We start from the raw sequence: 49,706 nt of genomic DNA on the forward strand, positions 1-49,706 counted from the left end.
CCCAGCGGCTACGCCTGGATCTTTCCGCGGGGGCAGGGGCGGGTTCGCGTCGGGGTGGGAGTGATTCATCCAGATAGCGAGGATGATGCGCGCCTCTATCTGGAGTATCTGCTCCGCGAGGAGCCGCGCCTGCGTGACAAGTTACGCGGGGCCAGTCCTGTCGAGTATCACACGGGCCTCTTCCCGGCGGAAGGGCCAGTGGAACGTTTCTCCACCGCTGGCCTCTTGCTGGCGGGCGATGCCGGGGGGCAGGGGTCGACGCTGGTAGGCGAGGGCATTCGCTTTGCCATCTACGCCGGGTGGCTGGCTGGGGAGGTTGCGGCGGAGGCGATCGAGGAGGGTAACACCTCGGCGGCTTTCCTGGAGCGCTTTGACCGTCGCTGGCGGGCGCGCTTTGGGCGCGAGATGGAGCTTGCCTATTTGATCAACAGGCACATTGCGGCCTACCGTGATGAACAGTGGGACGATGCCTTAGTCTTGCTCCGGCGTCTGACACCGGCCCAGTGGGCCCAGGCTATGCGTGGCGAGTTCACCGCGGGCCTGCTCATGGGAATTATGGCGCGCAGCCCGCGCCTCGTCGCCAGCGGTGGCCGGCGCCTGCTGGAGCGTCTTCTGGAGCGCCTGGGTCAGGGGGCCAGTGCGGGCTGAGCGCAGGCTGGTCTCCCCCTGACTACTCGCTGGCGAGACCGATATCTGGACTTTCCGGCGGGGCAGGACGGCAGCGCTGACAGGGGCGGTAGCCAAGGCGCTCGGCCTCTTCTGGCGAACGCAGGGGCTGGCGGTGTTCTGGGGCGATCCGGCGCGCGTAGCGACAGGTCGGGAAGCAGTAGACATGGGTGGTCGTACTGCCGATGTAGCGCACTCCCCTGGCGGCGAGCTGCTCCAACAGGGTCAGGTCGATTCCCTCGGCCTGCAGCAACGCCCGTTTGTTGAACGGGCCGCCCAGGCTGTAGTTGCCGATCTGGCAATCGCTGCGCACCACGCGGTGGCAGGGGATCAGCAGCGGGATAGGGTTGCGTGCCAGGGCGTTGCCCACGGCCCGTACGGCGTGTGGCTGCCCGATCTCGCGCGCTACCCAGGCGTAGGGGCGCACCTCGCCAGAGGGGATCAGCAGTGTCCGGCACAAGACCGCCTGTTCGAAGGGGCTGCGACCGCGCAGATCGAAAGGCAGATGGGCCGTCTGACCGGTCTGCAGGGCTGACTCGATCTCTCCGACCCAGGCTGGAGCCTCGGCGGGATCGAGTGGAAAGATGGGCCGTCCAAACTCCGCACGGAAGCGAGCCTCGAAGCTGGCGGCATCCTCTGCGTGATCCACGGCGGAGATCCCGCGTGCATTCAGTGCCACGAAGACCGGTCCGATCGGCGACGAGAAGCGCAGGTAGCCGTCAGCCAGCCCGACTCGAAACAACACGCGGGAGCGCAGGGCTGGTGGAGGTGAGGCCTCCTGCTGGAAAGTGCGCAGCTCGCGGACCAGTTGTCGCGCTTGTGATAGGCTGCGAGACTGTTGCTCAGTCATAGAGCACCTCACGAGCATGGTGTTTGGCAAGCACCTGGCGCAGCTGCGCCAGGCCACGATGGACTCTGGCCTTGACGGTGCCAATCGGTTGATTGAGCAGGTGCGCCAGCTCTGGATAGCTCAGCCCCTCGATGTGGCGCAGCACAATCACCTCACGGTAGGCGAGCGGCAGTGTCAGAAGCGCCTGTTGCAGCAGGAGCTGGCGCTCACGCGCTTCCAGGAGGGCCTCGGGCCCTTCGGCGGGTGCACTCTCTAGCTCCTCGTCTGCGTCAGTGCCCACCTGTTCCAGAGAGACACAGGTCGGCAGGTGGCGGAGCTTGCGCAGTCGATTGCGCGCTACATTGAGCACAATCTGATAGAGCCAGGCGCGCAGAGCCAGATTGCGCACCTGCTCGACAGAATAGCCGCTGAGCGCGTGATAGGCGCGCACAAAGGCATCCTGAGTAATCTCCTGCGCCTCCTCATAGCTCCCACTCAGCCGTAGAGCGAAGGCAAAGAGGCGCTGTTCATAGTGCAGCACTACCTGCTCGAAGCAGCGGTCGAGGTCGGCAAGCAAGCTATTCAACAGCGCCTGCTCTTGGTGAATGCCTGCCACATCAGCATGATTCATGGGCATGGCCCTGCTCCAGACCCCGGCCTATTCTGGACTCCTGCCCCGATAGGCCCGATCTCAGGTGTTTGCTAGCTCTGGGAATGAAGGTGAAAGCCGGCTTCACTGCTTGTACTGGCCTCCTCTCCTTTATGCCTCACTCCTGTTCAGGTAGGCGTGTTTTTGCTCTTGACTCTGCTCCTTATAACACCTGGCTGACGGGAAAGGTTGCATGGCCGGGAAGGCATCGTTGCCTGTGTGGTTCTCAGTTTACCACCGCATGCAGGGGCCTGGGGGTGACCCCACTCTGGATCGCAGTCGCCGCAGTCGCTCAGGTGCCTCAGAGCCAGGAGAGCAGGGCCAGGCCAGGCCAAGCCAGCGAAGCGTCACACGGAGGTCTGGAGGACAGACTCAGGAATAGAGCAGTGTCCCAGCTGTGTTTTTATAAAATGTAACCTGGGGTTCCGCACTCCACTATCACCGTATTCCCAAGGAGCTATCTCAGTGGAAGGACACGCTACCGCTTCGACTATTACCCAACAGCAAATCAAGGTATATGCGACAAGCTGGTGTGGTGATTGTCGTAGAGCAAAGCGCTGGCTCGACGAGCACCACATTGTCTATGACTACATCGATATAGAAAAAGACGAGCAGGCTGCAGCCTACGTTATGCAGGTCAATGGCGGCCTGCGCAGCGTCCCCACCATCGTCTTCCCCGACGGCTCCGTTCTCGTGGAGCCTTCGAACCGCGAGCTGGCGCAGAAGTTCGGTCTCAGCTAAAGGGGAGCCAACGCGCTGGATCGCCATCACAGAGCCGGGCCAGGGCTAGCCGCTCAGCGCCGTAGTGATCCCGGGTGCCTTCTCCTCGTCCCCCGTGCGGTCAGGCGTTGGGGAACCCAGGCACAGAAAGCGCTGGCAGCTAGCCTGGTAGCCTGCATCCTCTACCTTCTGACTGAACGGCGCCGAGCCTGGGGTAAGCCTGTCCCACCCGGCGGGCCAGATGTGATAAGATCTAAACGATCAGTCCTTGCCCGTCTCCTGAATTGTGTTCCCCGCTCGGGAGAGGTGTCAGTCAGGCGGTGGCCTCGCCAGCGAGATTCACGGCGCTCTGGGCGACCGACAGCTTACCGACAGCTTCAAGCGGGGAGCCAGGCAGACAGGCAGCAGCGGCGAGACGATCGATGTTGAGAGGAGCAGGAACCCTGACCATGCAAGAAAGAGAGCAGAAGCGAGCAACCCTTGATCCTGCCCAACAAGAGCAGGCCACCGGCGACATGGACCCGGCCAGCTTTCGCCTCTACGCCCACCAGGTGGTCGACTGGGTTGCCGATTATCTAGAGCACGTCGGCGACTATCCCGTACTTGCGCGCACGCAGCCGGGCGATATCCGGCGGGCCTTACCAGCCCAGCCGCCGCAGCAGCCCGAATCGATGCAAGCCATCCTCGCCGACTTTGAGCGCATTCTTCTTCCCGGCATCACCCACTGGAACGCGCCTGGCTTCATGGGCTTCTTCGGCATTACCGGCTCCGGCCCGGGCATTCTCGGCGAACTGCTCGCCGCGGCCCTCAACGTTAACGCCATGCTCTGGCGCACTTCCCCGGCTGCCACGGAGCTAGAGCAAGTGGCGCTCGACTGGCTGCGCCAGATGCTTGGTCTGCCCGAGCCGCTCTTTGGCGTCATCAATGATACCGCCTCCGCCGGCACCCTCTACGCCCTGGCGGCGGCGCGCGAAGCCCTCAGCGATCTCCAGATCCGTCAGCGCGGCATGAGTGGGCGGCCCGAGGTGCCGCGTCTGCGTTATTATGCCTCTCAGGAAGCACACTCTGCTGTCGATAAGGCTGGCATCGTCCTGGGCGTTGGTCTGGAGGGCCTGCGCAAGATTCCCGTCGACGATGAGTATCGCATGGACGTTGCCGCCCTGGAGCGAGCCATCGAGGAGGACCTGGCCGCTGGCTGGCGGCCCTTCGCCGTTGTTGCGACCGTTGGCACCACTTCCACCACCAGCGTCGACCCGGTGCCGGCCATTGCTGATCTCTGTGAGCGCTACGGCCTCTGGCTGCACATCGATGCCTCATACGCCGGCTCTGCCGCGCTGCTGCCGGAGTATCGCCATATTCTGGCCGGCTGCGAGCGCGCCGACAGCTTTATTGTCAATCCCCACAAGTGGCTCTTCACGCCACTGGATTGCAGTGTCTTCTTCACGCGCAAGCCTGAGATTGTCAAGGCCACCTTCAGTCTGGTGCTGGAGATTCTGCGCACCGACGAGGAGGCTCCCAATCTCATGGACTATGGCATCTCGCTCGGGCGGCGCTTCCGCGCGCTGAAGTTGTGGATGATTATGCGCTACTTTGGGCAGGAGGGCCTCCAGGCGCGTCTACGTGAGCACATTCGCCTCGGGCAGCTTCTGGCCCAGTGGATCGATGAGGCGCCCCATTTCGAGCGCCTGGCACCCGCTCCCTTCAGCACCGTTTGCTTCCGGGCCCATCCGCGCGGGCTCGACGACGAGGAGCAGCTGACGGCTCTCAACGAGCGCCTCCTCAATCGCATCAACGGAGCGGGGCACTACTTTCTCTCGCATACCAGGCTGCGCGGCAGATATAGTCTGCGGGCCGCCATCGGCAACCTGCGTACCAGCGAGGAGACCGTGCGTGGGCTGTGGCAAGAGCTGCGGGAGGGGCTGGAGGCCGAGCTGGCCCGGCTCTCCTAAGCTGCTTAAGGAGAGCGGATAAGGCCGATCAGGAGAGAAGGAAGGAGGCGGAGGCCAGCATGAGCCTGCGGCATCCAGGGCTACGTACCGATCTGATCTATCTGGACTACAATGCCACTACGCCGGTTGATCCTGCCGTCGTTGAGGCCATGCTCCCTTACCTGCGCGAGCATTTTGGTAATCCCTCCAGCGCTCACAGCTATGGCTGGGCGGCCCATCAGGCCCTCGAACGCGCGCGGTCTGAAGTAGCTGCGCTGCTCGGCTGCACCCCAGGAGAAATTATCTTCACTGGGGGCGGCTCCGAGAGCGACAACCTGGCCATTCGGGGGGTGGCCCTGGCGCGGCGGGAGCAGGGTAACCACATCATCACCCAGGTCACCGAGCATCCAGCTGTGCTCAATACCTGTCGCGCGCTGGAGCGGCTCCACGGTTTCCGCATCACCTATCTGCCGGTCGACGAGTACGGGCGCGTCTCCCCAGAACAGGTCGAGCGGGCGATGGATCAGAGCACAGTGCTGGTCAGCATCATGCACGCCAACAATGAGACCGGCACCCTGCAGCCGCTGGCTGAGATCGCGGCCATTGCTCATCGTTACGGCGCGCTCATGCACAGCGATGCGGCCCAGAGTGTGGGCAAGATCCCCACTCCCGTCGCTGAGCTGGGTGTAGATCTGCTTACGGTGGCCGGGCACAAGCTCTACGCCCCCAAGGGTGTCGGCGCCCTCTATGTGCGTCGCGGTCTGGGTCTTGGCCTGGAGCCGATCGTTTATGGGGGAGGGCAAGAGCGTGGCCTACGAGCTGGAACCGAGAATGTGGCGGCCTGTGTGGCCCTGGGCGCTGCCTGCCGTCTGGCGGCGGAGCGTCTGCCCTCGGAGAGGGCGCGGCTGCAGCGCCTGCGCGACTTGCTCTGGCAGCGCCTGCGCGAAAACCTGGGCGAACGTGTCCAGCTCAACGGCCATCCCGATGAGCGTCTGCCCAACACGCTCAATGTGAGCGTCAGTGGTCTCAGCGGCGAGGAGATCCTGGCGGCTACGCCTGAAGTGGCCGCTTCCACCGGTTCGGCCTGTCATGAGGGCAGCGCCGACCCGTCGCCCGTTCTCCTGGCGATGGGCCTGAGCCGTGAACGCGCCCTGGGCGCCCTGCGCCTCACACTCGGACGTTGGAGCAGCGTTGACGAAGTCGAACGGGCCGCCGTCTCGCTGCTGCGCAGCATCGGCGCCCTGGCCCGCAATGTGCGTCCCTAGGGCCTGTGAAGGCTGGTTCCTGGCGCCGTCTCCCCCGTTGGTTGGGCTGAACCAGGAGATGGGAAGACAAGCAACGACGGATCTGGTATACTCTGGGCTGGCAACAGGGGCTAGCGCTGATCAGGTTGATGAGGTGGGGAGGCAACAGACCACAAGACGAGACCAGCGTGCACTCTCTCTGTGTACACGAGCAGCGCTAGAATAGATAGAGAGCAAGAGCAAAGGCAGCAGCGCGAGCGAAGCCACATTCTGGCTGTGGCCAGAGCGATCTGGCTGAGATGAGGGTCGGCAGCCGGGTCACACACAGCTTGTTGTCTGTCGAACGCCCGGCCAGGCTGGCTTGTGGCTGAGGCTTCCCTCCCAGCCGTTGCCCAGAGGTGGCTCGCCTGAGACAAGACACAAGCAAGCAAGGAGCAAGTAGTCATGACCACGGATGCGTCGCGTGTGCCGTATCCTGTACCGCCTGCGGTAGAGCACCCTGAACTAGAGGCCTACCGAAAGGAATTCCCCATTCTTCAGCGCAAGACCTATCTCAATAGCTGCTCGCTGGGGGCCCTCTCGCAGCGCGGGATGGCGCGTCTGGCCGAATTCACCGAGCGCTGGAATGAATGGGGAGCGCACGCCTGGTACGAAATCTGGTTGGGCGAGCTAGAGCGGGCGCGGCGCCAGTTTGCGGCCATCATCGGTGCGGAGCCGCACGAGGTGGCTCTCGCTCCCAATGTCTCCGTGGCTCTTGGGGCAATTGCCAGCGCCTTTGACTATCGCCAGCGCAACAAAGTGGTGCTGGCCGACATGGATTTCCCTACCCTCGCCTACCAGTGGCTAGCCAAGCGGCGCCTGGGCGTTGAATGCGTCTTTGTCGAAAGCCCCGATCGCATCTGCACGCCCCCTGAGCTGTTCGAGGAGAAGGTAGATGAGCGCACCCTGCTGGTGGCCACCTCGCGCGTCTTCTATACCAGCGGCTACATTCAGGACGTGCGGGCTGTAGCCGACATTGCTCACAAGCAAGGGGCCTATCTTCTGATTGACGACTACCAGGGCACGGGGCAGATCCCCATCGATGTTGAAGCGATGGACATCGATATTCTGGTCAGTGGCACCCTCAAATGGTTGATGGGTGGCCCTGGTCTGGCTTTTGTCTATATCCGTGAGGGGCTGCTCTCGCAGTTAGAGCCGACGATCGCTGGTTGGTTTGGCCATCGCCAGCAGTTCCAGTTCAAGACGCGGGAGCTGGAATTTCGTCCAGATGCGGCGCGGATCGAGCTGGGGACGCCAGCGGTCCCATCTGTCTACGTTGCCAACGCTGGTATGGAGATTGTACGCGAGATTGGCGTTGAGACTATCTGTGAGCGCACGCGCTACCTGACCAATGATCTGATTGCGCGGGCGCGCGAGCATGGCTGGCGGGTGCGTGCTCCCCAGGAGCCGGAGCGACGCAACTCGATCGTCATGCTAGAGATGGAGCAGCCCGAGCAGATCGTCGCCGAGCTGATCAAACGCAATATTATCGTCGATTCGCGCCCTGGCCTTGTGCGCATCTCTCCTTATTTTTACAACACCATCGAGGAGAACGCCATGATCATCGCGGCGCTCGAAGAGATTCTGGAAGAGCGGGGCCACGACGGTCGGGGCTAGACCAGGAAGAAGCGAAACCAGGCTCTGCGACGGTTCGTTCTATTTCTGTATGCAAGAGGCAAGCAAGCATGACAAGCACAAAGGACGTAAGGGAGGAGAGCGATGGTCTGTCCTGAATGTCATGCCAGCTGCGCGCCGGAGGACCAGCGTTGTCCGGCCTGCGGTGCTGAGCTGGTCATCCCGGTCTCCCGCAGCCTGGTGACCAGGCCACGGCCAGCCCTGGCGCCGCGACGGCGGCAGTGGCCGGCGCTCCTGCGCGGTCCGGTGCAGGGGGTAGCCGCCGGAGTAGGGGCCCTGGCTGTGGGCGTGGGCCTGGAGCTACTACGGCGTCGACTGACTGCCCTCCTGGTTCGCTCTGCCGGGGCGGGCCACCAGGCTGCTCAGACCCTGCCGCTGCTGAGCCATCTGAAACCGCTGGGGCCGGTGGCATCTGGGAAGGCCCCTAAGCTACCACGGGGCTATGAGATTCAAGAAACGGTTGTCTACATCGAGCGGGTCATTCGCCGCCGTTCATAAGACGTGGTCGCGGCGAAGGCTGCGCTCCTTTCCCCTGTGGACGCTGGCACTTGGGTTATTGCTGCTTCTGGCGGCCTGTGCTCCCAGCAGCGGCATCCTCGCTGGCGGCGCCTGGGAATCAACCGGCCTGCAGCGCGAGCACATCCGGGCGTTGGTGGCGAACGCTGCAGATCCGGCTCAGCTCTATGCCGGCGATGCCCAGGATGGCATCTTTGCCAGCAGCGATGCCGGTCAGCACTGGCTGCCCCGTAATCAGGGTTTGCCCCTGCCGCTGGCCGTCAATGCCCTTAGCTTTGATGCCAGCGAGCGCCGCCTCTATGCAGCCACCAGCCGCGGCGTTTTTGTCAGTAGCGACGGTGGAGGGCACTGGCAGGCAGCCAATCAGGGGCTGCCGGCAGATAGCTGCACAGCCCTGGCCATTGACGTGGAGCACGCCAGTATGCTCTATGTTGGGACGGCTCACCACGGCGTTTTTGTCAGCAGCGATGGCGGAGAACACTGGCGCGCGGCCACTCAGGGACTGCCGACGAACCTTCCGATCAATGACCTGGCCTATGTCAGCGATCAGGGTCAACTCTGGGCGGCCACCGTTGGCGGCGTCTATCGCTCTGACAACGGCGGGCAGAGCTGGCGCTCTCTCAGCCGGGGCCTGCCCGCGGGGATCACCGTCTACCGCGTGCGTCCGGCGGCCCTCAGCGGAGGAGATCCGAACCTGGTCTTCGCTGGCAGCGATCAGGGCATCTTTCTCTCGCACGACAACGGCGCGAGCTGGCAGCGCAACAAGGAGGGCCTGGCGCGTGTCAGCGTGCGAGCTATCCTGATCGACTTTCGCAGCCCGACCACTATTTACCTGGGAACCAGCATCGGCGTCCTGCGCAGCAACGACAGCGGACAGGTCTGGAGCGCAGTGATCGGCGGTGACCTTCCCAAGAATCGACAGGTCTACGCCCTGACTCTGGGCGCCAGCGACTACAGTCAGCTCTACGCTGCTGTAGATGATGTCTATATTTTCCCAGGCAGCAGCGGCGGCTGGAATACCAACGCTTTCGTCCCTCTGCTTCTGGCTGTTGCCTTCTTCGCCCTGCTCTACTGGCTCACGCGCAGCAACCGTCGTCATCGACGTGGGCTACTCGGCGCGGCGCGGCCCACAGCGGGACCCGGTGACCAGCCACCCGCGCAGCAGGAGGAGCAAGAGCCGCAGCTACCGTCTGCTCTCCCTCCTCGCCGGCAAGAAGGATCTTCGCCTCCTGACCAGAGGTAGTGGCCAGGAAGAGCAGGCGGGACGCCGTCTTAGCCGGCCCTGCCTGCCGCTCCTCCGTAGGTAGCACCTCGTAGCGGTCGAGGCGCTCATGGGTGGTGACTACCGATATAGGCTACCAGCAAATAAATCAGATAGAGTAAGATGCAGACCAGGAGAATAGCGCCATAGCAGGTCAAAGTCCAGGCACGGCGCGTATTGAGCGCCTGGCGCAGTTGCTCCTCCATATCGGGAGGATCAAACTGGATGTGGGGTGCCAGCTCGCGCAGGCGCGGCAGCATCGCGCGAAAATCGCGCACATTGCTCATCCCCTCGGCCAGCATCACGGTCTCGTTCTCGTCAAGGTCGGCCAACAAGATCAGCTTGGCGGGATTGGGATCGCCTGGCATCAGAATCAGACGCTGAATCTGCGCCAGTGGAATGCGCGTCTCCTCCCCTTCCTCGCGTTTCACCACCGCCAGCTCCTCTGGATAAAGCTGAATTTCCTTTCCCAAGCCGAAGCGGACCACGCTGACGGGGGGTGTTTTGCTCTGTTCCTGTTCGCTCTCGCTCATACGTTCCTTGTGACATTCCCATCCTGATAGCTGGCTCGCCCCGGCGCCGCTGTGTCTCTTCCCCTGCCCTGCCGAGACAGGCCACCCTCAACCAGCTCGGGCCGAGCCAAAGCAGATTACTCTGGTGTGGATGAAGGCAGAACCCAGATGAGAACAACGTGGTAACGGCGCCTCAGAGCGGCAGAACGGCAACAACGCAGCAGCGAACTGCCTCGTCTGAAGGCATTGTACAGCATCAAAGCCGACCCGTCGAGGCAAGGCGAGCTACCTTCTTGTGCCCCGCGCTGGAGCAACACTATCTTGACATGCGTCTATCAAGAACACTACAATCTTGAACGGGATGTGTTGAGCAAAGCAGAAGCATCACCAGATTTGCAGGGTGTTGTCTGTATCCTTTTGTGGGAAGAGCGGATAACAGATCTGCTTTCTTAAATAAGAAGGTAGCAACATGGCGCAGGTTGGCCTGCTGGAAGATAATCCGCGCATTGCAAAGCTCTGCGTGACCTTTCTAGACTTTGCCGGTCATCGCGTGGTGCATTATCGACATCCCCGCGAGTGCCTGGAAGCTCTCCTTGCCGATAAACCCGCTGGGACGGAAGCCGAAGGGCCGGCTCCTGATTCTCTACCGATCGATCTTCTCATCCTCGATCTCTACATGCCCGATATGGCGGGCGAAGATGTTCTTCGTCAGCTCCGGGCCCATCCACACACGCGTAATCTGCCGCTCATTCTCTGCACCGCGGCGCCAGCCAGCGAGATTGAGCAAGCCAAAAGCATCGCTCCTCGGGCCGTGGTCGTCGAAAAACCCTTCAAGCTTCAGACACTGACCGCGGCCATCGATGCGTTACTGAGCGCCCCCAACGCAGTCTGAGAGCAGAGCGGAGCGAACCTGAGCGAAACGGCCCTGCGCTAGGCCAAGTAAGGAAGCGCAGGCGCATCCCCCGGCCTGGCGCTTGTCCCGGCTTCTCCCAGAGAGAGCGCGCGCGAAGCGGTGCGGTGACGCCAGGCGCTGCCGCCGGTGCCTGACCAGTCTTCCTCGTCCCTTCCTTCCGCCAGCTTCCTTGCCTCTACACTCTGCCTCATCCTCCCGTTGAGTTGAGGACCCGGGGCATCCTCGCACGTGCTCGCCTCCCTGGCGCTTTCTGACTGACAAGCAAGCGACTTTCGGGAGTAAGAGTATCAGAAATGCATTGCTTTGAAAAGGAACAATATGGTATCACTTTTAGAGAAAGGACCAGGGACGGATTGGCCTCCTGGGAGTGCGCCGCCAGTGCCGGCGGTGACATCGCTGTGGATCTCTCAGCCGGCATTTTCCCAGTTCAGGAGTGAAAACCCGGATGAGCACGATTTGGCTGTCAATTATCGCCTTCTGCTCCACCTGTGCGGGAGGAATCGTCGCCTTGAGGCAACGGGAACAGCTCCGGCAGGTCATGGCCTTCGCCGCCGGCGCGCTCGTCGGCCTGGCCGCCTTTCAATGGCTGCCGCGCCTCTTCAGTGTGCTGACCCTGCTACCGAACGAGCGCTTTGCAGCTTTTGTCGCCCTGGCTGGCGGTTTCTTCACCTTTCATCTGCTTGAAAGGCTGGCCCTGCACTGGCAAACAGAGCAGCGTGAGACCTCGACCGTCACCGTGGGGCGGCCCCTTCTCGGCATCATCTCCGTACTGTTCTTCTCACTGCATCGCCTGCTCGAAGGAGCGACCATCAGCCTTGGCTTCCTCGTCAACCCGGCTACGGGGCTGCTCCTGGCCGGGGCCATCATTCTCCACAACCTTGTTGAGGGCCTCAACGCCGTTGTCCTCTTACTGGCCAACAACAGCAGCCGCCGGCAGGCGTTTGCCTGGCTGCTCTTCTTTGCCTGCACGCCTCTGCTGGGGGCGCTGGCGACCATCTGGATCAGCCTGCCGACCGCGCTCCTGCCGCGTTACCTGGGCTTCTTTAGTGGCTTCCTGCTCTATCTAGGAGCCAGTCATCTCTTACCGGCGAGTCAGCGCTCCAGCGAGCCGTGGTCGCTGCTATGGACCCTGGCTGGAGCCGGAGCGGCCCTTCTCATGACCGTCCTGCTCCAGCCCATCTAAGAGAGAAGAGAGGAGTTCATAAGCCCTCTGGGTAGCAGAGCAGCTCGTCTCAGTCGCTGATCAGGGGGCTGACGGCGATGGTGGCTGCTCGGCAGGAGAAGCGCCAGATCCCTGCACCGGTGGCTGCACTGCCTGGCGCAAATGCCAGTTTTCCGCGAAAAGATTAAAGAAAATGCGCTGGCGTGGGTGGGCGGCCACAAAAGCCTCATCGAGGGTCACACCCAGGCCCGGCCCTTGGGGGAGCGAGAAATAGCCGTCGACCACCTCGGGATTGCCCGGGGCTGCCTGCTTGACCCACTCCTCATTGAGATCGTTAAAATGCTCCTGGATCTTAAAGTTGGGAGTTACAGCTGCCAGGTGGAGCGCTGCCGCTGTCGAGACCGGGCCGCCGACATTGTGGGGGGCCACCAGCAGATAGTAGCATTCCGCCCAGGCGGCCAGCTTGCGTATCTCCAGAATGCCGCCACAGTGCGTAATATCGGGCTGAATAATATCGGCAGCCTGCAGCTCGAAGAGCGGGCGGAAATCGTAGCGCGTGTGGAGGCGCTCGCCCGTTGCGACTGGAATCGTCACCTGCTCGGCCACCTTCTTGAGCGCCGCCAGGTTTTCAGGCGGGACCGGCTCCTCAATCCAGGAAGGTCTGAACGGAGACAGCTCGCGGGCCATCTCCACTGCCGTCGCTGGATTAAAGCGCCCATGCATCTCGATCAGCAGCTCCACATCTGGGCCGACAGCATCGCGCACCGCTTCGACCAGGGCCACCGCCTTGCGCTTCTCCGCTGGCTCCAGCTCGTAGAAACCCGAGCCGAACGGATCGAGCTTTAAGGCACGATAGCCGCGTTCAACCACGCGCCGCGCCGCCCGATGGAACTCCTCCGGTGTACGCTCGACCGTATACCAGCCATTCGCATAAGCCTTGATGCGCTCGCGAACCGGGCCGCCCAGTAGCTCATAGACCGGGCGTCCCAGGGCCTTGCCTACGATATCCCAGCAAGCGATCTCAATGGTGGCAATGGCCGACATGGCAATCTCGCCGGCGCGGGCGTAATCGTTGCGATACATGCGCTGGACCAGATCCTCAATATGGTGCGGATCGTGGCCGAGCACATGGTTGGGCACGGCCTCGGCCAGGTAGCCCAACAGGGCATCAGTATGATTGAGCATGCGCACCTCACCGACCCCTTCCAGTCCCTCATCGGTAATCACGCGCACAAAAGTCAGATTGCGCCAGGCGGTGCCCATCACGTGGGTCTTGACATCGACAATTTTCATAACGGTACCCGCTAGCTCCTCTAGAGATGATCGGATCGACAGTGAATGGCGCCACGGAGCGGACTCCATCAACGGACGGCTTGACAGAGGCCACATCTTATATTATCATACCGTTAAATTGTATGACAATTGTGGAGGCAGATGGCAAGAACCTTTCGTTCGCTCAGGCGGCAGAACCTGTCTGCGCAGGTTGTGCGGGAGATCGGGTTGAGCATCATGCGTAAGGAATTTCAGCCGGGAGATGCCCTGTTGAGCGAACCAGAGCTGAGCCAGCAGTTCAACGTCAGCCGTCCAGTCTTGCGCGAAGCGCTCAAAGTGCTGGCGGAGAAGGGGCTGATCGAATCACGCCCCCGAACGGGGACACGCGTGCGCCCCCGGACGGACTGGAACTTGCTTGATCCTGAAGTGCTGACCTGGCAGTACGAGGTGGGGCCTGATCCAGCCTTTCTGGAGGCAATCTGTGAAGTGCGCCTCATGTTTGAGCCGATGACGGCGCGGCTGGCGGCCTCGCGGGCGACTGCCGAAGAGATAGAGACCATCGAGCGAGCGTGTGGCCGGCTGGAGGAGCTGGTTGAGGAGGCCGAACCCTACATCGAGGCTGACCTGGCCTTTCACAGCGCCATCTGTGCCGCGGCCCACAATGAGCTGTTACAGCGCATTGTGGCCACATTAGCGGCCCCCTTGCGCGCCAGCCGTCTGGTGACAGCGCGCCTGCCAGGGGCTAATCGGCGCACGATGCCGCTCCACCGGCGCGTTGCCGAGGCCATTCGTCAGGGCCAGGAACTGGCCGCCGAGGAGGCTATGCGCGAACTCATTGTCTTGACTACCGAGGATGTGCACCGGGCCCTGGGCTATAGCGGCACAGGCTCCGACCTGCCGCTGAGCACTTGCCCTGGCCAGGGCCAGATGCCAGCTACTACCAGGGAAGGAGGTGAGTAACCCAGCGCCAGCGCGGCGATCCCTTTCCATCACTAGATAGATGAATATCGATAACGAGGCTGCTGGAGAGCACGAGCATCCGTACGAGGTTGTAGGGACCCGGGAGCAAGAGCGCGAACCAATCAGTCAAGCGACTGAAGCGAGGAAAGCAAGCAAACAGCAAGGAGGAAGCTCTCCTTGTCAAGTTTCGTCGCTCGCTCGGAGTGTGCCTTCCCAGGCGATCGCTCTGTCTGTCAGGCGACTAGAAGGAACTGGAGGTCCAGCCGTGGAAGGATCAAGCTTCTCAGCGTATTTCGAGCGTCTTCCTCTCAGACGACGGCGTCTGCTGCAGACCGCGCTAGCCGGAGGAGCCGGGGCCACGCTTGCCTCGGCGCTGGCGGCCTGTGGTGGCCAGTCATCGAGCAGCTCGCCCACGGGAACGGCGGGCAACTTCCCCAGCCATCCGAAATGGAACTTTGTCTTCATCAATCACGTCACCACCAATCCCTTCTTCGTCCCCACCCAATACGGCATACAAGATGCCTGCGCCCTTGTCGGCTGCAGCTATCAATGGACAGGCTCGGCCAACAGCATTGTCAAGGAAATGGTAGACGCCTTCAACGCAGCCATTGCCGCCAAAGCCGACGGCATTGCTGTTGCCATCATCGACCCCACGGCCTTTGATGATCCGGTCAATCGCGCTCTCGATGCGGGCATTCCGGTGGTGGCCTACAACGCCGACGCCCCAGCCGGGAGCAAGAACCGGCGCCTGGCCTACATCGGTCAGGATCTCTATCAATCGGGCTATCGCATGGGGCAGCGCATTGTCTCCCTCGTAGGCAGCGGCGACGTCGTGGGCTTCATCGCCACTCCTGGCTCGCTTAACATTCAGCCACGCATTGACGGTGCCAAGCAGGCCATCCTGGACTCCAAAGCGCCGATCAACTTTGTTGAGGTCGCGACGGGGGCCCAGGTAGAAGAGGAGCTATCGCGCATTGAAGCCTACTATTTGGGTCATCCCAACCTCAAAGGCATGTTTGCCGTTGATGCGGGCAGTACCCAGGGCGTGGCCCAGGTGATGGAGAAATACAACCTGGCGTCCAAGGGAGTGCATGGCGGCGGCTACGATTTGTTGACCAAGACCCTCCAGGAGATCCAGGCTGGCAACCTCGATTTCACGATCGATCAGCAGCCCTACCTGCAGGGCTTCTACCCGGTGATCCAGCTCTTCCTCTACCTACTCTCGGGCGGTCTGATGGTGCCTTCCGACACTGACACCGGTCTGCTCTTTGTCACCAAGGAGAACGTTGGCCCCTATCTGCGCACGCAGACGCGCTTTGAGGGGAGTTCCTCCAAAGAGCAACTGGTGCCGCGTTCGTGAAGGGGCCTGAGCACATGGATAGAAGAAGACTAGCCGGGAAGCCGACCAATTGAGAACTGGCGAGCTGCCTGGCTGTCTGTCTGCTACCTCTCTCTCCCCGGCTAGCGGACAGCCAGCCAGGTAGTACTTTGGCAAGAGGATAAGATAAGCTGCGGAATCTGTAAGTCTGGCGCGCTGGCGCCCCTCTGATTTGACTCTCTGGGCCGGCCTGACGGGTGGTAGCCTCCCCCAGGGGAAGAGGAGCGAGAAAGCGGCGAGGACTTACAGATTCGTATCCTATAGGACATACTATTACTGTCTGCTCCTCAACTGAAAGGGGGGAAGCACCATCTGCCTGGCGAGGTAGCCCAGAGATGTGCGAGCAGGCAGCAGCTTGATAGGGCGGAAGGCAATCAGAAGGTAGACAGCACACAACAAGAAGGAGCATCGCAATGGCCGAAAATGTGCTTTCTGCTCCGCCGGTGCAGACGGAGCCGGAACCGACGCCGGAGCGGCCCAATCCCTGGCTCCGAGTGGCCCGTCTCTTCCTGCGGCAGCGTGAAGCCAGCATTGTGGTCGTGGCCATAGCCCTGATCATTTACTTCCAGTTCTCCAATCAGGCCTTTCTTTCAACGCAGAACATCAGGACGCTCTCCCAGTTTGTGGCTGCGACCGCCATCATTTCCGCCGGTGAGGTTATGCTCTTGATCTGTGGTGAGATTGACCTCTCGGTGGGTCAAGTCTACGCCCTGGCGCCATTTATCATGTACTTTGCCAATCAGGCGGGCCTGCCGCTGCTGGTGGGGCTGATTCTGGGGCTGATCGTCTGTGCGCTTGTGGGACTGTTCAATGGCCTGATCACCGTTATGCTGAAAGTGCCCTCTTTCATCACGACCCTGGGCACTCTGTTCCTGATCAATGGCCTGACGCTGACCATCTCTCAGGGTTTCCCAGTCTTGACGCCCTCGGAGGGGCTGATCAATGAAATCTTGGGGCACGCCTCCTACTCAGAAATCATCTGGGCCATTGCCATCACCGTCGTCATGCAGATTGTGCTCTCCTGGACGCGCTGGGGGCTGCACACGGTGGCGACCGGCGGCAATCTGCTAGGAGCCAGCGAGGTGGGAGTCAATGTGGCGCGCATCAAGATTGGAAACTTCATGCTTTGTAGCGTACTCGGCGGCTTCGCAGGCATCCTGGAGGCCTTCCGCATTACCTCGATCGATCCCCTGGCTGGTGGCACCGACATTATGTTCATGGCGGTGGCCGGCGCGGTCATCGGGGGAACAGCCTTGACCGGTGGCCTGGGCACGATTGTCGGGGCCTTCCTGGGCACGCTCGTGCTCTCCATCCTACGCGATGGCTTTACCCTGCTCGGGGTCAGTGCCTTCACGTTTGATATTATCCTGGGGGCGGCCATTCTGGTGGCGATGATTTTGAACGTTCGCCTGCGACTATGGCGAGAGGCAGGGCGCGAATGAGTGAGTCTACAACGACAGAGGTGATCCGCACAGAGGGGCTGGTCAAGCGCTTTGGTGCGGTGACAGCTCTCAATGGTGTCAGTCTCTACCTGCGCCAGGGTGAGGTTCTGGGCCTGGTCGGCGACAATGGGGCCGGCAAGTCGACACTGATCAAGATCCTGACAGGCTTCCTGCAGCCTGATGAGGGCCGCATCTTTATCGACGGCAGAGAGGTCCGCCTGCGCTCGGTCTCCCATGCGCGTTCACTGGGCATCGAGACCGTCTATCAGGATCTGGCTCTCGTGAATGAATTGAGCGTCTATCACAACATGTTTCTGAAGCGTGAGTCGCTGCTGAATCCTTTGCCGTTGCTCAATAATTGGCGTATGCGCCGCCTGGCGCGCGAGTATCTGGAGAGTATGGGGGTCAATATCCCTTCGGTCGATACGGAGGTGGCCCGGCTCTCGGGAGGCCAGCGTCAATCGATTGCTATTGCGCGCGCGGTCTACTCACGGGCGCGCATTTTGCTGTTGGATGAGCCGCTGGCGGCGATGGGGGCCAAGGAAGGCAGCCTGATTATGAATCTGATTCGTACGCTCAAGAGCGAGAGTCAGGTCTCGATCATTATGATCGCCCACAACTATGCCCAGGTACTGGAGATCTGTGATCGCGTCAATCTCCTGCAGCACGGCCAGATTGCCCTGGATAAGCCGGCGGGGCAGACCTCGGTTGAGGAGCTGACAGAGCTGGTGATGCGCGAATATCGGATCGGGGCCAATCAGCGCCGGCAGCCGATGGCGGGTCGCTAGCCTGCTGCTGGCCTGAGCGATCGATCTACGTGCGCGGTTTCGGTCCGCTGGGAGCGCTCTCTTGGCTTGACAGGGCTGCTCGCCGGGTGCTATGTTGCTCGGCAGATGAGCGCCTGTTGAGGCTGCTCTCCTATTGCATGAGAGAAGGAAGAGAGAAGACCTATGCAGCAAGAGAGCACCGCTTCTGCTCACGGACAAGGGACTGCTAACCAGCCGGGGCGCGAGCGTGTTGGGCTGGCGCTCTTTGGGCGCGCCGGTGTGCCTCATCTCCTAGAGAGGCTTCGTCAGGCCGAGCAGGCTGGTGTGCGCCAATTCTGGATGACGCAGCTACCGACCTCGCCGGATACCCTGACGCTGTTTGCTGCGGCCCTGGTGCAGACGGAGCGCATCCGCCTGGGAACGGCGATTGTGCCGACCTACCCGCGGCATCCCCTGGTGATGGCTCAGCAGGCTTACACGCTGGAGGAGCTGGGGCCGGGTCGCCTGCGCCTTGGAGTGGGGACCAGCCATCGCCACTCAATTGAGGGGGTCTACGGCTTCTCGATGGTGGAGCCGTTGGAGCAGCTCCGCGAGTATGTGAGCATCCTGAGAGCGGCGCTGTGGGATGGCGCTGTGGACGTTCAGGGACGCTTCTACACGGCGCACGCCACCTTTCCGCAGCCGGTGCGCGTTCCCATTCTGGTGTCGGCCCTGCGGAGCCGGGCCTTTCGACTGGCGGGCGAGTTAGCCGATGGAGCCATTTCGTGGATGTGCCCCCATTCCTATCTGTTGGAGAAGGCCAGGCCGGCTCTGGTCGAAGGGGCTACCTCACGTGGGCGTCCGGTACCGCCCTTGTTGGCTCATGTGCCGGTAGTGTTAGGGAGAGATTGGGGGGCAGTTCTGGAGGTGGCGCGCAAGCATCTCGGCTTTTATGGGCGCGCGCCCTTCTATCGCAACATGTTCGCGGATGCGGGCTATCCCCTGGGAGCCGACGGTCTGCTGCCAGAAGAGCTGGTCAGGAACCTGGTGGTCTGGGGAGACGAGGCCACGGTGGCTGCTCGTCTGCGCGAGCTGCTGGCACAGGGGCTGGATGAGCTGGTGGTGACCCTGGTGCCAGTGGCTGACGAGGGGCGCGAGCTAGAGCGCCTCATGGAGCTGCTAGGCACCCTGTAGCCAGCCGACTGGGGTGAGAGTCTGCGCTGCCCCTTGAAGGGGGTATGTGATACAATAGAAAGCAATCTCATTGATTCGCGGCCTCGCACGCTCGGCGAAAAATGGGGTTCCACAGCAGAAAGCGCAATTGCAGCTATGATGGAAACAGAAGAACGCGATGCACAGGCTCTTGATGCCTATTCGCGCGCGGTAACGACAGCAGCGGAGCGGGTGGGGCCGGCAGTAGTGCGAATTGACGTTGAGCGCGGCGGGCTGCGCTGGCCATACTTTTCCCCGGGGTATGGGGGGCCCGGCTTCGACGCGACCGGGCTGGGCTCCGGCTTCCTCTTCGCCTCCGATGGACAGGTGCTGACCAATGCCCACGTTGTCGAGGGCGCGCGGCGCATTCGGGTAACGCTGGCCGATGGGCGCTCCTTTGATGCCGGCCTGGTCGGTGCCGATCCTGATGCCGATGTTGCTCTCCTGCGTATCGGCGCGGACCGTCTACCGGTCGCCGAATTTGGACGGGGAAAGCTGCGTGTGGGCCAGCTGGTGATTGCCGTAGGCAACCCCTACGGATTGAACTGGACCGTGACTGCGGGGGTTGTCAGCGCCCTCGGGCGTACGCTGGAGGGGCGTGGAGGGCGTCGCCTCACCAACCTCATTCAGACCGATACCCCCATCAACCCAGGCAACTCGGGCGGCCCGCTGGTTGACAGCTCTGGGCGGGTCGTTGGCATGACGACCGCGATGGTCGCTCTGGCTCAGGGATTGGGCTTCTCGATCCCTCTGGAGACGCTCCAGGGAGCCATCGCGCGTATCACGCGTGGCAGCACAGCACGAGCTGGAAGCGTGGCGCTGGGAGTTGGGGGCATGCGCGTCCTGCTAGACCCGGCTCTGCGGCGCAGCGCCCAGCTCAACCAGGTCAGCGGTATGGAGCTGCTGGAAGTCCACCATGACAGCCCCGCTGAGCGGGCCGGCCTGCGCCGTCTTGATATCATTGTGGCCGCCGACGGTGAGCCAGTCTCTGAGCCGCGCGACCTGCAGCGTATTGTGCGGCGCCATTTGCCCGGTGAGCGCCTGGTTGTGAACTTCCTGCGCGATGGCAAGTTGCGCCGGGTAACCGCTGTCCTCTAAGAGCGACCGCCTCCTAGCGGACCCGACTGTTGCCACTGTTCCGCTCCCCATTTATCAGCGAAGCAGAAGGTGACCCCAGGCAGGCCCTCTGCCCTGGCTCTTACGAGTGCTGCAGAGAGGGCGAGCCGGGAGAAGATACCTGAAACAATCAGACAGGTGTCTGTTCTCTCCCCCTGGGGTCACCGCTCTTCCGTTCGCTCTCGGACCCGGCTCCCAGCGCCTACGGACGCGTCCCCTCTCTGGCGAGCTACGCGCGCGCCTGGTCTTCCTTAACGACCGGAGTGTACTCCCTCAACAGCTTCTGCACCTTGGGTGTAATGACTATCATGCAGTAGGGCTGGTTAGGGTGACGATCGTAGTAGTCGCGGTGGTAGTCTTCGGCAGGGTAGAAGTTGCTGAACGGCACGATCTCTGTCACAATCGGGTCGCGGTAGGTCCGCGCGCGCTCCAGGGCCTCCTTTGAAGCCAGGGCGATGCGCCGTTGCTCATCGTCATGGTAGAAAATGGCTGAGCGGTACTGTGTACCGACGTCGTTCCCCTGACGATTAAGCGTCGTTGGATCGTGGATGTGCCAGAAGATGTCAAGTAACTGTTCGTAGGAGATGACTCGCGGATCGTAGCGGATCTGAACGGCCTCGGCGGCCCCAGTCTTTCCCGAGCAGACCTGTTCATAGCTGGGGTTCGGAACCTGGGAAGCGGCGTAGCCGGGAGTGACGCTCTCCACTCCTTTGACGCGCTTGAAGACCGCTTCGGTGCACCAGAAGCAGCCTCCCGCGAGCGTGGCCAGCTCCAACTGGTCGTGGTCACTCATAGAACACCTCGTTTCTCTCACATTCTCTCTGCGTCCCTGTACTCTATCACAGTCAACGGGGTGGTCACAATCTCAGCCGTGAGCGCCAAGAGCGATAGATGCTGATACTGAAGATCCTCTCTTGCTGGCCTGGCTGTTCTGCCTGTTCGCTGCAGCCTCTTTTCTCCAGCGGGAGGGATCTGTCTCCAGGGAAGCTGCTTAGCTCGTGAGTATGGGTGAAGCTGGTCGCCCTTTCCTTTTCACGGAAGCCAGAGACAAGCGTCATTACAGAGTGTAGGTAGAGTGGCAACACTCTTCCTGGGGTGACGAAAGAACGAGTGTAGGCGCCGTGAAGCACAAAGGAGCGAAACACTATGCTGCCCTTTCTCATTCTAATCGTCTGCATGCTATTGCTTGGCGGCCTGGTGGTTCTCTGCTATCTCTATCTGCGCTGTGGCCTGGGCCGGCCACGGCTCATGTATCTCAGCCGCTGGCCTGAGCACTGGCGGGCCAATGCCAGCGCTGGCAGATCCCGCTATCCGGCGGAGCCGATCCAGCCGACCATGAACGATGAGAGTCTGCTGCTGGCCGTCAACATCCCGGTAGGCGAAACCAGTCGTCAGGCCCGCCTCATCGCCTTCCTCCTGCTCAGTGGCCTACTCCTGAGTACCCTTCTCCTCCTGCTGGCTCTTGGAAGCCAGCTCTAACCCACGGTCACACTGGGGCGAGTTGGAGCCAGGTCAGTCAGGCCGAGTCGGCGGATTGAGGACGGGCCAGGGAACTCAGGCCGGAGATGAGGCCGTTGGCTTCTGGCCCCAGACTGTCACCAGGGTCCAGATAGCACAGAAATCGTCCTGTTGCATCTCTGCCAGAGCCTGCTGCATCTGACGCTGTAGCTTCTCGCGTTCAATCAAGCCGGTACCTAACAAGAACGGTTGAATCAGCTCCAGGCCCATCAGGCAGTCTTTAAAGAGGCCATAGTAGGCAGGGGTATCGATTGACCATTCAATGGCGGTCGCATGGAGGCGCACCTGCTGGAATCCGGCCTGGCGCAGCAAGCGCGGAAGTACGGGAGTGATACCAACATGGCGTCCATCAGGCGAAAAACTGCGACCAGCCATCTTTAGCACGCGTGTTCCCAGCTCGTGCAATGCGCTTAGCGTCGGGCTGGTTGTCAGAGACAGCTCGCCTTCGGTCAGACGGAGTACGGCCCCTGGCTTCAGCAGGCGATACCCTTCGGCCACCAGCCGTGGCCAGGCTGCGGGCAGCATGAAGCCAGACAGCAGGCGGCCATTCACCAGATCAAAAGCTGCCTCGGGGAAGGCCAGCGGCTCTGTGACATCCATTACCTGAAAGCTGGCGTTGGCCAGGCGGCGTGTCTGGGCCTGGACCGTCGCGTACTCCACCACTGCCGGACTGATATCGACCCCGATCACCTCGGCATCGGGATAGGCGCGCGCCAGGTCCAGAACCCAGCCACCTGGGCCACAGGCCAGGTCAAGCACTCTGGCCTCCGGGGGCAGCGTCAGCCCCTCGGGAAAGAGGCCGCCCATACCCTCGGTGATGATGCGCTCCTGCATCGTCAGGCGAGCCAGTTCGCCTGGATTCTCGGGATCGATCACATACATATGCCGGCGTTCGGCCAATGCCTCGCTAGACTGGGGCTCTGCTGGCTGCTCCGCTGAACTGCTCATAGTCTACCTGTCCCTCATCATCGCTCTGCTAGAGTAGAGGAAGGCTGCGGCTTCTGGGCGGGCCGGAAAGCAGCGCCACCACGCTTGCTCAGCCCTTGAGAAGCAATCACCCCTCCTGCTCGCCGTTCTTACTCTGCCCTACCAGGATAGCATTACTGCTGACCCTGCGCCAAGCTCAGCAATTGACGCAGATGCAGTCGGAGCACGCAGAAGCCGATCAAGGGCGCGAGAGGCGGAGATCTGTCGTCCTCCATAATGATGAAGAGCGCGGTGGTAAGGCAGAAGCCAGCGGTACACCACCGCGCTCACTCGAACTGGAGTCAAAGCAGAGCCAGAGGGAAGAGCGGAGCACTGCTAATCCATGAGCATACCGCCGTTGACATCCAGCACCAGGCCGGTGATCCAATTCGAGGCAGGGGAAGCCAGGAAGAGAATCGCCTCAGCGATATCGCGCGGATCGCCCAGGCGGCCCAGGGGAGACATCTCATCGCGATAAGGGTGCCCGATCGTCATATCCGTCCAGACCGGACCGGGAGCCACGGCATTGACATAGATTGCATGGGGAGCGCCAGCCTTCGCCACCCACTTAATAAAAGAATGAACGCCACCCTTAGCGGCCACATAATGGGGGCCGGAGATCACGCCGCCCACCTTCCCGGCGACCGAGCCTACACATACAATCTTCCCATAGCCGCGGGCCTTCATGTGGGGATAGACCGCCTGCACACAGAGGAACGTGCCCCGCAGATCAATGGCCAGCACCCGATCCCATTCCTCCACCGTCATCGCCTCCAGATCTGTCCGCGAGACCACCCCGGCGCAGGTGACCAGAATATGGGGGGCGCCGAGGCGGGCCACGACCTCATCAATCGCCTGGCGCACCTGCTGCGCATCGGACACATCACAGTGCACGCTCAAGGCGCGCTGGCCCAGCGCCTCTACTGCCTGCACAGTCTCCGTACAGGGAAGCACATCCAGGGCGGCCACGCTGGCCCCTTCACGGGCCAGCACCCGGGCGGTGGTCTGGCCGATGCCGCGGGCCGCGCCGGTGACCACCGCCACCTGGCCACTCAGGTTAATCCGATCACTGACAGGAGCTGCTGCCATAAAAGAACCGCCTTTCGCTGCATCGCTTCACTTTGCCTCAATGCACACGCAACCAGCAGCGCCCGAACTGCAGCCAGGGTCAGCAAGCCGCAACGGGTGCTCAAGGCACTCCCGGTGGCTGCCCCGGCTCGTACTGGGCACCGCATCACAGCTGGCCGTCCACTCGTCGCTCGGCAAGTAAGCGAGCGAGAGAATGGACGAGTCGCGCGGCGGGCCGATGCCGATCAGCCAGCTTGTGGACCGGCTGAGGTCTCCGGAGCCTGGCTCTGGTTGTCTCCCTGGGCAATGCCGCGCAAGAAGATGGAGCTAAAGGTAGCCGCAATCTCTTCGGGGGAGAGGCGCCCCTCGGGATTGAGCCATTGATAGGCGTAGTTGTGCATACCCAAGAAGCCGAGGCAGGTCACCGAGACATCCAGGGGCCGAAAGAGGCCCTGCTCAATACCGCGCTGCAGAGCCGCGCGGATGTAGCCCTCAAAGCGCTTGCGCTTCTCCCGAATCGCTGCTGCCCGCTCGGGAGAGAGCGCTCGCCACTCATTCAAGAAGACAGTCACGTAGGGCCGGTAGTCAGCGATGACGCGCATCAGAATACAGCTCAGAGTGCGCAGCGCATCGCGTGGGTCCATCTCGGCACTCAGGCGTCGCTCTGTCTCCTCTAGCAAGGGATTGATGAACTGCTCATGCACCCAAAACAGAAGTTCATCCTTGCTTTCGATATGGTGGTAGAGGCTGGCCTTGCCCAGCCCCAGCGCTTCGGAGAGGTCACGTACGCTGGTACCGTGGTAGCCATGCCGGGCGAAGAGCTGAGCAGCTACCTCGATAATATCGCGCTTGCGCGCCACGGGAACCCTCCTCTCTGGACGTGGGGTGGGAGGCAGGGGGCCGGCCTCTGCTCCCTCGACAAACTGTCAGTCACCATCAGCGTGTCCCAAATTGATTTTCTGCACTGCAGCAAGCAAAGGCGGCGTTGATTTACGGGGGATGAGGAGGAACCGCAACCGGGATAGAAGCCGGAGCCGCGGGTCGAAGGCCTCGTGTTCTCCTGCAGATCGGGAAGTGCTGGCCCATAGATCCCACCTTTCACATGCAGTACAGATTATAGAACGCCTGTCAATGCCTCTGACTGGCAGCTGCGTTACGCAGCGCCTGCGTTGCCTCATAGTCAATCTGGAGTCCCTCGGGATCGTGGTGAGGGTCGCCCTGGATCACCACGCCATATAGCTCTCGTGCTGTCTCGATACTGATGTACTCATCACGCACATCCCGCAGTACTCGCTCGGGGGGACGCTCCAAAGGATTGCCCCAGCCGCCGCCACCATTGGTAAGGTAGCGGAACATCGTGCGTGGGCGTGTGCGCCAGATTGGCACGCGGGCGAAGTGAAAGTAGCGTCCCTGGCGGTCGAGGGTGTGAGACTCTGGGTTGAGCACCCCGGCGACAGGTGTAGCCTGGCGATAGACCGCCTCATCGAAGCCGACCAGACCGGCTCGCTGAACCTGCTCGTAGGCTTCAGGCTCCCAGACCCAGACAGCCCCTACGGCTCCATCCTTGCCGCCGTAGACGCCGAAGCCGCTGGGGGCCTTCGTATGCAGCGGCATCGAATAGTGCTCGGCCTCGGTCAGCCACAGCGTATCTTTAACCACCGCCGCCCCACCGCGATGCCGACCGGCGCCGGCAGTATCGGTGGCATACTCCTTGCGCAGCACCACGCAGGGGAAATCGGCTTCGATGGCCTCGGTGGCGGGGTCGAGATTATTCGCCAGGTAGAACACCATATAGCTATCGGCATCGCCATCCTTGGTCGCGCCCCAGGGGCCGTGCTCGCCGCCGCACTGCGCCATCGTCACCCAGGGGACACCATTGCGCACGCCGTTGGCATTATGGATATTGAGCGAACAGTAATCGCCGCCGACGGCGTTCGGCCCCAGAGCCTCCTTCAGCGCACGGAAGATTGCCAGCAGTAGTGGCTGGGTGCTCTCCCAATAGAGGAAGATCGCCCCGTCGGGCGGCATGGCGCTAAAGAAAGTGCCCTCCGGCAGCACAATATCCACATTGCGCAGCGTGCCCGACGTAAAGGGGCTGCGCGGGTCCAGCAGATACTTGAGGGCCACCGCCACCGCCGTCTTGGCGTCCAGCCAACCGCCGTTGATACTCGTGCGCGCCTGGCGTGAGCTGCCGCTCAGATCAACCTCCGCGCGATCGCCGCGGATGCGCACCTTCACCTTGACGTGGTACTCCTCGCTATCGTCAATACCATCGCAGTCGATAAAGTCCTCACCCTCGAACTCGCCATCCGGCAGGCGGGCCAGGGCCTGGCGCATGGTCTCCGCCGAGAGATCGCAGGCATAGCGGACCGCCCCCAGATAGCTCTCAACGCCGTAGCGCTGGATGGTCTCCAGCAGCAGGTTCTCGCCCAGACGGAGATTCTGATAGATCGTTTTGATGTCCGGCAGCAGCAGATTGCCGAAGCGAGCATTGTCGAAGATCAGGCTCCAGGCCGACTTGACCGGACGATCGTCGTGATAGAGCAACTGCGGCCCGATGACCAGGCCGTTCTCATAGACATTGCGCTTCGTGCCACTGAAGCCAGCCGGCACCACGCCCCCCATGTCGAGCATATGAGCCTGTAGATTGACGAAGCCGACCAGACGGCCTTCGAAGAAGACCGGACGAATAAAGCAGACATCGTTCACATGGGTGCCAATGCGATAGGGATCGTTGCACATCAGCACATCGCCCGGCTGCAGATTCTGGGGCCCGAACTCCTCAACGGCATTGCGCACCGCATCGGTCATCGTACCCAGGAAGAGCACCAGGCTGTTGCTCACCGCCGGTGTCGGATAGTCCAGCTCTGGTGGGCCAGCGATCGTACTGGCGAAATCGTACCAATCCCGTAAAATAACTGAAAAGGCATTGGTAAGCAGTCCCGTGCACATATGCTGCACGATGTAGCGCAGGCGGCTAGACAGGACCGTTGCCGTAAAGCGATCGCACTGATAGCGCGCGCGGAAAGCATCCTCGTCCAGATCCTTGATGAGCACCGGTGGCTCGACGCGCACCATAGTAGGGACCTCCTTATGTACTGTAGAAGCGTACAGACGGCTAAGACAAGGCGAAGTAGATTGACGGGTCCGAGGGCGGGCAGAGGCTCGCTGTCGCTGCGGGCGAGTGAGCGCAGAGAGTGGCCTCTGCCCACACCAGATGGAGCCAAATCGCGCTAAGCCGCTGGCTCGATAACAATCTCTCCCCAGGAGCCAACGCGGGCCACCTGACCGGCGACCACATGGATCGTCGAGGTTGGTTCGCGGATAATGGCCGGACCGCGCACGAGTGCCCCGCTCGTCAGGTGAGCGCGCTCATACTCTGCAACTCGCAGCTCACCGTTGCCGAGATAGCGCAGCGTCGTCCAGCGCTCGGGAACGGCCTCGTGCGGCTGGCCCTGCCCCAGGAAGGGATATTCAACCTTCTGCGAAGGCACCACGACCTGCACACGATAGGTCACACTCTGAACCGGAATCGCCTCGAAGCGATTGCCCGAGCGCTGCTCATAGACGCGGTGGAAATTTTCGATCATCGTCGTGATCGTCTCGGCGGTAATCTCACCGGCGGGCACCTCCACGAAAGGGGTCTCCCAGGTCTGGCCAAGCAGGCGCCCGTCGAAGCTGCGCAGGACCCGTAGCTGGCTCTTGTCGCCAGGAATACGCGCCAGGAGCTTCTCCTCCATCGCGCGATAGATCTGCGCAATCGTCGGAGCCGCCTCCGGCGTCAGAACCATATAGGCGCTGCGGCTGTCGGAGTAGACCAGATCGGAGCTGAGCAGGCCGAGTGCGGAGAAGAAGCCAGGATAGGGAGGAACGATCACCCGCCTGGCCTTGATCTGCTCCAGAATCGCCGGCAGGAAGAGCGGGCCGGCGGAGCCATAGGCGATCAAGCTATAATCGCGCGGATCGATACCCTGTTTAATTGTAATGTCCAGCAGGCCCTCAGCGATATTATTCAGACCGATCTTATAAGCGTACTCGATGCGCTTCTCCAGGCTCAACGAAGTGGGCAGGCGTTCGAAAGCCGCGCGAGCCAGGTCCACATTAAGGCGCATCTGGCCGCCGAGGAAGCGCTCGGGATCGAGGATACCGATCAGCAGACAGGTATCGGTCAGAGTCGGGGCTGTACCGCCCTTGCCGTAGCAGGCTGGACCGGGATCGGCGCCAGCGCTCTCCGGTCCGACGTGCATCTCTCCGGAAGGAGCGATCGAAACGATGCTGCCACCGCCAGCCCCGATACTGGTGATCTCGATCGAGAGTGCATTGACCAGCAGATCATGCTCCAGCTCGAAGGTCTCATTCACCACCGGCTGACCATGTGTCACCACGCTGATATCGCACGATGTGCCGCCGATATCGCAGCAGATCAGATTCTCCTCGCCGATGAGCTGCCCGAAATGGGCACTGGAGACAGCTCCTGCCGCCGGACCGGCGAAGACAATGCGGAAAGGCTGCTCCATCGCGATCTCTGCGGGGCGTAGCATCGCGGCGCAATCAGCAAAATTAACCTGGCCCGCGAAGCCGGCCTCGCGCAGTCCCGAGAGCAGATTGTGCGAATACTGAGAGAAAATGATCTTCATCAGCACATCGATCAACGTCGTCGAGGCGCGTGCGTACTCCTTGGCCAGGGGAGAGACCTCCGAGGAGATCGAGCAAGGGATATCGCCCAGCTCCTCGCGAACAAGCTCGCGCAGACGGATCTCATGCTGTGGGTTCACATAGGCATTGAGCAGGCAGATGGCAACTCCCTGAACGCCACACTTCTTGAGAATGGCCAGCTGCTGGCGGGCCTGGGACTCGTCGAGAGGGATCAGCACGCTGCCATCAGCAGTAATACGCTCACTGATGCCGCGGCGCAGATAGCGAGGGACCAGGGGAGCAGCAGCATCGCCGAAGGGGCGACGCCAGCCGGGGTCGGTCAGGGCGTCGAGCGGGCGCCAGGTTCGTCCCATGTCCAGGATGTCCCGATGTCCGATTGTCGTCAGGAAGGCTACCTTGGGGAGACGGCGCGTAATGATGGCATTCAGGCCGGCAGTGCTGGCATGGTTAAAGATCGGTTTGCTGGCGATATCGAGCAGGCGCGCGCCTTCGATCACCGAGCGCTCCGTCTCCAGGGCATTCGTAGGGACCTTGGTCACCTTGATCGTGTGGTCGTCGAGGGCCACAACGTCGGTGAACGTGCCGCCAACATCGACTGCAAGCATAGAAAGACTCCTCAGAAGAAATACTCATGCGAGGCGACTCTACGATCAGTGAAGTCAGTCAGTTAGTCAGGGCGCAAGGATGACACTCCGCCCAATCGGGCCGGGCTAGAGTGTCTCGGAGAGAAGCTGGATGGAGCCGAGGCGACCCCAGCGCTCGCGCTCCAGGCTGTAGAGGCAGTCCTGGCATTTTGTAACGAGCCACCAGCCGCCTTCACTCAGCACGGGGTAGCGCCGCAGGTTGTGGCTGCCACACTCAGGACATTGACCCTGGACAGGCTCCTTGTGGACAAAGAGGAAAGGCTCACTGGACCGTGGGTAGACGCTCATCCTTAGACCTCCTTTGAACGAAGGCCGCACGTCGTCTCTGTGCGGGCCGGGCCGAACAAGACCAGGCCAGAAGCACGCTGCTACCCTGACGTCGACGGTCAGCCGTCTGCTCTACTGGAGCTGCAGAAAGCAGAGCAGCGACCTGACGGTCTGCGCTGTGCGCTGCGCCAGCGGCAGCGTCTACGGTGGACGCGTCGCTTCTATGCGACCGACCAGTCGGTTGAGAGTATAGCATAGGCGAAGCACCGCCGTCAAGGGTCTATCGATTATAGCACTTTTAGAAGTCGCTGCTCCTCGGCCTTTAGTGAAATCGCGATACTAGTAAAATCTAATCTTGCGCGACAGTAATCCGCGCAATACTTTCCACTGACCCTTGACGCCAAATTGCAGGCTATGTTATACTTCCGCCGAACAGACCGATTGGTCGGTCGGGAAAGTGGGACCCGGCCAGCGAGCCGTGTCTCCCGCGCCCAGCGCGTCGACGAGCGAGGGGCCGGACCTGGGTCTGCCAGCAGGCGGTTCAGAGTGGCAGCCGCGCGCAGCATCTGCGTTGCGTTGTGTTGTCCTCTCCATCTCTCCGGTCCAGCAACCTGGAAGGAAGGTGCTTGCCAGGCCACCAGCGAGCAAAGGAGCGATCTGCCTGCTAAGCTGCGGCCTGGTGAGCCGGCAAAGGAGCGCGTCATGACCTTCAACTTCAGCAGTGTCATTGAGCACTATGCGGAACGGCACCCCGAGCGGGAGGCCATTATTTACGAGGGGCGACGGCTCAGCTATGGTCAGCTTCACGAGCGCTGTGAGGCGCTTGCCTGTGCTCTTCAGGAGTGTGGCTTGAAAGCTGGGGACATCGTTGCTATTCTCCTCAAGAACTGCTCTGAGTTCCTGGAGACCATCATCGCCGTAAACCGACTTGGCGCGGTGGCTCTGCCGGTCAACTGGCGGCTCGTAGGCGAAGAGCTGGTCTATATCCTCAATCACAGCGAGACCAAGCTGCTCGTGAGTGAGCGCGAGTTTGCCCCCGTTGTTGAGGCGGTGCGTGGGCGCTGTTCGGCGCTGAGCCATGTCATTGGGGTCGGGGCGGACGTACCGGCGGGCTGGCTGGTCTATGATGAGCTGCTGGCGGCCCACCAGGGCCAGCATCTACCGGCGGTAGAGGTAGGGAGCGATGATCTACACCGTCTCATGTACACCTCTGGCACCACGGCCTACCCCAAAGGGGTCATGATCTCCTATGGCAACCTCTACTGGAAGAATATTGCGCAGATCACGCTCTTCGGCATCACGGCGGCGGATCGCACGCTCATCGTTGGGCCGCTCTACCACGTTGGTGGGCTGGATCTGCCAGCGACCTCGGTTCTCTATGCAGGTGGCAGCGTGGTCATTCTGCGCAAGTTTGAGCCGTTGACCTTGCTGGAGACCGTGCAGCGCGAGCGCGTCACCAACATGTGGCTACCGCCTTCAATGATCAACATGTTGCTCCAGGCCGAAGGCATCTGGAACTATGACCTCAGCTCGGTCCGCTTCATTATCGATGGCGGCGAGAAGATGCCCATTCCGCTCATTCAGAAGCTGCTCTCGCTTTTCCCCCAGGCCTGGTTTGCCGATGCCTATGGTCTGACTGAAACGGTCTCGGGTGATACCTATCTCGACAAGGCCAAGACCATAGAGAAGATTGGCTCTGTCGGCAAGCCCTGTCTCCACCTGCAGCTGCGCATTGTTGACGAGAACGATCAGCCATTGCCGCCGCGTCAGCCTGGGGAGATCGTCCTGCGCGGTCCCAAGGTCTTCAAAGGTTACTGGAAGGACCCCGAGGCTACGGCGGCGGCCTTGCGCAACGGTTGGTTCCACACCGGTGACATCGGCTATCTCGACGAGGAGGGCTATCTCTACATTGTCGATCGCAAGAAGGACATGATCATCAGCGGCGGCGAGAATATCGCTTCGCTCGAAGTGGAGCGTGTGCTCTACGAGGACCCGCGCGTCCTGGAGGCGGCGGTTGTGGGTATGCCGCATCCGCGCTGGGGAGAGGTGCCGGTAGCCTATGTTGTGGTAAAGCCGGGCCAGACGGTGACTGCCGAGGAGCTGCGAGCCGCCTGTCAGGCCAAGCTTGCCCGCTTTAAGGTGCCGCACCATATCTTTTTCATCGAGGCGCTGCCGCGCAATCCCTCGGGGAAGGTACTCAAGCGCGAGCTGCGCCTGCGCGTCGCTGAGGACGCCGCGGCTACGGCCAGGGGAGGTAGTTCCAGCCCCAGCCAGTCGGCTAATCCGGCCTGAGTCTGTCGGTGGGCGGTGAGTCAGTCCGGTACCGAAGCTGGAGGCGATTGCTGCTGCGTGCGTGAGCAAGTGAGTGAGCACAAGGAGGGTGTCAATGGAAAGAACCTTGAGCGCAGAGCTTGCGCAGTTTGTGGCTGGCCTGGGCTATGAGGCGCTGCCGGCCCAGGTGATTGACAAGGCCAAGACGTGCCTGTTGCACGGCCTGGCGGTCGGGCTGGCCGGCTCAGAGCTGGAGTATGCTCACATTGCGCGCCGGCTGGTGGCGCTGGCCGAGCCTGGAGTGGGCGAGGTAAGCGCGCCCGTGATCGGCTCCTCTCTACGCGCGAGCGTGGCCGGGGCGGCCTTTGCCAACGGGGTCATTCTGCATGGACGTGTCCAGGAGGACACGCATGGAACGGCCCACCCGGGCACGATGATCATCCCCGCGCTGTTGGCTGCGAGCGAGCTGCGTCCGCTGGATGGACGGGCCTTCCTGACCGCACTGGTGGCCGGCTACGAGGTCCTGGCGGCGGTCAGTCGTGATTTTACAGCCTTGACCACGCCGCGTGGCTTCCGGGCCAGTGCTATCTACGGGGTCTTTGGAGCGGCGGCAGCCGCGGGCAAGGCGCTGGCTTTGAGCGAGGAGCAGCTGGCGGCGGCGCTAGGTTTGGCCTCGGCCTTTGCCGGAGGAACCACGCAGTCCTTTGCCTCGGGAACGATGGAGTGGCACTTTGAAAACGGCGTGGCGGCGCGTAATGGCCTGCTGGCGGCTCTGCTCGCGCGCGAAGGAGCGCGGGCCTCGGCCATTGCTCTGGAGGGTCCTGCCGGCTTCTACCAGGCCTTTGCCGGTACGCGCGAGGGGCTGGAGCGCGTGGTGAGTCACCTGGGGCGCACCTGGGAGATCCTCAACGTGACCTTCAAGCCTTATCCAGTCTGTGCCTTTAATCAAAGCCCGATTACGGCGGCCTTGGAGCTGGTGCGAGCGCATGGGCCGCGTCCAGAGGAGATCGCGCGTATCGAATTGGAGATGAACGCCTACGAGGCCAATTATCCAGGCATGGCCTACACCGGACCATTCACGACGGTGGAGCAGACACAGATGAGTGCGCCTTTCTGTGTGGCCTGGACTCTGGCGCATCGCGCGTTCTCCTTCTCTGCCCTCACCCAGTTTGATGACGAGGCCACGCGCGCTCTGATCAGCAAACTGGAGATGCGCGCACGCCAGGATCTGCCGCCGCTCTCGCTGCGTCTGACGGTTCATCTCGTCGATGGGCGCACGTTGGAGCAGGAGCTGCAGGTCGATGCCAGCTATTATGCCTGGGACTTTGCTCGCGAGCTGGAACTGCTCAAGGAGCTGCAGCCAGATCTGCCTCTGACGCCCGAGGCGACGCAGCGGCTGATCGAGCTGATTCGCTCGCTGGAGCAGTGCCAGGATGTGCATGAATTGACGCGCTTGCTGGAGATACCGGCTCCCAGCTCCGTGGGCAGCTAGCGTTGTGCTGCTGAGCGCTGCGCAGACGGGCAACACAGGAAGCTGGTGAAAAACGGCTATCCGCCGGTGGTTGCCCGTCTGCCCTGTGAGATCGATCTTGATCTTGTTTGCAGAGGAGGCGAGGTGTGCCTGCTGAGGAGATTGATGGGGCGCTGGCGCGCCGTTTGCTGGCGACTATGCAGCTGATTCGGGCCTTCGAGGAGGCGGTGCGCGATCATTTTGCCGCCAGGCATATTCCTGGCTTTATTCATCTCTCTATTGGTCAGGAGGCGGTGGCTGCCGGTCTGGCCAGCGCTCTGGAGCGCGACGACTATTTGTATGTGACGCATCGAGGGCATGGCCATGTCATTGCCAAGGGGGCCGACCTGAAGCGCGTAGCAGCGGAGATCTTCGGCAAGGCTGCCGGTTATTGTCGGGGTCGGGGTGGCTCCATGCACATTGCGGCCTTTGAGGTGGGGATACTGGGAGCCAATGGGGTCGTTGGGGCAGGTCTCCCACATGCGGCGGGAGCGGCCTGGGCTTTACAGTTGCAGGGACGGCGGCAGGTGGCCGTGGCGGTCTTCGGTGATGGGGCTGTCAGCACCGGCCTCTTTCACGAAACGGCCAATATTGCCTCTCTCTGGCGCTTGCCGCTGCTCTTGCTCTGTGAGAACAACGGCTATGCCGAGTTTACGCCTTTGAGTGTGCACGCTGCCGTCGAGAGCGTGGCTGAGCGGGCCGCCGCCTATCGGCTGCCAGCCTGGCGGGTAGATGGACAGGACCCCCTGGCGGTGCGGGCGACGGTACGCGAGGCGCTGGTGCGGGTCCGCGCTGGTGAAGGGCCGGCTCTGGTGGAGTGCCTGACCTGGCGTGTACGTGGGCACTACGAAGGTGATCCGCAGCGCTATCGTTCATCTGCCGAGCTGGAGGAGGCGACAGCTCATGATCCTCTCCGCCTTTTTGCCGAGCGTCTGCGACGTGAAGGGCTGTTGAACGAGGCGGAGGAGGCGGAGCTGGCAGCTCAGGCCCGTCAGGCGGTGGCGGAGGCCATTGCCTATGCTCAAGAGGCGACCTTTCCTGATCCTGCCTCGGCCTTAGAAGATGTGCTCTACCAGCCGTCAGGGGCAGGCTGAGCTGAGCGAGGCTAAGCTGACATCCGGGTAAGCAAAGGAGCAGTTGCTGTGGCGGAAAAACGCTATGTGCGTGCAGTCAACGAGGCTCTCTGTGAAGAGATGGAGCGTGATCCAGCGGTCTGCCTGCTCGGGGTCGACGTTGGGGCGCCTGGCGGCCCCTTTGGAGCCACGCGTGGCCTGCAGGAGCGCTTTGGCCCGCAGCGAGTCCGCGACACGCCGATCAGCGAAGCGGCGGTTGTGGGTCTGGCCATCGGCGCAGCCACGCTCGGTCTCCGCCCGGTCGTTGAGATCATGTTCATGGACTTCCTGGCCCTGGTCATGGACCAGCTCGTGAACCAGGCGGCCAAGATGCGCTACATGACTGGAGGGCAGGCCAAACTGCCGCTGGTGGTACGCACCCAGACTGGTTATCGCGACAGTGCCGGCCCCCAACACGCGCAGAGTCTGGAGGCCTGGCTAACCCACGTGCCCGGCCTCAAAGTGGTGATGCCCTCTGGCCCCTGCGAGGCCAAGGGCCTGCTGAAGGCGGCTATCCGCGACGACAATCCCGTGATCGTTGTGGAGAACCGAACCCTGTATGCCCTGGCCGAAGAGGTCCCGGACGACGATTATGTCCTGCCGCTGGAGCGCGCGGCGATTAAGCGTGAGGGGCGGGATGTGACGATTGCCAGCATTGGAGTCATGGTACGTGAAGCCCTGGCGGCGGCGGAAGCGCTGGCCGGGCGTGGAATCTCCTGCGAGGTCATTGATCTGCGCAGCGCGAATCCGCTAGATCTGCAGACGGTACGAACCTCGCTGGAGAAGACCAATCGTCTGGTGATTGCTCATAGTGCCACGCGCTGCGGCGGAGTTGGAGCTGAGCTAGCAGCGGCCCTCGGTGAAGAGGCGTTTTATATGCTTGACGCGCCTATTATGCGCGTAGGGGCGGCGTTCGCGCCGATTCCTTTTTCACCACCGCTGGAGCGGGCAATCGTGCCCGATCGGGCGGCCATTATCGCGGCTGTAGAGCGAGTGCTGGCCCCGTGAGATGAGGCGCTGGTGTCTCACACTATTCCTGACCGGGGTGTCGTCAGCCTTATGATCTGGCCGTTGACCATTTAGCCGGGCAAACACAGTGGGGAGCAGCTATGACTGAGGCAAGTGAGGGAGCGCAGTCCGAGGTGATCATGCCTCGTCTGGGCCTGACCATGCAGGAGGGTACCATCGTCCAGTGGTCCAAGCCACAGGGAGGATGGGTCAACGCTGGCGAGGTCATCTGCACGATTGAGACGGAGAAAATCACTCATGAGATTGAGGCTCCCAGGAGTGGCTATCTGCAGATCCTCCAGCCTGAAGGGACAACCGTCACTGTCGGCGCTGTCATTGCGCGCATTCTGGCTCAGCGGGAGGCGATGGCTGTAGGGGCCGCGCGAGCAGTTGAGGCGCCAGGGCCAGGGCCAGAGCGGGAAGCGCAAAAGCTGCCAGGCGGCGTGCCGGCAGCAGTTCCAGTTCCGAGGCAGGAGGCTGGTGGCGGAGACGGGCGTGGGCGGCTTGAGATCTCGCCCGTGGCCTTACGCATGGCCCAGGACCTGGGCCTACCCCTGGAGCGCATCCAGGGCAGCGGCCCCCGGGGACGCATTCACAAGGCTGATGTTCTGCGGGCCTGGCAGCAGCTCCGTGAGGGGAGCAGCCAGCCAGCGGCTGTCGACGCGGTGAGCACGGCGCCGTCCCCTGCGGCGATGGCCCCCGTCCAGAGCGTCGCGTCGCTGCCGGCCTACGATCGCGAGCCGCTGACCCCTATGCGTCGGCGTATTGCCGAGCATATGCTGAGCAGCCTGCAAGAGACGGCCCAGCTCACCTTGATGATGGAGGCCGATGTTACCCAGACCTTGCAACTCAGGGCGGAGCTACAGCAGGAGCAGCAGCGCCTTGGAGGGGCCGGAATCACCATTACCCATCTCTTGATCAAGATGGTGGCTCTTGCCTTGCACGAGCATCGTCGGCTCAATGCTGCCCTGGTGGGGGACGAGATCCGCCTCTATCGCGAGATCAATATTGGCGTGGCCACAGCGCTTGAGGATGGCTTGCTCGTGCCTGTTATCCGGGGGGCTGATCGCAAGAGCTTGGCCGAGATCAGTGCGGAGCTGCAGAGCCTGGCCGAGCAGGCTCGCAGCGGTCGGCTGCCGCCCGATGCACTCGCCGGGGCGACCTTTACCATTACCAACCTGGGAGCGCAGGGAGTCGACTACTTCACCCCCATCCTTCCTAGGGGGCAGGGGGCCGTCCTGGGAGTGGGGCGCGTTTGCGAGCAAGTCCGGGCTGGCGCCGAGGGTTTCCAGCGCTACAGCCGGCTGGGGCTGAGCCTGACCTTCGACCACCGTCTCGTCGACGGCGAGCCGGCGGCGCGTTTCCTTGCGCGCGTCAAATATCTGCTGGAGCATCCCTGGACGCTTCTCCTCTCGGCCCATTAAGGGAGCTATCTTACAGGGTGTCCTCCATCCTGGAGGGCCTGGGTGCGGCCCGACCCATCTTGATCCATCCTATCTTGCACAGGGAGAACAACGATGGATTTTCAGACCTCAGAAGAGCATACCCTCATTCGTGAGAGCGTGCGGCAGCTCGCCAGCCGTTATGGCCTGGAGTACTGGCGCGAGAAGGATCGCCAGCATGCTTTCCCCGAGGAGCTATGGAAGGAGCTGGCTCGGGCCGGCTGGTTGGGAACGATCATCCCCGAACGCTATGGGGGAGCTGGCATGGGGCTGCTGGAAATGGCGATCGTGGTGGAAGAGATGGCCGCCAGCGGGGCGGGTGCCACTATTGCCCAGTTGTTCATGATGACGCCAGTCTTTGGAGCCTTGACCATCTTACGGCACGGCTCCGAAGAGCAACGCGAGCGTTACCTGCCAGCGCTGGCGCGCGGCGAATTCGACTTCAGCATGGCCCTCACCGAACCAGATGCGGGGAGCGACACGCTGGCCACCAAGACCCTGGCACGCCGCCACGGCGATGAGTACGTCATCAGCGGCCAAAAGGTATGGATCTCAGGAGTTGATCGCGCCGGTGGCATGTTGCTTGTGGCACGCACCACGCCGCTAGAGGAGGCGCCACGCCGCACCTTTGGCCTCAGCCTCTTTCTCGTTGATCCGCACTCGCCGGGCGTTAGCCATCAGCCGCTGGAGAAAGTGGGAACGCACTGCGTGACCTCAAGCATGGTCTTCATTGACGAGCTGGTCGTGCCCAAGACAGCACTCATCGGTGAAGAGGGCGAGGGCTGGAAATATCTGGTCGATACCCTGAACAGCGAGCGCATCGTTACAACTGCGGGCTGCGTAGGCGCCGGGGATCTGGCCATCAGGTTGGCGGTCGACTATGCCAATGCGCGCGTGGTCTTCGGCCAGAAGATTGGTCGCCATCAGGCCATTCAGTTCCCGCTGGCGCGTCTGAAAGCCGAGATTGAGATGGCTCGTCTCATGAACTACAAAGCAGCCTGGCTGCTTGATCATCACCTGCCCTGTGCGGCGGAGGCCAATATGGCCAAGATGGTGGCGGCAGAGGCCGCCTTCAACGCCTGTGATCAAGCCATGCAGACCCTGGGCGGCTATGGCTTCTCAACGGAGTATCACATCGAGCGCCTCTGGCGTGATGTACGCCTCTTCCGTCTGGCGCCTATCAGTCAGGAAATGATTCTCAACTACATTGCCCAGCATGTGCTGGGACTGCCGCGCTCGTACTGAGCAGGCGCAAGCAAAGTGAGGGAGGCAGAGATGAGCTATCGTTATCTACAGGTGGAGCGCGCTCATCCCCAGGTGGCGCAGGTGACCATTGCGCGCCCGGAGCAGCTCAACGCCATTGACCGCGCTGTGCTTGACGAGCTGGGTCAACTGGTAGATGAGTTGGAACAGGATCGCGAGCTAGTGGTGGTCATTCTGACGGGGGCCGGAGAGAAGACCTTTGTGGCCGGAGGAGATGTGGCCTATATGGCGGCCATGAGCATGCCGGAGGCGCGGCGCTTTGTCTATGCGGGACAGGAGGTCTTGCTGCGACTTGAGCGCAGCAGTAAAGTGAGTATCGCAGCTATCAATGGCTATGCCCTTGGGGGAGGGCTGGAGCTGGCCCTGGCCTGCGATATTCGCCTGGCAGCGGAGGGGGCGCAGCTAGGCTTGCCAGAAACCTCGCTTGGCCTCTTGCCCGGCTGGGGCGGTACCCAGCGCCTGGCGCGCCTGCTGGGGCCTGGTTTGGCCAAAGAGCTGATCTTCACAGGGCGCCGTGTAGGAGCAGAGGAAGCGCTGCAGATCGGGCTGGTCAATCGGGTGGTACCACGCGAGCGGCTGCTGAGCGAAGCCCACGAACTGGCGCGGCGCATCGCGCGCAATAGCCCGATTGCGGTACAGCAGGCTAAGCGAGCCATCAATCAGGGCCTACAGACCTCCCTGGATCAGGGCCTCGTGATCGAGGCCGAGGCCTGGCTGGTCCTCTTTGGAACTCATGATCGTCAGGAGGGAACACGGGCCTTCGTGGAAAAGCGCCCCGCACACTTCACCGGCGAGTAACAGGTAGGACAGGAAGAGAGAAAGAAGGCTCCTCACTCTGTCTGGAAGGGCAGGCAGGTCGCGCCCACGAGCCTTCGTCTCTTCCTTCTCTTGAACCTTCTCCGAATCATTTACGTTGGTTTCGTCCCCTGCTGCCTGGCTGGGCGAATGAAGTCCTGTCAGACGGGATCAGCAGCCTCTCAAAGTGCTACTTCCTCTCAAACTCTTTATCTTGCCTCACCTTGCCTCAGACTACTACTCTCTCACGATTGCCTGCTATCTTCCATGTACTTGGGGCGGCGAGCGTCAAAGTCTCAAGCCTCTACTTGCTGATCACTCATGGAAGCTGAGCACGTTACGCAGCTAGCCCTCGACAGACACGCCTGTTGGAACCGGTCTGGCGACTTAGCTGGTCAGGCCAGTCCCAACAGGCGTCTTCCTTCGGGGGTCAGGTGCTCGGGTGTCCAGCGCGGTTCCCAGACCAGTTCGATGCCTCAGACAGCGGTGAACAGATCGGGCGAGGCCCGGCCCCGACCGGAGCTGCTCCCATGTAGCAGAGCGCGCAGCGTCGACGATAGCCGCTTGACCCCCTCGCATAGTTGCTCCGGGGACTTATCAGCGAAAGTCAGGCGTATACTCGGCAGCTGCTGCTGACTGTTTTCGACGCGGAAGAGCTGACCGGGAGCCAGCAACAGACCGCGATCGGCAGCCTTCTCAATCACTTCATATTCTTGCAGCTGCGGCGGCAGCCAGAGCAGCAGGTTGAGGCCCGCGGTCGGCACCGTCCAGCGGCATTCAAGCCCGGCCAGCTCCTCCTCTAGCAGGTTCAACAGGGCGTCGCGCCGGCGCCGATACTCCTGGCGATAGAGACAAAGCTCCTCCTCGAATGCGGGATCGCTCAGATGTTCCAGAAGAGCGCGGGCCAGGGGCAGCGAGGTGCCGCGCGCGAACGTCTGCTTGCCCTCGACCAGGCGCGCCAGGATCGGCGGAGCTGCCACGATACAGCCGAGGCGCAGCGTTGGAAAAATCAACTTGTTGAAGCTCTTCAGATAGATCACGCGTCCCTCGCCATCAAAGCTGCGCAGCGCTGGTGGCGGCTCACCACACCCCGACTCACCGTAGAACAGCTCGCTACAATAGTCGTCTTCGACGATCAGCAGATTGTAGCGACTGGCCAGCTCAACCAGCTGCTGGCGACGCTCACGTGACATCGTGGCGCCGGTGGGTGAATGGGCGGTCGGCACCACACAGAGCAGACGGGGGCGAGCCGCGGGTGCCTCTAGCGCCTGCTCCAGCAGATCGAGACGCAGCCCCTCCTCATCGACCGGAATTGGCTGGCAGGTCGCTCGCTGTTGCTCAAAGATATCCAGAGCCGCCAGATAGGCCGGCTCCTCAATGAAGACCGGCTCGCCCGGCGTGAGCAGCACGCGCGCGACCAAATCCAGCCCTTGCTGGTTGCCGCTCGTGAGCAGAATCTCCTGTGGCTCCGGCTGGAAGCCGAAGCGCGTGAAATACTGGCAGAGATAGCGGCGCAGAGCCTCATCGCCCAGAGTTGAACCGTACTGCAATACCTGCAAGCTGGCTGCCTGCCGCGTCTCCTCGGCCAGGAGCCGCCCGGCGCGTGCCATCGAGTGTTCCCAGCGTTCGATGGGAAAGAGGCTGACATCAGGATAGCCACTGCTCAGATTGAGCATGGTGGCAGGATCGCCCCAGCGCTCCAGGGAGCGCTGCGTCAGCCACTGCAATTGACCAGCTCGGCTGGCCTGTAGCGATAGTCCTCCGAGCCAGCCAGTCGCCCAGTCCAGTCGTTGGCACTGGCTGGTCGAGACCGGACCGCTTGTCGGGAGATCACCCCCGAAGGGTGCCCGTGCCCGCGCCAGGGCCGTCAGAGGCGAAGAAAGAATATAGGTACCACGCCCAACGTGGCCGCCGATTACTCCCTCGCTAGCGAGTAGATCGTAGGCTTGAGCAACTGTGGTTGTGCTCACGCTCAGCTCCGCCGCCAGCCGACGTACCGGCGGCAGCTGCGTGCCCTCTGTAAGCTCTCCTCGCACAATGGCGCTTTTGATTTGTTCAGCAAGCTGCTGATAGAGCAGAGTACGCGTGCTCTTGTCCAATGAAAAAGTGATACTCATAGTCCCTGCCTGGCTTCGTCCTACCTGCTATTTCATGGGAAATACTATAAGTTACAGATGGGGTTCATTTCGCCATTTGGAGCCTTTAAGGATTGTATAGCCTAGTATATGCGAATCCACAATCGTTGTCAATTCAGTAGTTTGCTGCTCTCTCCCTTACACAAGGGAGAGATTGTACACAGATGACTATCATTAGCCTATGAGCAGGAGAGCATAGTAAAGGATTGTATGTATCAGCGATACAATTGTGGCAATCAATTGTTGAGGAACAGCGCAGGGGAAGGGAAGAGCGAGCGGCGTCGATGGTATAATATCCTCTGCCGGCCAACGAAGGCGGGAGGCGAAGAAGAGCCTGTCATCTCATCCTGAACCCGGTCGGCGAAAGGCGGGAACGCACTTGACATCGCTACCTGAGCGCATGCAGACGCGCTTTACAGAACTCGTTAACATTCGCTATCCCATTGTCCAGGGAGGGCTTTCCCATCTCTCCTTTGCCGAGCTAGCGGCGGCGGTCTCCAACGCTGGTGGCCTTGGTCAGATCGGCTGTGCCTGTTTTGCCACGCCTGAAGAACTGCGGGCTGAGATCCAGAAGGCCAGGCGGCTTACCGACAAACCGTTTGGCGTCAATTTCCCCATCGGACATATTTCCCTTGAGCCATTTCTCGATGCTGCTCTCAGCGAAGAGCCGGCGGTCATCAGCATCACCGGTGGCAATCCCGAGCCGCTGCTCAAGCGCATTCAAGCGAGCGGCGTGAAAGTACGCACAATGGTACTTGTCGCGGGGGTGAGGGCGGCGCGCAAAGCGGAGGCCCTGGGAGCTGATGCTGTTATTGCTGTCGGTTTCGAAGGTGGGGGGCATCTCGGGCGCGACGATCTTGGTACGCTGGTGTTGACGCCGCGCGTTGTCGAGGCCGTCAAGATTCCAGTGCTGGCCAGTGGTGGCATCGCCGACGGGCGCGGTCTCGCGGCAGCCCTGGCTCTTGGAGCTGAGGGCATTGAGCTGGGCACGCGCTTTGTAGCTGTGCGGGAGAGCAATGCCCACCCGCACTATCAGCAGGCCCTGCTCGAAGCCCAGGAGACGGATACCATGATCATCGAGCGCAGCATCGGGCGTCCGGCGCGCGTTCTCAAAGGGCCGGTTGCCGAGCGTATTCGCCAGGTTGAGGAAGAGCTAGAGCGCGAAGGGGCTACCGCTGAGGAGCGCCTGCGCCGGCTGTTGCCGCTCATCAGCGGCGCTGTTAACAAACGAGCTGCTCTGGAGGGGGTTCTCGACGAGGGCTTTGTTTGGGCTGGGCAAGTGGTGGGTCTCATCCATGATATTCCCACGGCTCAGGAGCTGATCGAGCGCATTGTCCAGGAAGCCTGGGAGATCAGCCGGCGCCTGCCAGGACTCTTTGTCGCACCGCGCTGAGTCAGGTGCCTGGCCCAGCGCAAGGCAAGAGGAGGTCGAGCGAGAGCAATCGCCGCGCCGCCTGTGAGCGCCAGGCGCTCTGCCAGGCTCGACCTCGTTTGACCTGCTTACGCTCCAGGCTCCCGGTTGGCGGTGCTGCTGGCCATGCGCGTCAGAAACTGGCCAATTTCAACCAAAGCTGCCATAGCGCGACAGGTGATCTCAATCGACTCGTAGTAAGGAATGCCCTCTTCGCGCAGCAGCTGCAGCGCCGGGATCTCCTTATCGTAGCGAGCGTAGATGGTTTGTACCAGGACCGGCTTGGCGTACTGGCGCACAAGGCGGCCCAGCTCGCGGGCAGCTTCCTCCTCGCGCGCCCCGAAAGCCTCGGAAAGCAACCAGCGATAGCCGCCGAAGAGGCCCGTGATGATAACGCCATCAACGTCGGGATCGGCCAGACAGACCTCACTCAGGCGAGCGAAAGCCAGCGGGTCCTCATCGGCGGCGCCGGCGACATCGATCGGATTGGTGGCTGTTGCCCGCGCGGGCATCAAGGCGCGCAGCTGCTGCTGCGTCTCCTCCTTGAGGACGGGCACCTCCAGGCCGCAGCGTAAGGCGGCATCGCCGGAGGCTACCACGCTTCCGCCTCCATCGCCAACGATAGCGATGCGTCGCCTCCCGCCTGGGGTCGGCGGCTGCAGCGCCAAGGCCCGTGCCACTGGATACAGCTCATCCGAGCGGATGACGCGTACCACGCCGCTGCCGAGTAATGCTGTGTCATGGTCGGGGCGCACTGTCGCCAGGCTACCAGTATGGGCTAAGGCGGCGCGTACTCCAACCTCGGTGGCTCCGCTCAGCAAGATGACCACCGGTTTATAGCGTCCCTGGCGGTAGAGCTGCTGTGTCACCTGCTGCAGTGTGGCCTCGTCGATGGCTTCGACGTAGCCAGCGATCACCTTTGTCTCAGGGTCGTTGGCTAGATACTGCAGATACTCGGGGAAGCGCACATCGGCGCCGTTTCCCATGCTCAGGAAGGTCGTGAAGCCCAGTCCATCGAGCTGAGCCTGTGCGTAGAGGTACATGCCGAGATTGCCGCTTTGGGAGACCAGGCCGATCGGTCCCTCTGGCAGCGGAAAGGCCATGCCCAGGGCGTTGAGCCGGGCGCGCCGCACGTAGACCCCCATGCAGTTGCTGCCCAGGATACGGATGCCGTGCTCGTGGCAGCGAGTGACCAGCTCCATTTCGAGGGCGCGGCCCTCGGGGCCGGTCTCGCTGAAGCCGGCGGTGACGATCACGATGCCTTTCACCCCGTGAGCGATGCAATCGTCGACGGCGGCGGGCACGTGCTGGAAGGCGGTGGTAATGATGGCCAGATCAACAGGCCCGGGCACAGCGCGCAGACTGGGGTAGGTGCGCTGGCCAAGGATCTCGGGGGCGCTGGGCGTGACCAGATAGACCTCGCCTGGAAAGCTCGCCAATAGCTGGCGAGCGGCGACATGGCCCCACTTCTGGGGCGCGCGCGATGCGCCGATGATGGCGACAGAGCGCGGGTGCAGCACTTCCTCAAGCGTATACAGCCGGTTGCTCATTCAACCCTCGTCCTTGGAATCGTCGGTATCGGTGGGTGGCCCCTGTTCGCGCTCACGTCGCAGCAGCTCCTCGACGCTGCGAATGAGCACATCCGCGCTCGGCAGGGGACCGGTGCCGGCGGGGTGGTCGAGGTCAGTGGCCGGACCGTGGGCTGTCTCCACCACGGGTGGCTCCTCCTCGTCCTCTGGATCATCCTCCTCGTCCTCCTCATCCTCCTCGTCTGCCAGGGCATGGATCTGTTCTTCCAGGCGACGGACGTAGGCGCTGGCCTCGGGATCGCGAGCCACCAGCGCGGTAATCTGCTCCTCGAAGCGGACGGCATCCACCTGGATCTCGTTGAGGTCGAGGTCGAGGGAGAGGAGGCTGTTGACATAGGTCAGGAGGGCCGCGGTCACTTTGATGTTCGGCGTGGCGGCCAGGTAGTGGGGCGCTGCCGCCCAGAGGCTGGCTGCTGGAATGTTGGCGCGGCGGCAGGCATCCTGCAACACGCCGATCATGCCGGTGGGACCCTCGTAACCAGAGCTGTGGATGTCCAACTCGCGTAGCCGTTCCTGGAGCTCGGGCGTTGACGAGCTGCCGGTAATGGGCACGGCCAGCGAGTGGGGGATGTCCGCCAGCATAGCCCCCAGCAGAATGACCTCCGAGACGTGAAAGTGGCGACAGACCTCTAGAAAACACTCACTGAAGGTATGCCACTTGAGCTGCGGCTCTACTCCCAGGTAGAGGATGATGTCGCGCTCTTGCTCGGGAAGGCTGTGGGCGGAGAACTGGTTAGCGGGCCAGACCAGGGAACGCTGCATGCCGTCGACAATGCGCACAATGGGCCGCGTTTCGGTAAAGACGTAGAAGTCTTCGCTGTCAATTTCGGCGATCTTCACCGGCTTCCAGCGATCAATCAGGAATTTGATGGCGGTAGTGGCCGAGTCGGCGGCGTCGTTCCAGCCGGCCAAGGCGGCGATCAGCACCGGGTTGCGTAGTTGCAGGTGTTCACGATAATACTGGATCAGAGACATGCTCATACCTCTCTCTGCCTTCCCTGGACCGTATCCTACACATTCTACCATGTTGGGGAAATTGTGGGCAGTCTCTCTTGTTCTCCCCCCTACGCCCGGCCAGGGTCTGGCTCTTGATCCTCGCTGAGGCGGGGGCTATAATACCCTGACAATGTGGACCTGCCTGGATGCGCTCGCCGCGTTGAGCACACTGACAAGAGGGTGGGGGCGTTGGGAAACCAGCGAGCGGCAGGAGGTGGTTTCTGTGATGGAGCTGGACCCGAGTCTGATTCTCTATCAAGATCATCACATGCTGGCGGTCAATAAGCCGGCGGGCGTGGTGATTCATCCAACCTATAAGCATGCTGATGATACGCTCTGGAATATGATCCTGGCCTATCTGGAACGGCAGGGGCCGGAGGAGTGGCAGCCGCCGGAGTTGCCCGATGAGCCGGGTTGGGAGCGGGCGCCCGAGGCGGTGCGCCTGATGCTGCGCGAGCGGCGGGCGGCGCGGCTGCGCAGGCAGGAGGGGCCGCTGCCCAAGCCGGTACTCTTGCATCGTTTGGATAAGGATACGTCGGGGGTGGTGTTGTTGGCCCGTACAGAGAATGCCCGGCGCTATCTGGGACGCCAGTTCAATGAGCATCGGGTGCTGAAGCGCTATCTGGCGGTGGCCTTCGCCGGGGCGCCGGCCTGGACGCGACCGCTGCAGCCGCTGCGGGTGTGTCGCCTCTCTGTGGCTGAGCTGGAGGATGGACTGGGGCCAGGAACTCTTGACCTGGCTGGAACAGGGAAGTGGCCTGGCTCGCAGGAGCTGGTGATCTCGGGAGAGGGGCCGGAGCCGGAGCCGCTACCACTGCCCGTTGGGAGCCTTTGGCTGCTTGATGGGCCGATTCAGCGTGATCCCCAGGATCGTCGACGCTGCGTGGTGGGGCCAGAAGGCTTGCCTGCGCAGACGCTGGTGCAGGTGCTGGCCCAGCAGGGACCTTTCCTCTTGCTGGAAGCACGCCCGATTACGGGACGGATTCATCAGATTCGCGCTCATCTGGCATCTCTGGGTTATGCGCTGGTCGGTGACCAGACCTATGCTCCTCCTCCGCTGCCGGGAACACCCCAGGCCGCTTTGCTGCGCCAGTTTCTTCATGCTTCCAGTTTGACGGTGCGTCGCTATCCCGATGAGGCGCCGGCGACTCTGGTAGCACCGTTGAGTGAGGAGCTGCGCCTCTGGCTGGAGGCGCACTTTCCTGCGGCCCAGGCCCTGCTCGCTAACCAGGGATGGGCGGCCTGACTGCCTTCTTCTTAATTGGATTTCTTATAGCCTTAATCCCTTGTTGCGACAGCCAGCCTTGCCCCTGGTTCTGGCTGCTGCGGCCAGAAGATTCAGGAGGTTGCTCCCCAGTCGCGTAGCAGCGCCATAGCTGCGTTATGGCCGGGTGCTCCCATGACGCCCCCGCCGGGATGGGTGCCTGACCCGCAGAGGTAGAGGCCGGCGATTGGGGTGCGATAGCGGGCACACTCGGGCGTTGGACGCTGACCGAAGAGCTGGTCGGGGGTGATCTCGCCGTGGAAGATGTGTCCTTCGGTCATACCGTAGCGCTGCTCGATGTCCGCTGGACTCAGCACCTGGCGATCGATGATGGCATCGGCAAAGTTGGGGGCGAATGCGCACATGGTGGCGATGACGCGCTTGACCATTTCTTCTTTGACTTCTTCGCTCCAGGGTCGATCTTTCAGGTGGTAGGGAGCGTATTGGCAGAACATTGAGATCAGGTGTTTGCCTGGCGGGGTGAGTGAGGGATCAGTGGCCGACTGCATGTAGGCCTCGATGTAGGGGTGGCGCGATAGCTCGCCTCGCAGGGCGTCCTCGTAGGCTTGCTGAACCCAGTCGGGGGTGGGCGAAATCTCGCATGAGCCTGCGTGCTGCAGGCCTGGTTCACTGCCTGGCAGGCAGCTGAAGCTGGGAAGTTCCTTGAGAGCGAGGTTGATCTTGATGACAGGACTTTCGGTCTTGAAGCGTTTGATGCGTGCCAGGAAGGTGGGATCAAGGCCGGCGTCAGCGCACAGTTGCAGGAAGGTTCGTTTGGGGTCGGCGTTCGAGAGGACTGCCCGAGCACGGATTTCTTCGCCGGTCTCCAGACGCACGCCTTCAGCTCGCCCATTGTGGATCAGGATGCTAGCCACAGGGGCGCCTGTGCGAATCAGGGCACCGTGGGCGGTGGCTGAGGCTGCCAGGGCAAAGCTGATGCGCCCCATGCCGCCGCGAACGTAGCCCCAGAGGCCGCGCTGTCCGTTCACCTCGCCGAACATGTGGTGCCACATCACGTAGACAGAGCCTGGCGTTTTGGGGCCGATGAAGCTGCCAATGACACCTTGACCGGCAAAGGCAGCTCGTACCTGATCAGATTCGAAATACTCGGCAAGCAAATCGTAGAGGTTGCCGAACATGAGTCGGCTGTAGATTTCTTCATCTTCGCCGCGAAAGCGTGCCGCCAGCTCGGCCAGTGTGGGCGGCTCCTCTAGGAGCAGGGGCGTGAGAATGTCTGAGGCGCGTTCAAAGAAACGCAGAAAGCGCGGATAGGCGGCGGCGTCGCGCGGTGAGAAGCGTCGAATACTTTCGGCGGTTTGCTCACTACTGGCGCGAATGAAGAGATAGCTGCCGTCTGGGAAGGGCACGAACATCTGAGGATCTTTGATGTAGGCCTCGAAGCCGTAGCGCGCTAGTTCAAGGTCGCGGATGATTTCCGGTCGCAGGAGACTCACGACGTAGGCACAGGGGGAGACGCTGAAGCCTGGGAAGGGTTCTTCGAGAGTACAGGCGCCCCCTACACGGTCGCGCTGTTCGAGAACAAGGACACGCTTGCCAGCGCGCGCCAGGTAGCCGGCGGCAACGAGACCATTATGGCCAGCTCCGATGATGATGACGTCGTAGTGATGAGAGTGCTCGCTCATTAGGGGGTTCCTTTCTGCCTCCACTGACGGCGCGTCGCATGGGGCGGCGCTGCCTATCTCTGTCTCTGCTGGTTGCTTTGCTTGGGATGATAGCCGCTGAGCCTGCGCTGCGTCAAGTTGCTCTCCTCCTTCCGTTGGGTATTTCTTATAGCCTCAAGGCTTTAGACTCTCACTAACCTGTGATGCGGACTGCCTGCACCTGCTGCAATCCACCTGACCACCAGGCAGCATTGCCTCGTAGTCTTAGATGCAAGGTCGTGTGTGGAAGAAAGCATGGCCTGGGCTAGCGGTAAGTAGCTAGCACGGGGGAGTGGGGAGGGGCTGGTGAATAGTATCCAGTCTGGTGTAGCATATTCTTATAGTCATGAACTACACATACACAAAAGCAGACGCACAAGCCGCTGATCCCCAACAGGACGACAGATAAACAGCCCCTTTCTCTCAATCCGTTACCTGCCGCCGTTTGCACCGTCCCAACCCTTCGAGGGAGAGTTATGCTAAGCAGAGAGCACACTGATGATCTTTGCCACCTACCATATCGAGGGCAGACAGGTACAGGAATGAAGAAAAAAACCCTGAGCATCAAAAGAAAAAGCATTCGACTCGCCTCTTATATCTCTATATGCGCATTATTGCTACTTCTAGGAGCTTGCGGTCAAAGCAGTGAAGGAGCGAGCCGCCAACCTGTGGCCTCAGCAACAGCCCTCTCGCGTCCTGCAGCCACCCGACCGGACTGGCAGGGACGCAGCGTAGAGAGCGATCGGCTCCTGGTTGCCAAGGCTCAGCAGATACTGGCCAGCATGACCCTTGACCAGAAGCTTGGCCAGCTCATTATTGTCGAATACCTGGGCCACGACTACCAGGAAAGCGGCCTGCAGGAAATGATCCGCGACCAATACGTCGGCGGTTTCATGTATCAGGAAAGCAACCACAATTTTGACGCACCCTATGATAGCATCGCCGCTGTAGCAGCCTTCTCGCAGCAGGCCATGCAGGATGCCAAGATCCCCCTGCTGATCGCCACCGACCAGGAAGGAGGACTTGTCAACCGGCTCTACAAGTTTCACGGGCCGCTGCCCTCAGCAGAAGAGATGGCAGCCACGGGAAAACCCTCCTATGCCTATCAGCAAGGCAGCCAGGCCGCCGAGTGGATGAAACAGCTCGGCATCAACAGCGACCTGGCCCCCGTTGTTGACGTTCACACCGTGGACCCCCCGGTCCTGGAGACACGCATGTTTGGGAGCGATCCACAAACAGTAGCCACCTACGCCGGTGCCTACCTGCAGGGGCTGCAAGAACACCAGGTTGCTGGCTGCCTCAAGCACTTTCCCGGGCTGGGAGCAATTACCTCCGACCCGCACAGCGGCCTACCCGTTGTCAACCGCGACCTGGCCACCCTGAACCGGATCGACCTGGCACCCTATCGCCTCATGATTCCCAAAGACCAGCCAGCAATGATCATGGCCACCGATGTCCTGATGCCAGCCATCGACCCGCAGCTGCCAGCGGAGCTATCGCCGAAAGCCATCGACGGCGTACTCCGACAGCAGCTCGGCTACAACGGGGTCGTTATTACCGACGGCCTCTACATGCGCGGCATCAGCGAACACTGGTCGCTGAGTGAAGCAGCCGTCATGGCCATCGAAGCCGGAAACGATCTCATCGAAGGCCCCTACACACCGAGCCAGGTGACTGATGTCGTCAGCGCCCTCAAGGCCGCCATCCAACAAGGCCAACTGACGGAAGCACGCATCGACCAATCAGTCGAGCGCATCCTCCTGCTCAAACTACGCTACGGGATCATCCACTAGGAAAGCAGAAAACAGGAACAGGAAAGGGAGGGAGGACTTAGAACCCCCTCCCTTTCCCCCTCTCCTCCACTCTCCTGTCTCTCATCACCCCACCGCTTATGCCAGGCCGGCAGCTTCATCCACAGCCCGCGCCAGCG

General features: G+C 61.8%; 41 protein-coding genes. 26 read left to right on the top strand and 15 right to left on the bottom strand.

Features of this window, described 5'->3' with window-relative positions; translation table 11 throughout:
* Positions 1–648: NAD(P)/FAD-dependent oxidoreductase (locus IRZ31_RS02190; protein WP_297149068.1), on the top strand; the 648-nt coding region annotated here is incomplete at its 5' end.
* Positions 649–670: 22 nt separating this feature from the next.
* On the opposite strand, the gene IRZ31_RS02195 is transcribed toward IRZ31_RS02190, so the two are convergent.
* Both IRZ31_RS02195 and IRZ31_RS02200 read right to left on the bottom strand, forming a co-directional pair.
* Positions 671–1,516, bottom strand: a complete 846-nt coding sequence (locus IRZ31_RS02195) for a methylated-DNA--[protein]-cysteine S-methyltransferase (protein WP_297149070.1) — start codon at positions 1,514–1,516, stop codon at positions 671–673.
* On the bottom strand, positions 1,509–2,132 hold the full coding sequence (locus IRZ31_RS02200) for a sigma-70 family RNA polymerase sigma factor (protein ID WP_297149071.1): 624 nt from the start codon (positions 2,130–2,132) through the stop codon (positions 1,509–1,511). Before IRZ31_RS02200 ends, IRZ31_RS02195 begins: the two co-directional genes overlap by 8 nt.
* A 477-nt stretch (positions 2,133–2,609) precedes the next feature.
* Here IRZ31_RS02200 and IRZ31_RS02205 point away from each other — a divergent pair, with 477 nt between their 5' ends.
* The 6 genes from IRZ31_RS02205 (at position 2,610) to IRZ31_RS02230 (ending at position 9,469) form a co-directional block, all read left to right on the top strand.
* On the top strand, positions 2,610–2,885 hold the full coding sequence (locus IRZ31_RS02205) for a mycoredoxin (RefSeq protein ID WP_297149072.1): 276 nt from the start codon (positions 2,610–2,612) through the stop codon (positions 2,883–2,885).
* Positions 2,886–3,313: 428 nt separating this feature from the next.
* A complete protein-coding gene (locus tag IRZ31_RS02210; RefSeq protein WP_297149074.1) occupies positions 3,314–4,813 on the top strand; it encodes a pyridoxal-dependent decarboxylase in 1,500 nt (499 codons plus the stop codon).
* Positions 4,814–4,872: 59 nt separating this feature from the next.
* A complete protein-coding gene (locus IRZ31_RS02215; protein ID WP_297149076.1) occupies positions 4,873–6,057 on the top strand; it encodes a cysteine desulfurase family protein in 1,185 nt (394 codons plus the stop codon).
* A gap of 423 nt (positions 6,058–6,480) precedes the next feature.
* Entirely contained in the window at positions 6,481–7,692 is a 1,212-nt protein-coding gene (locus IRZ31_RS02220) for an aminotransferase class V-fold PLP-dependent enzyme (RefSeq protein ID WP_297149078.1), read from the top strand.
* Between the two features lie 102 nt (positions 7,693–7,794).
* On the top strand, positions 7,795–8,208 hold the full coding sequence (locus IRZ31_RS02225; RefSeq protein WP_297149079.1) for a hypothetical protein: 414 nt from the start codon (positions 7,795–7,797) through the stop codon (positions 8,206–8,208).
* A complete protein-coding gene (locus IRZ31_RS02230) occupies positions 8,171–9,469 on the top strand; it encodes a hypothetical protein (RefSeq protein ID WP_297149081.1) in 1,299 nt (432 codons plus the stop codon). Before IRZ31_RS02225 ends, IRZ31_RS02230 begins: the two co-directional genes overlap by 38 nt.
* Before the next feature lie 86 nt (positions 9,470–9,555).
* On the opposite strand, the gene IRZ31_RS02235 is transcribed toward IRZ31_RS02230, so the two are convergent.
* Positions 9,556–10,020 carry a hypothetical protein gene (locus IRZ31_RS02235; protein WP_297149083.1) on the bottom strand — a complete coding sequence of 155 codons (465 nt, stop codon included), beginning with the start codon at positions 10,018–10,020 and terminating at the stop codon, positions 9,556–9,558.
* Positions 10,021–10,468: 448 nt separating this feature from the next.
* On the opposite strand from IRZ31_RS02235, the gene IRZ31_RS02240 reads away from it, so the two are divergent.
* The gene (locus IRZ31_RS02240; RefSeq protein WP_112426363.1) at positions 10,469–10,891 is read left to right on the top strand and encodes a response regulator; all 423 of its coding nucleotides are present in this window, start codon (positions 10,469–10,471) and stop codon (positions 10,889–10,891) included.
* A 466-nt stretch (positions 10,892–11,357) separates the two neighbouring features.
* Positions 11,358–12,095 carry a ZIP family metal transporter gene (locus tag IRZ31_RS02245; protein WP_297149088.1) on the top strand — a complete coding sequence of 246 codons (738 nt, stop codon included), beginning with the start codon at positions 11,358–11,360 and terminating at the stop codon, positions 12,093–12,095.
* A gap of 60 nt (positions 12,096–12,155) precedes the next feature.
* On the opposite strand, the gene dgoD is transcribed toward IRZ31_RS02245, so the two are convergent.
* Entirely contained in the window at positions 12,156–13,367 is a 1,212-nt protein-coding gene (gene dgoD, locus IRZ31_RS02250; RefSeq protein ID WP_363325624.1) for a galactonate dehydratase, read from the bottom strand.
* Between the two features lie 141 nt (positions 13,368–13,508).
* On the opposite strand from dgoD, the gene IRZ31_RS02255 reads away from it, so the two are divergent.
* From IRZ31_RS02255 to IRZ31_RS02280, 6 genes are all read left to right on the top strand, one after another.
* On the top strand, positions 13,509–14,306 hold the full coding sequence (locus tag IRZ31_RS02255; RefSeq protein ID WP_297149091.1) for a FadR/GntR family transcriptional regulator: 798 nt from the start codon (positions 13,509–13,511) through the stop codon (positions 14,304–14,306).
* Positions 14,307–14,628: 322 nt separating this feature from the next.
* Entirely contained in the window at positions 14,629–15,666 is a 1,038-nt protein-coding gene (locus IRZ31_RS02260) for a sugar ABC transporter substrate-binding protein (RefSeq protein WP_363325625.1), read from the top strand.
* 431 nt (positions 15,667–16,097) lie between these two features.
* Positions 16,098–17,126 carry an ABC transporter permease gene (locus IRZ31_RS02265; RefSeq protein WP_151728392.1) on the top strand — a complete coding sequence of 343 codons (1,029 nt, stop codon included), beginning with the start codon at positions 16,098–16,100 and terminating at the stop codon, positions 17,124–17,126.
* Entirely contained in the window at positions 17,123–17,914 is a 792-nt protein-coding gene (locus IRZ31_RS02270; RefSeq protein ID WP_297149095.1) for an ATP-binding cassette domain-containing protein, read from the top strand. The genes IRZ31_RS02265 and IRZ31_RS02270 overlap by 4 nt, the downstream gene beginning before the upstream one ends.
* Positions 17,915–18,076: 162 nt before the next feature.
* A complete protein-coding gene (locus IRZ31_RS02275; protein ID WP_297149097.1) occupies positions 18,077–19,066 on the top strand; it encodes an LLM class flavin-dependent oxidoreductase in 990 nt (329 codons plus the stop codon).
* Between the two features lie 135 nt (positions 19,067–19,201).
* Complete coding sequence (locus tag IRZ31_RS02280) at positions 19,202–20,182, top strand: trypsin-like peptidase domain-containing protein (protein WP_297149099.1); 981 nt, start codon at positions 19,202–19,204, stop codon at positions 20,180–20,182.
* Positions 20,183–20,429: 247 nt separating this feature from the next.
* Here IRZ31_RS02280 and msrA read toward each other — a convergent pair whose 3' ends face one another.
* The gene (msrA, locus tag IRZ31_RS02285) at positions 20,430–20,993 is read right to left on the bottom strand and encodes a peptide-methionine (S)-S-oxide reductase MsrA (protein WP_297149101.1); all 564 of its coding nucleotides are present in this window, start codon (positions 20,991–20,993) and stop codon (positions 20,430–20,432) included.
* A gap of 353 nt (positions 20,994–21,346) precedes the next feature.
* Between msrA and IRZ31_RS02290 the strand changes: the two genes are divergently transcribed.
* On the top strand, positions 21,347–21,679 hold the full coding sequence (locus tag IRZ31_RS02290; protein ID WP_297149103.1) for a hypothetical protein: 333 nt from the start codon (positions 21,347–21,349) through the stop codon (positions 21,677–21,679).
* 75 nt (positions 21,680–21,754) lie between these two features.
* On the opposite strand, the gene IRZ31_RS02295 is transcribed toward IRZ31_RS02290, so the two are convergent.
* The 6 genes from IRZ31_RS02295 to IRZ31_RS02320 form a co-directional block, all read right to left on the bottom strand.
* Positions 21,755–22,666: a class I SAM-dependent methyltransferase gene (locus tag IRZ31_RS02295; RefSeq protein ID WP_297149105.1), complete on the bottom strand. Its 912-nt coding sequence runs from the start codon at positions 22,664–22,666 to the stop codon at positions 21,755–21,757.
* Positions 22,667–23,020: 354 nt separating this feature from the next.
* Positions 23,021–23,773: an SDR family oxidoreductase gene (locus IRZ31_RS02300; protein ID WP_112426390.1), complete on the bottom strand. Its 753-nt coding sequence runs from the start codon at positions 23,771–23,773 to the stop codon at positions 23,021–23,023.
* A 224-nt stretch (positions 23,774–23,997) separates the two neighbouring features.
* Complete coding sequence (locus tag IRZ31_RS02305) at positions 23,998–24,612, bottom strand: TetR/AcrR family transcriptional regulator (protein WP_297149110.1); 615 nt, start codon at positions 24,610–24,612, stop codon at positions 23,998–24,000.
* Between the two features lie 268 nt (positions 24,613–24,880).
* On the bottom strand, positions 24,881–26,830 hold the full coding sequence (locus IRZ31_RS02310) for a hydantoinase B/oxoprolinase family protein (protein WP_297149111.1): 1,950 nt from the start codon (positions 26,828–26,830) through the stop codon (positions 24,881–24,883).
* A gap of 155 nt (positions 26,831–26,985) precedes the next feature.
* A complete protein-coding gene (locus IRZ31_RS02315; RefSeq protein ID WP_297149113.1) occupies positions 26,986–29,013 on the bottom strand; it encodes a hydantoinase/oxoprolinase family protein in 2,028 nt (675 codons plus the stop codon).
* Between the two features lie 105 nt (positions 29,014–29,118).
* The gene (locus IRZ31_RS02320) at positions 29,119–29,340 is read right to left on the bottom strand and encodes a hypothetical protein (protein WP_297149115.1); all 222 of its coding nucleotides are present in this window, start codon (positions 29,338–29,340) and stop codon (positions 29,119–29,121) included.
* A 681-nt stretch (positions 29,341–30,021) separates the two neighbouring features.
* Between IRZ31_RS02320 and IRZ31_RS02325 the strand changes: the two genes are divergently transcribed.
* The 7 genes from IRZ31_RS02325 to IRZ31_RS02355 all read left to right on the top strand — a co-directional run bounded on the left by IRZ31_RS02325 (position 30,022) and on the right by IRZ31_RS02355 (position 38,723).
* Positions 30,022–31,611, top strand: a complete 1,590-nt coding sequence (locus IRZ31_RS02325; RefSeq protein ID WP_297149117.1) for a long-chain fatty acid--CoA ligase — start codon at positions 30,022–30,024, stop codon at positions 31,609–31,611.
* Between the two features lie 94 nt (positions 31,612–31,705).
* A complete protein-coding gene (locus tag IRZ31_RS02330) occupies positions 31,706–33,082 on the top strand; it encodes an MmgE/PrpD family protein (protein WP_297149119.1) in 1,377 nt (458 codons plus the stop codon).
* A 125-nt stretch (positions 33,083–33,207) separates the two neighbouring features.
* Positions 33,208–34,194, top strand: a complete 987-nt coding sequence (locus IRZ31_RS02335) for a thiamine pyrophosphate-dependent dehydrogenase E1 component subunit alpha (RefSeq protein ID WP_297149121.1) — start codon at positions 33,208–33,210, stop codon at positions 34,192–34,194.
* Positions 34,195–34,242: 48 nt separating this feature from the next.
* The gene (locus tag IRZ31_RS02340; RefSeq protein ID WP_297149123.1) at positions 34,243–35,220 is read left to right on the top strand and encodes an alpha-ketoacid dehydrogenase subunit beta; all 978 of its coding nucleotides are present in this window, start codon (positions 34,243–34,245) and stop codon (positions 35,218–35,220) included.
* 101 nt (positions 35,221–35,321) lie between these two features.
* Positions 35,322–36,644 carry a dihydrolipoamide acetyltransferase family protein gene (locus IRZ31_RS02345; protein ID WP_297149124.1) on the top strand — a complete coding sequence of 441 codons (1,323 nt, stop codon included), beginning with the start codon at positions 35,322–35,324 and terminating at the stop codon, positions 36,642–36,644.
* A gap of 93 nt (positions 36,645–36,737) precedes the next feature.
* A complete protein-coding gene (locus IRZ31_RS02350) occupies positions 36,738–37,907 on the top strand; it encodes an acyl-CoA dehydrogenase family protein (protein ID WP_297149126.1) in 1,170 nt (389 codons plus the stop codon).
* A 30-nt stretch (positions 37,908–37,937) separates the two neighbouring features.
* Entirely contained in the window at positions 37,938–38,723 is a 786-nt protein-coding gene (locus tag IRZ31_RS02355) for an enoyl-CoA hydratase-related protein (protein ID WP_297149127.1), read from the top strand.
* Between the two features lie 473 nt (positions 38,724–39,196).
* Here IRZ31_RS02355 and IRZ31_RS02360 read toward each other — a convergent pair whose 3' ends face one another.
* Positions 39,197–40,837 carry a PLP-dependent aminotransferase family protein gene (locus tag IRZ31_RS02360; protein WP_297149129.1) on the bottom strand — a complete coding sequence of 547 codons (1,641 nt, stop codon included), beginning with the start codon at positions 40,835–40,837 and terminating at the stop codon, positions 39,197–39,199.
* A gap of 418 nt (positions 40,838–41,255) precedes the next feature.
* On the opposite strand from IRZ31_RS02360, the gene IRZ31_RS02365 reads away from it, so the two are divergent.
* Positions 41,256–42,248: a nitronate monooxygenase gene (locus tag IRZ31_RS02365; RefSeq protein WP_363325626.1), complete on the top strand. Its 993-nt coding sequence runs from the start codon at positions 41,256–41,258 to the stop codon at positions 42,246–42,248.
* 107 nt (positions 42,249–42,355) lie between these two features.
* On the opposite strand, the gene IRZ31_RS02370 is transcribed toward IRZ31_RS02365, so the two are convergent.
* Both IRZ31_RS02370 and IRZ31_RS02375 read right to left on the bottom strand, forming a co-directional pair.
* On the bottom strand, positions 42,356–43,816 hold the full coding sequence (locus tag IRZ31_RS02370) for a CoA-binding protein (RefSeq protein ID WP_297149133.1): 1,461 nt from the start codon (positions 43,814–43,816) through the stop codon (positions 42,356–42,358).
* Positions 43,817–44,836, bottom strand: a complete 1,020-nt coding sequence (locus tag IRZ31_RS02375; protein WP_297149135.1) for a PAC2 family protein — start codon at positions 44,834–44,836, stop codon at positions 43,817–43,819.
* 241 nt (positions 44,837–45,077) lie between these two features.
* Here IRZ31_RS02375 and IRZ31_RS02380 point away from each other — a divergent pair, with 241 nt between their 5' ends.
* Positions 45,078–46,097 carry an RluA family pseudouridine synthase gene (locus IRZ31_RS02380; RefSeq protein WP_297149140.1) on the top strand — a complete coding sequence of 340 codons (1,020 nt, stop codon included), beginning with the start codon at positions 45,078–45,080 and terminating at the stop codon, positions 46,095–46,097.
* Between the two features lie 92 nt (positions 46,098–46,189).
* Here the strand turns inward: IRZ31_RS02380 and IRZ31_RS02385 are convergent, their stop codons facing one another.
* Positions 46,190–47,758, bottom strand: coding sequence for an NAD(P)/FAD-dependent oxidoreductase (locus tag IRZ31_RS02385; protein ID WP_297149136.1), 1,569 nt, complete (start codon positions 47,756–47,758; stop codon positions 46,190–46,192).
* A gap of 686 nt (positions 47,759–48,444) precedes the next feature.
* Between IRZ31_RS02385 and IRZ31_RS02390 the strand changes: the two genes are divergently transcribed.
* On the top strand, positions 48,445–49,569 hold the full coding sequence (locus IRZ31_RS02390) for a glycoside hydrolase family 3 N-terminal domain-containing protein (protein WP_297149138.1): 1,125 nt from the start codon (positions 48,445–48,447) through the stop codon (positions 49,567–49,569).
* Positions 49,570–49,706 lie beyond the last annotated feature (137 nt).

The sequence above is a fragment of the Thermogemmatispora sp. genome, from assembly GCF_019683635.1.
Taxonomy (GTDB): Bacteria; Chloroflexota; Ktedonobacteria; order Ktedonobacterales; family Ktedonobacteraceae; genus Thermogemmatispora.

What these genes read in the sequence shown, in the direction of transcription:
- IRZ31_RS02215 (WP_297149076.1), top strand. Translation starts at nt 4,873, where the DNA reads ATGAGCCTGCGGCATCCAGGGCTACGTACCGATCTGATCTATCTGGAC.
- IRZ31_RS02295 (WP_297149105.1), bottom strand. Translation starts at nt 22,666, where the DNA reads ATGAGCAGTTCAGCGGAGCAGCCAGCAGAGCCCCAGTCTAGCGAGGCA.
- IRZ31_RS02280 (WP_297149099.1), top strand. Translation starts at nt 19,202, where the DNA reads ATGATGGAAACAGAAGAACGCGATGCACAGGCTCTTGATGCCTATTCG.
- IRZ31_RS02240 (WP_112426363.1), top strand. Translation starts at nt 10,469, where the DNA reads ATGGCGCAGGTTGGCCTGCTGGAAGATAATCCGCGCATTGCAAAGCTC.
- IRZ31_RS02310 (WP_297149111.1), bottom strand. Translation starts at nt 26,830, where the DNA reads ATGGTGCGCGTCGAGCCACCGGTGCTCATCAAGGATCTGGACGAGGAT.
- IRZ31_RS02225 (WP_297149079.1), top strand. Translation starts at nt 7,795, where the DNA reads ATGGTCTGTCCTGAATGTCATGCCAGCTGCGCGCCGGAGGACCAGCGT.
- IRZ31_RS02320 (WP_297149115.1), bottom strand. Translation starts at nt 29,340, where the DNA reads ATGAGCGTCTACCCACGGTCCAGTGAGCCTTTCCTCTTTGTCCACAAG.
- IRZ31_RS02275 (WP_297149097.1), top strand. Translation starts at nt 18,077, where the DNA reads ATGCAGCAAGAGAGCACCGCTTCTGCTCACGGACAAGGGACTGCTAAC.
- IRZ31_RS02385 (WP_297149136.1), bottom strand. Translation starts at nt 47,758, where the DNA reads ATGAGCGAGCACTCTCATCACTACGACGTCATCATCATCGGAGCTGGC.
- IRZ31_RS02350 (WP_297149126.1), top strand. Translation starts at nt 36,738, where the DNA reads ATGGATTTTCAGACCTCAGAAGAGCATACCCTCATTCGTGAGAGCGTG.
- IRZ31_RS02200 (WP_297149071.1), bottom strand. Translation starts at nt 2,132, where the DNA reads ATGCCCATGAATCATGCTGATGTGGCAGGCATTCACCAAGAGCAGGCG.
- msrA (WP_297149101.1), bottom strand. Translation starts at nt 20,993, where the DNA reads ATGAGTGACCACGACCAGTTGGAGCTGGCCACGCTCGCGGGAGGCTGC.
- IRZ31_RS02210 (WP_297149074.1), top strand. Translation starts at nt 3,314, where the DNA reads ATGCAAGAAAGAGAGCAGAAGCGAGCAACCCTTGATCCTGCCCAACAA.
- IRZ31_RS02345 (WP_297149124.1), top strand. Translation starts at nt 35,322, where the DNA reads ATGACTGAGGCAAGTGAGGGAGCGCAGTCCGAGGTGATCATGCCTCGT.
- IRZ31_RS02355 (WP_297149127.1), top strand. Translation starts at nt 37,938, where the DNA reads ATGAGCTATCGTTATCTACAGGTGGAGCGCGCTCATCCCCAGGTGGCG.
- IRZ31_RS02365 (WP_363325626.1), top strand. Translation starts at nt 41,256, where the DNA reads ATGCAGACGCGCTTTACAGAACTCGTTAACATTCGCTATCCCATTGTC.
- IRZ31_RS02290 (WP_297149103.1), top strand. Translation starts at nt 21,347, where the DNA reads ATGCTGCCCTTTCTCATTCTAATCGTCTGCATGCTATTGCTTGGCGGC.
- IRZ31_RS02300 (WP_112426390.1), bottom strand. Translation starts at nt 23,773, where the DNA reads ATGGCAGCAGCTCCTGTCAGTGATCGGATTAACCTGAGTGGCCAGGTG.
- IRZ31_RS02330 (WP_297149119.1), top strand. Translation starts at nt 31,706, where the DNA reads ATGGAAAGAACCTTGAGCGCAGAGCTTGCGCAGTTTGTGGCTGGCCTG.
- IRZ31_RS02245 (WP_297149088.1), top strand. Translation starts at nt 11,358, where the DNA reads ATGAGCACGATTTGGCTGTCAATTATCGCCTTCTGCTCCACCTGTGCG.
- IRZ31_RS02325 (WP_297149117.1), top strand. Translation starts at nt 30,022, where the DNA reads ATGACCTTCAACTTCAGCAGTGTCATTGAGCACTATGCGGAACGGCAC.
- IRZ31_RS02380 (WP_297149140.1), top strand. Translation starts at nt 45,078, where the DNA reads ATGGAGCTGGACCCGAGTCTGATTCTCTATCAAGATCATCACATGCTG.
- IRZ31_RS02370 (WP_297149133.1), bottom strand. Translation starts at nt 43,816, where the DNA reads ATGAGCAACCGGCTGTATACGCTTGAGGAAGTGCTGCACCCGCGCTCT.
- IRZ31_RS02315 (WP_297149113.1), bottom strand. Translation starts at nt 29,013, where the DNA reads ATGCTTGCAGTCGATGTTGGCGGCACGTTCACCGACGTTGTGGCCCTC.
- IRZ31_RS02375 (WP_297149135.1), bottom strand. Translation starts at nt 44,836, where the DNA reads ATGAGCATGTCTCTGATCCAGTATTATCGTGAACACCTGCAACTACGC.
- IRZ31_RS02220 (WP_297149078.1), top strand. Translation starts at nt 6,481, where the DNA reads ATGACCACGGATGCGTCGCGTGTGCCGTATCCTGTACCGCCTGCGGTA.
- IRZ31_RS02195 (WP_297149070.1), bottom strand. Translation starts at nt 1,516, where the DNA reads ATGACTGAGCAACAGTCTCGCAGCCTATCACAAGCGCGACAACTGGTC.
- IRZ31_RS02255 (WP_297149091.1), top strand. Translation starts at nt 13,509, where the DNA reads ATGGCAAGAACCTTTCGTTCGCTCAGGCGGCAGAACCTGTCTGCGCAG.
- IRZ31_RS02360 (WP_297149129.1), bottom strand. Translation starts at nt 40,837, where the DNA reads ATGAGTATCACTTTTTCATTGGACAAGAGCACGCGTACTCTGCTCTAT.
- IRZ31_RS02265 (WP_151728392.1), top strand. Translation starts at nt 16,098, where the DNA reads ATGGCCGAAAATGTGCTTTCTGCTCCGCCGGTGCAGACGGAGCCGGAA.
- IRZ31_RS02270 (WP_297149095.1), top strand. Translation starts at nt 17,123, where the DNA reads ATGAGTGAGTCTACAACGACAGAGGTGATCCGCACAGAGGGGCTGGTC.
- IRZ31_RS02235 (WP_297149083.1), bottom strand. Translation starts at nt 10,020, where the DNA reads ATGAGCGAGAGCGAACAGGAACAGAGCAAAACACCCCCCGTCAGCGTG.
- dgoD (WP_363325624.1), bottom strand. Translation starts at nt 13,367, where the DNA reads ATGAAAATTGTCGATGTCAAGACCCACGTGATGGGCACCGCCTGGCGC.